This is a genomic window from Psychrobacter sp. Ps3, assembly GCF_022129275.1.
In the GTDB taxonomy this organism is placed as follows: domain Bacteria; phylum Pseudomonadota; class Gammaproteobacteria; order Pseudomonadales; family Moraxellaceae; genus Psychrobacter; species Psychrobacter submarinus.
Genome location: NZ_JADQAL010000002.1, coordinates 57672 through 115342 on the forward strand (window position 1 = coordinate 57672; position 57671 = coordinate 115342).

General features: G+C 45.7%; 48 protein-coding genes and 3 tRNA genes. 18 read left to right on the forward strand and 33 right to left on the reverse strand.

Features of this window, described 5'->3' with window-relative positions; genetic code table 11:
* Positions 1-137: 137 nt before the first annotated feature.
* Positions 138-3155, forward strand: coding sequence for a DNA mismatch repair protein MutS (gene mutS / locus I3248_RS00915; protein WP_238062211.1), 3018 nt, complete (start codon positions 138-140; stop codon positions 3153-3155).
* Positions 3156-3244: 89 nt separating this feature from the next.
* The gene (gene fdxA / locus I3248_RS00920; RefSeq protein ID WP_201557522.1) at positions 3245-3568 is read left to right on the forward strand and encodes a ferredoxin FdxA; all 324 of its coding nucleotides are present in this window, start codon (positions 3245-3247) and stop codon (positions 3566-3568) included.
* An 88-nt stretch (positions 3569-3656) separates the two neighbouring features.
* Here the strand turns inward: fdxA and I3248_RS00925 are convergent, their stop codons facing one another.
* The 23 genes from I3248_RS00925 to I3248_RS01040 all read right to left on the reverse strand — a co-directional run bounded on the left by I3248_RS00925 (position 3657) and on the right by I3248_RS01040 (position 30060).
* Positions 3657-5162: a fused MFS/spermidine synthase gene (locus I3248_RS00925; RefSeq protein WP_238062212.1), complete on the reverse strand. Its 1506-nt coding sequence runs from the start codon at positions 5160-5162 to the stop codon at positions 3657-3659.
* Between the two features lie 87 nt (positions 5163-5249).
* Positions 5250-5651, reverse strand: a complete 402-nt coding sequence (locus I3248_RS12165; protein WP_275949268.1) for a prepilin-type N-terminal cleavage/methylation domain-containing protein — start codon at positions 5649-5651, stop codon at positions 5250-5252.
* Between the two features lie 223 nt (positions 5652-5874).
* Positions 5875-6360, reverse strand: a complete 486-nt coding sequence (locus tag I3248_RS00935; protein WP_275949269.1) for a prepilin-type N-terminal cleavage/methylation domain-containing protein — start codon at positions 6358-6360, stop codon at positions 5875-5877.
* Positions 6361-6707: 347 nt separating this feature from the next.
* Complete coding sequence (locus tag I3248_RS00945; RefSeq protein WP_275949270.1) at positions 6708-7166, reverse strand: type IV pilin protein; 459 nt, start codon at positions 7164-7166, stop codon at positions 6708-6710.
* Positions 7166-7735, reverse strand: coding sequence for a prepilin-type N-terminal cleavage/methylation domain-containing protein (locus tag I3248_RS12170; protein ID WP_275949271.1), 570 nt, complete (start codon positions 7733-7735; stop codon positions 7166-7168). The genes I3248_RS00945 and I3248_RS12170 overlap by 1 nt, the downstream gene beginning before the upstream one ends.
* A complete protein-coding gene (locus I3248_RS00955) occupies positions 7735-12195 on the reverse strand; it encodes a pilus assembly protein PilC (protein WP_238062213.1) in 4461 nt (1486 codons plus the stop codon). Before I3248_RS00955 ends, I3248_RS12170 begins: the two co-directional genes overlap by 1 nt.
* Before the next feature lie 76 nt (positions 12196-12271).
* Positions 12272-13090 (reverse strand): pilus assembly PilX N-terminal domain-containing protein, encoded by an 819-nt coding sequence (locus I3248_RS00960; RefSeq protein ID WP_238062214.1) that lies wholly within the window; start codon positions 13088-13090, stop codon positions 12272-12274.
* 113 nt (positions 13091-13203) lie between these two features.
* Entirely contained in the window at positions 13204-14178 is a 975-nt protein-coding gene (locus I3248_RS00965) for a PilW family protein (RefSeq protein WP_238062215.1), read from the reverse strand.
* Positions 14178-14678 carry a type IV pilus modification protein PilV gene (gene pilV, locus I3248_RS00970; RefSeq protein ID WP_238062216.1) on the reverse strand — a complete coding sequence of 167 codons (501 nt, stop codon included), beginning with the start codon at positions 14676-14678 and terminating at the stop codon, positions 14178-14180. Before pilV ends, I3248_RS00965 begins: the two co-directional genes overlap by 1 nt.
* Positions 14675-15145, reverse strand: a complete 471-nt coding sequence (locus I3248_RS00975) for a prepilin-type N-terminal cleavage/methylation domain-containing protein (RefSeq protein ID WP_238062217.1) — start codon at positions 15143-15145, stop codon at positions 14675-14677. Before I3248_RS00975 ends, pilV begins: the two co-directional genes overlap by 4 nt.
* Positions 15146-15423: 278 nt before the next feature.
* The gene (locus I3248_RS00980; RefSeq protein ID WP_238062218.1) at positions 15424-16269 is read right to left on the reverse strand and encodes a ComF family protein; all 846 of its coding nucleotides are present in this window, start codon (positions 16267-16269) and stop codon (positions 15424-15426) included.
* A gap of 23 nt (positions 16270-16292) precedes the next feature.
* Entirely contained in the window at positions 16293-17675 is a 1383-nt protein-coding gene (locus tag I3248_RS00985) for a phospholipase A (protein ID WP_238062219.1), read from the reverse strand.
* 488 nt (positions 17676-18163) lie between these two features.
* Complete coding sequence (dsbD, locus tag I3248_RS00990) at positions 18164-20362, reverse strand: protein-disulfide reductase DsbD (RefSeq protein ID WP_238062220.1); 2199 nt, start codon at positions 20360-20362, stop codon at positions 18164-18166.
* Positions 20363-20417: 55 nt separating this feature from the next.
* On the reverse strand, positions 20418-20990 hold the full coding sequence (locus I3248_RS00995; RefSeq protein WP_238062221.1) for a protein-disulfide reductase DsbD N-terminal domain-containing protein: 573 nt from the start codon (positions 20988-20990) through the stop codon (positions 20418-20420).
* 310 nt (positions 20991-21300) lie between these two features.
* Positions 21301-21762, reverse strand: a complete 462-nt coding sequence (gene gspG, locus I3248_RS01000; RefSeq protein ID WP_037058954.1) for a type II secretion system major pseudopilin GspG — start codon at positions 21760-21762, stop codon at positions 21301-21303.
* 594 nt (positions 21763-22356) lie between these two features.
* On the reverse strand, positions 22357-23559 hold the full coding sequence (gspF, locus tag I3248_RS01005) for a type II secretion system inner membrane protein GspF (protein ID WP_238062222.1): 1203 nt from the start codon (positions 23557-23559) through the stop codon (positions 22357-22359).
* 161 nt (positions 23560-23720) lie between these two features.
* Complete coding sequence (locus I3248_RS01010) at positions 23721-24752, reverse strand: hypothetical protein (protein ID WP_238062223.1); 1032 nt, start codon at positions 24750-24752, stop codon at positions 23721-23723.
* A gap of 369 nt (positions 24753-25121) precedes the next feature.
* Entirely contained in the window at positions 25122-26066 is a 945-nt protein-coding gene (locus I3248_RS01015; RefSeq protein ID WP_238062224.1) for an AraC family transcriptional regulator, read from the reverse strand.
* Positions 26067-26486: 420 nt separating this feature from the next.
* Positions 26487-26562 (reverse strand) — tRNA-His (locus tag I3248_RS01020).
* A gap of 39 nt (positions 26563-26601) precedes the next feature.
* Positions 26602-26678, reverse strand: a tRNA-Arg gene (locus tag I3248_RS01025).
* Positions 26679-26776: 98 nt separating this feature from the next.
* Positions 26777-26853: transfer RNA gene (locus tag I3248_RS01030), tRNA-Pro, on the reverse strand.
* A 195-nt stretch (positions 26854-27048) separates the two neighbouring features.
* The gene (locus I3248_RS01035) at positions 27049-28608 is read right to left on the reverse strand and encodes an McrC family protein (protein WP_238062225.1); all 1560 of its coding nucleotides are present in this window, start codon (positions 28606-28608) and stop codon (positions 27049-27051) included.
* Positions 28609-28641: 33 nt separating this feature from the next.
* Complete coding sequence (locus tag I3248_RS01040; RefSeq protein ID WP_238062226.1) at positions 28642-30060, reverse strand: AAA family ATPase; 1419 nt, start codon at positions 30058-30060, stop codon at positions 28642-28644.
* 150 nt (positions 30061-30210) lie between these two features.
* Between I3248_RS01040 and I3248_RS01045 the strand changes: the two genes are divergently transcribed.
* Both I3248_RS01045 and I3248_RS01050 read left to right on the forward strand, forming a co-directional pair.
* Entirely contained in the window at positions 30211-31002 is a 792-nt protein-coding gene (locus tag I3248_RS01045; RefSeq protein WP_025645089.1) for a DUF4442 domain-containing protein, read from the forward strand.
* Between the two features lie 131 nt (positions 31003-31133).
* On the forward strand, positions 31134-31619 hold the full coding sequence (locus I3248_RS01050; protein ID WP_238062227.1) for a RidA family protein: 486 nt from the start codon (positions 31134-31136) through the stop codon (positions 31617-31619).
* A 29-nt stretch (positions 31620-31648) separates the two neighbouring features.
* Here the strand turns inward: I3248_RS01050 and gspE are convergent, their stop codons facing one another.
* Positions 31649-33163 carry a type II secretion system ATPase GspE gene (gene gspE / locus I3248_RS01055; RefSeq protein ID WP_201557544.1) on the reverse strand — a complete coding sequence of 505 codons (1515 nt, stop codon included), beginning with the start codon at positions 33161-33163 and terminating at the stop codon, positions 31649-31651.
* A 350-nt stretch (positions 33164-33513) separates the two neighbouring features.
* Between gspE and I3248_RS01060 the strand changes: the two genes are divergently transcribed.
* Positions 33514-34347 (forward strand): thiazole synthase, encoded by an 834-nt coding sequence (locus I3248_RS01060; RefSeq protein ID WP_227675455.1) that lies wholly within the window; start codon positions 33514-33516, stop codon positions 34345-34347.
* Positions 34348-34755: 408 nt separating this feature from the next.
* The gene (locus I3248_RS01065) at positions 34756-36150 is read left to right on the forward strand and encodes a wax ester/triacylglycerol synthase family O-acyltransferase (RefSeq protein ID WP_238062228.1); all 1395 of its coding nucleotides are present in this window, start codon (positions 34756-34758) and stop codon (positions 36148-36150) included.
* A gap of 163 nt (positions 36151-36313) precedes the next feature.
* Here the strand turns inward: I3248_RS01065 and I3248_RS01070 are convergent, their stop codons facing one another.
* Both I3248_RS01070 and dxs read right to left on the reverse strand, forming a co-directional pair.
* On the reverse strand, positions 36314-37144 hold the full coding sequence (locus I3248_RS01070) for an inositol monophosphatase family protein (protein ID WP_025645079.1): 831 nt from the start codon (positions 37142-37144) through the stop codon (positions 36314-36316).
* Between the two features lie 83 nt (positions 37145-37227).
* Positions 37228-39357 (reverse strand): 1-deoxy-D-xylulose-5-phosphate synthase, encoded by a 2130-nt coding sequence (dxs, locus tag I3248_RS01075; protein WP_238062229.1) that lies wholly within the window; start codon positions 39355-39357, stop codon positions 37228-37230.
* 675 nt (positions 39358-40032) lie between these two features.
* Here dxs and ribA point away from each other — a divergent pair.
* The 3 genes from ribA to I3248_RS01090 all read left to right on the forward strand — a co-directional run bounded on the left by ribA (position 40033) and on the right by I3248_RS01090 (position 42594).
* On the forward strand, positions 40033-40680 hold the full coding sequence (ribA, locus tag I3248_RS01080) for a GTP cyclohydrolase II (protein WP_201557547.1): 648 nt from the start codon (positions 40033-40035) through the stop codon (positions 40678-40680).
* Between the two features lie 62 nt (positions 40681-40742).
* Positions 40743-41732 carry an oxygen-dependent coproporphyrinogen oxidase gene (hemF, locus tag I3248_RS01085; protein ID WP_201610134.1) on the forward strand — a complete coding sequence of 330 codons (990 nt, stop codon included), beginning with the start codon at positions 40743-40745 and terminating at the stop codon, positions 41730-41732.
* A gap of 391 nt (positions 41733-42123) precedes the next feature.
* A complete protein-coding gene (locus I3248_RS01090) occupies positions 42124-42594 on the forward strand; it encodes a cytochrome c (RefSeq protein ID WP_238062230.1) in 471 nt (156 codons plus the stop codon).
* A 124-nt stretch (positions 42595-42718) separates the two neighbouring features.
* Here I3248_RS01090 and I3248_RS01095 read toward each other — a convergent pair whose 3' ends face one another.
* The 3 genes from I3248_RS01095 to I3248_RS01105 all read right to left on the reverse strand — a co-directional run bounded on the left by I3248_RS01095 (position 42719) and on the right by I3248_RS01105 (position 45127).
* Entirely contained in the window at positions 42719-43693 is a 975-nt protein-coding gene (locus I3248_RS01095; RefSeq protein ID WP_238062231.1) for a mechanosensitive ion channel family protein, read from the reverse strand.
* Positions 43694-43770: 77 nt separating this feature from the next.
* Positions 43771-44334 (reverse strand): lactoylglutathione lyase, encoded by a 564-nt coding sequence (gene gloA / locus I3248_RS01100; protein ID WP_201600619.1) that lies wholly within the window; start codon positions 44332-44334, stop codon positions 43771-43773.
* A 154-nt stretch (positions 44335-44488) separates the two neighbouring features.
* Positions 44489-45127, reverse strand: a complete 639-nt coding sequence (locus tag I3248_RS01105) for a carbonic anhydrase (protein ID WP_238062232.1) — start codon at positions 45125-45127, stop codon at positions 44489-44491.
* 340 nt (positions 45128-45467) lie between these two features.
* On the opposite strand from I3248_RS01105, the gene potA reads away from it, so the two are divergent.
* The 6 genes from potA to I3248_RS01135 all read left to right on the forward strand — a co-directional run bounded on the left by potA (position 45468) and on the right by I3248_RS01135 (position 51505).
* Positions 45468-46811 (forward strand): spermidine/putrescine ABC transporter ATP-binding protein PotA, encoded by a 1344-nt coding sequence (gene potA / locus I3248_RS01110; protein WP_238062233.1) that lies wholly within the window; start codon positions 45468-45470, stop codon positions 46809-46811.
* The gene (gene potB, locus I3248_RS01115) at positions 46811-47689 is read left to right on the forward strand and encodes a spermidine/putrescine ABC transporter permease PotB (RefSeq protein ID WP_025645061.1); all 879 of its coding nucleotides are present in this window, start codon (positions 46811-46813) and stop codon (positions 47687-47689) included. The genes potA and potB overlap by 1 nt, the downstream gene beginning before the upstream one ends.
* Positions 47689-48522: a spermidine/putrescine ABC transporter permease PotC gene (gene potC, locus I3248_RS01120; protein WP_238062234.1), complete on the forward strand. Its 834-nt coding sequence runs from the start codon at positions 47689-47691 to the stop codon at positions 48520-48522. Before potB ends, potC begins: the two co-directional genes overlap by 1 nt.
* A gap of 306 nt (positions 48523-48828) precedes the next feature.
* A complete protein-coding gene (locus I3248_RS01125) occupies positions 48829-49719 on the forward strand; it encodes a LysR family transcriptional regulator (RefSeq protein WP_238062235.1) in 891 nt (296 codons plus the stop codon).
* A gap of 238 nt (positions 49720-49957) precedes the next feature.
* Positions 49958-50518, forward strand: coding sequence for a hypothetical protein (locus I3248_RS01130; RefSeq protein ID WP_238062236.1), 561 nt, complete (start codon positions 49958-49960; stop codon positions 50516-50518).
* A gap of 171 nt (positions 50519-50689) precedes the next feature.
* Positions 50690-51505 carry a PhzF family phenazine biosynthesis protein gene (locus I3248_RS01135; RefSeq protein ID WP_238062237.1) on the forward strand — a complete coding sequence of 272 codons (816 nt, stop codon included), beginning with the start codon at positions 50690-50692 and terminating at the stop codon, positions 51503-51505.
* 120 nt (positions 51506-51625) lie between these two features.
* Here the strand turns inward: I3248_RS01135 and I3248_RS01140 are convergent, their stop codons facing one another.
* From I3248_RS01140 to I3248_RS01150, 3 genes are all read right to left on the reverse strand, one after another.
* Positions 51626-51997 (reverse strand): CrcB family protein, encoded by a 372-nt coding sequence (locus I3248_RS01140; RefSeq protein ID WP_238062238.1) that lies wholly within the window; start codon positions 51995-51997, stop codon positions 51626-51628.
* A gap of 32 nt (positions 51998-52029) precedes the next feature.
* Positions 52030-53100: a tRNA (adenosine(37)-N6)-threonylcarbamoyltransferase complex transferase subunit TsaD gene (gene tsaD, locus I3248_RS01145; protein WP_201557558.1), complete on the reverse strand. Its 1071-nt coding sequence runs from the start codon at positions 53098-53100 to the stop codon at positions 52030-52032.
* A 159-nt stretch (positions 53101-53259) separates the two neighbouring features.
* Positions 53260-53784: a c-type cytochrome gene (locus tag I3248_RS01150; protein ID WP_025645023.1), complete on the reverse strand. Its 525-nt coding sequence runs from the start codon at positions 53782-53784 to the stop codon at positions 53260-53262.
* A gap of 452 nt (positions 53785-54236) precedes the next feature.
* On the opposite strand from I3248_RS01150, the gene rpsU reads away from it, so the two are divergent.
* Both rpsU and I3248_RS01160 read left to right on the forward strand, forming a co-directional pair.
* A complete protein-coding gene (gene rpsU / locus I3248_RS01155) occupies positions 54237-54452 on the forward strand; it encodes a 30S ribosomal protein S21 (protein ID WP_025645021.1) in 216 nt (71 codons plus the stop codon).
* Positions 54453-54622: 170 nt separating this feature from the next.
* Positions 54623-55072 (forward strand): GatB/YqeY domain-containing protein, encoded by a 450-nt coding sequence (locus tag I3248_RS01160; RefSeq protein WP_025645019.1) that lies wholly within the window; start codon positions 54623-54625, stop codon positions 55070-55072.
* Positions 55073-55127: 55 nt separating this feature from the next.
* Here I3248_RS01160 and I3248_RS01165 read toward each other — a convergent pair whose 3' ends face one another.
* Positions 55128-56717: a M48 family metalloprotease gene (locus tag I3248_RS01165; protein ID WP_238062239.1), complete on the reverse strand. Its 1590-nt coding sequence runs from the start codon at positions 56715-56717 to the stop codon at positions 55128-55130.
* Between the two features lie 416 nt (positions 56718-57133).
* On the opposite strand from I3248_RS01165, the gene I3248_RS01170 reads away from it, so the two are divergent.
* Complete coding sequence (locus tag I3248_RS01170) at positions 57134-57634, forward strand: sulfurtransferase TusA family protein (protein WP_238062240.1); 501 nt, start codon at positions 57134-57136, stop codon at positions 57632-57634.
* Positions 57635-57671 lie beyond the last annotated feature (37 nt).

Here is a 57671-nt window from a genome sequence, read left to right on the forward strand (position 1 = left end):
GAATACAAGGGACATCGACTAGATATTCGCTGCCATGAAGCGCCCGCTCTCGTGTTAAAATAGACACTATTTTTCGCTCTAGCGCCGAGGTTTTATCCCCTCAACTTTCGCTATAAAAGCTTTATAAGAGATTATGCATGCCTGTTAAGCCCGTCAGCTCCTTATCTAATTCAAACTCTAATTCAGATTCTAATTCAGATACCCTATTAACCATTGGCGATAGCGTCTTTGACTTAGCGCATCACACGCCGATGATGGTGCAGTATCTGACCATGAAAGCCAGCTACCCAAACGCTTTGTTACTATACCGTATGGGCGATTTTTATGAGCTGTTCTTTGATGATGCCAAACGCGCCGCGCAGATATTAGACATCACTTTGACCCGCCGCGGTAATGATAAGGCCGGTAATAACATCGCTATGGCCGGCGTGCCGTTTCATGCCGCCGATAGCTATATGGCGCGGCTGATTGCAGCGGGAGAGACGGTGGTGGTTTGCGAGCAAATCGATGAATCCGCCAATCATAATACGCTAGTGCTCGCCGATAAACAAAAAAAGAATGCCGCAACCACGCCTGCTAGCGGCATCATGCGCCGCGAGGTAGTCAAGACCTTAACCGCAGGCACCATCACCGATGATGCGCTGATTAGCGCTGGCTCTACGCCAACCGTCGTCGCCATCGATATTCAGGCAGATTTTGTAGAACCATCAAAGACTAAAAGCAGTAAACAACCGCTACAAGCTGCGATCAGTCAGCTCGACTTAGCTGCCGGTACACTGACCACGCAGACGCTAACGGTAGAGCGCTTAGCCGATTACGATGCGGCTAGCGCCCAGCTCCAAACGCAAATGCTTACCGTACTAGCGCGGTTTGCGCCCAGTGAATGTATCATTAGTGAAGGCGTCGATGAGCAGTGGCTCGCTTGGCTACGCAGTGAGCTGGACTGCCCTATTATCGAAGTCGCGGCCAACGATTTTCATCCGGACCATGCTGGCGCTACCCTCTGCGAGCAGTTTCAAGTGCAGCGCCTTGATGGTTTAGGTATTAGCAGCTCGCCGCTTGCACAAACCAGCTGCGCGGCGCTCATTCACTACGCGCGGCAAACCCAGCAGCGTCAAATTCCGCAGGTCAATCAGCTCATCATTGAGCACAGCGACGATTATCTGATCATTGATGGAGGTAGTCAGCAAAACCTTGAGCTGTTCACCCCAGTCAGTAGTAATGGCACGTCCTTGATATCAGTGCTCAATCAGTGTCAAACGCCGATGGGTAAGCGCCTGCTGGTGCAACAGATGAAGCGGCCGCTACGTCAGCATACGCGTATCAATTTGCGCTTAGCCGCTATAGAGCAGTTATTAGCGGCCAACCATACAGCCAGTCAGCCGCTCATCAGTGAGGTGCGCGATACTCTAAATACCATCGGCGATATCGAGCGCATCAGTAGCCGTATTGGTCTGATGAGCGCCAAACCGCGTGACTTGCGTAAACTCGCTGACGGTATCGCCAGTAGTCTACAGCTCGCGCGTTTATTAACTGCCTCTGGTATCAAGGCTGAGCAAAGCGGTTTGCTGCCGATGCTCATGCAGCAGTTGCCTGACCACTTACCTGCCGTACAGCAAGTCGCGCAGCGCATTGAGCGCGCTATCATTACAGAGCCGCCAGCGCATATCCGCGATGGCGGGATGCTAGCTGCGGGCTTCGATGAAGAATTCGATCGGCTGACGCACTTGCATGATAATGTCCAAGCCACCCTCGATAATATGGCAGATGAAGCGCGGCAACAGCATAATTTGCCGAGTCTAAAAGTCGGCTTCAACAAGGTCAGCGGCTTTTATTTTGAGCTACCAAAGATGCAAGCAAAGCTGGCACCCGCCCATTTCATCCGCCGGCAAACGCTAAAGAACGCTGAGCGCTTTATCACCGAAGCGCTAAAGGAGCTTGAGACTGAATACTTAAGCGCGCAGACTTTAGCGCTAGCCCGTGAAAAGCAGCTGTATCAGCAGCTACTTAGCGAGCTGAGCGAACATCTAGCGGAGCTACAGCAACTGAGCGCCGCTATTGCACAGCTCGATGTGCTCGCTAACTGGGCCGATCTGGCCATAACTTATGACTGGCAGCGTCCGGTGATGAGTAAAGATAGCGACTCTCAAGCCCATAGCCAAACCCGTATCGATATCCGCGCAGGACGCCACGTCGTCGTCGAGTCAGTACTACAAAGGGTGAATCATGCCAAGTCCAACGCTCACTCTGCTCCCAACCATTTCGTCGCTAACGACTGCCAGCTAGGTGCAAGCGAGCATCCTGAGCGTTTACTGCTCATCACTGGCCCTAATATGGGCGGCAAATCCACTTATATGCGCCAAACTGCGCTGATTGTACTGCTCGCGCACTGTGGCAGTTTTGTCCCGGCGCAAAGTGCCCATATCGGTGATATCGATCGTATTTTTACCCGTATCGGCTCGGCAGACGATCTTGCCGGTGGCAAATCCACCTTTATGGTCGAGATGATAGAAACGGCGAATATCCTAAACCAAGCGACCAATAAATCGCTAGTACTAATGGATGAAGTCGGACGCGGTACCGCAACCACCGATGGCCTCGCAATCGCCCACGCTTGCGTTAACAAACTGCTCGAGATTGGCTGCTTGACGTTATTTGCCACCCATTACTTTGAGCTGACCCAGTTGGCAGCGCAGAACAAAGGTATTCGTAACGTCCATGTCGCGGCCAGCGAAGTCGATGGTCAATTATTACTGCTGCATAAAATCAAAGACGGCGCGGCTAGCTCTAGCTTCGGTTTACATGTGGCAAAAATGGCCGGTATTCCTAAGGCAGTGCTCGCTGATGCAAAACGCTATCTGCTCGATACGCTCACTGCTACTACTAGCGCTGCTGATAACAGCAAAGGCGCGCATACTGATGACAAAACTGACTTAACTCATGCCATTATCGAAGAACGTCAGCAGCCTTATGAGACCCTTGCAGACAGTAGTGCCAATAGCCCCCATAGACAGTCTACTAATACAATAGATAATCAGCAGCAAAATCAGTGGTTTACGCTACAGAGTGAATTAGACAGTATCGATCCTGATAGTCTAACGCCCAAGCAAGCGCATGATATGCTCTACTCCCTCAAGCAACTCATTAGTCGTTAAAGGGGTTTGTGAAAACACTATAAAAGCGCTAAAATATGCGTTATTTTTGCTATTTAGCATTTCGTCAAACCAATAACAGGTAGCCCTCTATGACCTTTATCGTTGCAGATAACTGCATCCTTTGTAAGCATACGGACTGTGTAGAAGTCTGCCCAGTGGACTGCTTCTATGAAGGACCGAACTTCTTAGTCATTGACCCAGACGAGTGTATCGACTGTGCCCTTTGTGAGCCTGAATGTCCGGCCAATGCCATCTTCTCAGAAGACGAAGTGCCAAAAGGACAAGAGATATTTATTGAGCTCAATGCCGAGCTTGCTCAAAAGTGGCCAAATATCACTGAGATGAAGCCAGCCATGCCAGAAGCCGAAAAGTGGGATGGCGTCGAAGGTAAGATTCAGTATTTAGAAAAGTGATGTCGCTATAAACAAAATCTTTATACATTAGGCCGTAGCTTTTGCTGCGGTCTTTTTTTATGCCGTAAGCCATTTAATTGAGCGGTATCTACATCGCCCGATAATAATACCGATCCAACCTCGGCACATCATCGGTGTGTAGCGCTTGCGAGGGGTTAAAGAACGCCACTTGCGTAAGCTTGACGCTACCCGGACATTGAAAATTGCAAAGCATGATGTTCTGTATCGCCTCGCTATTATTCGGATTCGTTGTCGTCTTAGTGAGGATATAAGCGTCATCACCGAATACCTCATGCCAGTTGTTAAATAGCGTTTGGCTATAGCCATGCTCTGCGTTGGCCTTGCCGATCATATTGGCCATAATATAGCTACTGTTGTCCTGAAACTGGCGTAGTGCTTCAATAGTGTACAAGTTCCCTGCCACATGACGCCCTTGAAAGGCATCAATCAGCATAAAGTCATAGCTGGCGTCACGATGACGGGTTAAATAGCCACGCGCATCATCACCGATGAACTTAATATTGGGCGCGATTGGTGCTTTTAAGAAGTGCGCTTCTACAATGTCGGGTAACCCCTTATCAATGTCGATAACCGTCAGCGCCATATCCGGGTTGTGGTGCGCCACTTCGCTAGGCGTGCCCATCCCTGCCCCGCCAAGGAATACTAAAGTCTCAGGTTTGATGTCATCAATGGCCTCGACAGTGATCTTGCCGTACCAGTGGCAGTTTTTTTTGGCGAGATAGAGCCAGCAGCTACTGGTCGTCTGTCCGGGTTTATCGGTAATAGTCACCGCTAATTGCTTATCGATGACGGTTTGCTTAATAAACCAAGCGTTTGTTGCCGTTTGATAGCCAGTATCGACTTTGTTCAAGAATATAAAAATAAAAGTCACCGCGACTGCAGCGATAGCAAGGCTATAATTGATGCGATGGGTCGATAAACTTAGCGGCTCATCACTCGCAACTTGCACTGCTAAGCGCGTACATAAATAAGCGCTAATGGCTAAAGCGGCGATAAATAACGCGAGGCTACTCATCAGGCCAATATAAGGCAGCAACAATATCGGCGTCAGCGTCGAGCCGAGCACGCTACCGACGGTGGTAATCGCCACCATCATCCCAGCGTTCTTGCCAGCATCAACGCCGTCATGATTTTCATACTTTAAAGATAAAAACTGAGTAATTAGCGGAATAGCGGTCGAGCCAAACGCTAGCCCTACCCCGAATAATAGCCCGACACCGATAGCGGCGATAATCGGGCTATCGACACTGGCGGTCATAGCGGCAAGAAGTGGCAATTGGATAATACAAGCGATCGCGTGACAGATAGCCGATAAGGATAAAACGTGTCCGGCCTTGAGGAGCGCTTGTCTTGGAGTGTGAATGCCTTGCGAGAGACGACCGCCATACCAGTAACCCACGGCAATGGCAATGAGTACCATCGCGAGGATAACGCCAGTAATCGAGATGGACGAGCCGATATAAGTGGCGGAGATACGAATGGCATATATCTCAATCCCTAAACCGGCAAAGCCCTCGAGTAGCGCGATAGTGAGACAAACGCCTAACACCTTTTTTTGCATAAAATAAGTCATCGTTATTCTTTAGATGCGGTGATTTTACACTATTGGAGGTTGGGCGTGTTTGGGAAGTGGTTGTTTGGTTTAATAGAAAGAATTTAATTAAGGTATTATTCGACAAGGCGAACCATTAGGAATATCACACTCGATACGAGCGCTAGAAGGCGATTTAGCGACAGCGATTATCTGTTGCTGAGTTTCTAATGTCCATCCAGTCGCATCGGTGATTGATTGGCAAGCGCCTAAAGTCGGTGCAATCGGTACGGTGCTATCATCTTGGTCATTAAGGGTGTATAGAACATTGTTACTATAGCTTTTTGCTTCTGATAAGCAAGCATGACTCCGCGCCTTGCTAACATTTGACTGATAACTAGGAATGGCAATCGATGCTAATATCCCAATAATAGCCACTACGATCATTATTTCTATTAAGGTAAAGCCGGACTGAATACTTAACGTTATCGCTTGGCAATCGTTTTGGTTAGACGATTGAATAGATTTCATGGCGTTGTAGTCAATTATTGTTTTATAGACCACGATGCAGAGACTGTGCCAATTGAGTTTAAGCTTATTTTAAACAAAAAAAACCAAACAGCACGTTTGGTTTTTTTAGTATTAAATGAGATTTCCTAGAGCTTGATAGTTTTATGTATTTTATTAATTTAGCATGATATAAGCTGGGCTAAAAGCCCAGCCTACGCTTGCTAAAAGTCCAGCCTACGCTTGATTATTCACTACCACCAGCAGTATAATCAGCAGTACAATCACCAGTACCAGGCTTAAAGCCACGAGTAGAGTTACATGATGTACCACTATTGGTCCAAGTCATGTTCGCAGAATCTGCACCCATCGTAGGTGTGTTGACATAGGTTAAAGCATCACCTGTAGTGCTTGTTGCACCAGTATTTGCAGTAATAACACCGTCTGCTACAGTTGGTTGTGAAGTAACGTTTTTAGTAATTGTAAAGCCGGCTGTGGTATCTGTGGCTGGAATACCATTTGTACCATCATTACAACCTGTAATTTTACCAGTAATAGCGATGCACTCATTTACCGCTGCTTTAACAGAAGCTAACTCAGCAGCAGCAGCAGCAGCACGAGTACGTGAACTATAGTTACCATACTGAGGAATAGCAATCGCCGCCAAGATACCGATGATAACAACCACGATCATTAGTTCGATTAGGGTAAAACCTTTTTGTGCAGTGTTCATAAGAACTCCTTAGGGTGGTATAGAGATAGTCAGTTATAGTACGACTTATCTTTGATTTGCAGATTAAAATTAGCTATTACGCCTTATTTGAGTAGTTGCACATAATATGCCAAAACTAAAAAATGACGGAATTAATAAGAGCTTACGGGTTTTACCCCTATTTTTTACCGTTTATAACAGTAATTCGACCGCCTGTTAGTGTAGCGTTAACATATTGTTACTGTCAACCTGCTAATTATTGTCAGTTCAGTAACTTAACATAACAAAGCGTAACTTTAGCTGACGTTTTTTGTCAATTATTTATAGCGACTGACAAAATTTATATCATCATTGCCAATTAATGGCATTTAGTTCCACTCATCGCCGCTACCGCAAGTGTTGACACTATTGATCATTCGACATTTAATGCCTTGGTAGTTGAGGCTAAGGTCACCATCACCGTCTACTTGTGTATTATCAATAGTTTCAGCAGTGATTTGCCATTTAGCCGTCAAAGGATCTGGCGTAACACTCACCTCATATAATGCCTCCCCTTGAGTTGGATAACCCTTCTCATCAAACTCACTGGTTACCGCTGCACTTATTGCACTATAGCTGCCTTGGGCTAGTTTACGCGCCTCAATCTCAGAGGCGATATTGTGCATCTCGCTCATCATATCAGCGCGTTTGGACTTAATGACATAGCTCTGATAGCTGGGATAGGCAATAGATGCCAGTACCGCGATGACGGCGACGACGATCATTAGCTCTATCAAGGTAAAGCCTACTTGCTTAGTGGGCTGCATGGATGTCTTTAAAGCTAGCATTACCACTCCTTCGTACCTGTACCACAGTCTGTCGCGGTAATCGCGATGCTGCTAGTCGTCTGACAGCGCGTCCCAGTGCTAGTCAATAGCATATTATGAGCATTTTTAGTAATACCATTAGAATTAGGCTCAGCTAGCATCTTCCACGCCCTACCCGTCGCATTGTCCACCCCTGCCGCTACGATAAGCGAGTTGGTAGGCGTAGTGCCATCGACTAGCATAATCTTATAGCGGTAATTACTGGCTGTCGCGCCACTTGGTACATAGATGGTTTTGTTTGCAGTGTCATCATAAGCGTACGTTTTCGTATTGCTACCGCTAGCGCTAGTTATTTTCTGTGGCCTGAAGCCTTTATAGGTCAAAGCTGACGCGCGCCAACGATCTAACTGTAGCTGCAGCTGTAGCATTTTGGCTTGTACATCACGCTCGGCATTGATGATGACGTAGCGGCGATAGCTTGGAATGGCGATAGCCGCTAATATAGCGATGATCACTACCACCACCATCAGCTCAATAAGGGTAAAGCCTGAGCTAGCGCTACGACTGGACTTAGCTGTAGAGATAAGCATTAGTTACTCTCAAACCACTGCGTCGGGGTCAGCTCAAATCTGGGCTTAAACAAAATACTGGCCATAATCCCATCACCATCGGTTGTAGTCGCGTTGCCATAAGGGTTAGGATTATCAGGATCGGTAATAAACTTAATAGGATCTTTGTTTGGGTCACTTCCATAGCCTAACCGCGGATCATCCATACGCTCGCTCAAAGTACGGATACCTAACAGCGTTGTGGTATCTAAGTTCTCTGAATTTACGGCTCCTAGCGCTAGCTCCTGAATTCCCTTACCCGCTGGCAAGAAACCACCGGTACCAGTCATAGAAGTCTCATCCATACAGACACCATAGGGGAGACAGTATAGCTGAGTTTCTGAACCACCGAGCGTTTGGGCCTCACAGACATTGCCATCGTTATACGATATATTGGGATCATAGATGGACGTGTATAAGAAGCTATTGATAACACGGTAATCGCCCACGGCCTTTAGGTGGGAGACGTTCTCATGTCCTGCGAATCGGGTTAGTGGATAGTACCAGCCATTTTTGGTCTTATTGACCATCTCGGCGATTAAGTTTTCTTTAGCAGCACGCAGACCCGTACTCGCATTTGTCACTAGTTTATCGCCGCCAAGTTCCACCAAGTCATCATCGTCCATATCCCTAACGTTAAGAGTTGATGTGGCTACGGTCAATAAATCGGGCAGCGCTATATCTCTGTCGATTATCCCGTAAATCCGGTTGGCTTTGGAGTTATTAGTACTATTAACGTCACGACGCTTGGCTAAAGGTGAGCTACGATCCCCTGAAGCGAGGTTCACTAGTGCGAATATCTTGCTCTGAGCATCTCTATAGAAGCTTACGACGGGACGATCGTAGAAGCGGTAAGGCATCTGCTTTGCAGCGTTGCTACTAGAGGCTTCTAGCACTCTTACTACTCGTACATTGCTATAAGTTTCTGTCTTACTATTGATAAAGTCAGCACGGAACACATTTCCGCCTAAGTCAGCAAAGTATAAGTGATCAAATAGACCATCGTTATTACGATCAAGTGGGGTGACACCTGCGACGATACTATGATTATACGGGTTGTCCCACGACCATATATGCTCGCCTGTCTTGGCATCAGCGATGTATAGTGAGCTTCCTCTAGCAGCAGTGGTAGGTACAAACTGTGGATCTTCATAAGCCATATCATAGCCGCCACCGAAGATGATCACATCTTTGGCTTTGCCATTGGCCGTGCCAGCACCTATGCGTGCGGTAGTAACCCGATTCCAGATTTGACCTACATTGCTATAATTACTATTCACTGTGGTCTGTAACGTACCGTTATTATTCTGGTGTAGCACAGGCGTAGCATTAGTAGTATCAGCAGTAATACTAAATAATATCTTAGGCTTATCTTTATCCTCTAAATCTAAGCCGTATAGTCCATCAGCGCCCATACGAAAGCCGCCGTAGGCCGCCATAGGCAAGAAGTTGCTGGTGTTAGTAACGTCTTCTGCATTGCTACTATCAGGCTTATATAATGATACTTTGCGAGTCTTGGTACCATCAGTCGTGGTTGACTGATAACGATATTTTGCACTCACTAACCAAGGAGCGTCGACCCCAAAACTTAACTCTCCCATCGCACCTTTGATTAACGCTTTGGGCTGCTTACGGAACATCTCATGTAGCACTAGCGCCCACTGCTCCTCACCAGTCTCAGCATCCACCAGATGCAGCGCTCCATCCATTGAGCCAAATAATAGATAGTCCTCACGGTTGTCCGCAGTAATGTTACCGGCTTCATCTACCTCTGCACTATAAGAGACTAAAGTGGGTTTTGAATGAACCACACCGCCGACCTGACGAATAGTGTCAGTTGGAAGGTAGTTTTGCATTTTCATCTCGTCTATATAGGTAACCGTACCGTCACTATCTCTATAATCAAATAAGTAATCAACGTCGTAACCTAAAAACTTTAACATAATGCGCTTGGACTCTAATAACGACAAGCCGCCAGAGCGATAAACACTATCGTTGATTTTTGGGAAGCCTATCGGAGTACCTGTACTATCGACACCTACTTTGACTACGCCGCTAGGTATGGTTGTGTTATCTAAAACTTTGTAGTTTTCAATAAATACATTGCGCGTACTAGCTACTGCGCTGAGAGTAGGAGCGCGCAGACGAGAATAAAACCCGCCGTTAGTGACTGAAGCATTCCCTAGTATAGGGCTAGACTGCTGCCACTGATCCGCTGCACTATCATTAAGAGTGCCTTTTATATCGCTGTAGAGACGATGGTTATTCTTACCATATAAGGTGCCGTTCTTAGTTTCGTACTTTTTAAGATTGCCCGGCCATACCTTAAAAGTATCGCCTATCTTAGGCTCAATCATTGGCAGATAAGCATAAGGCAAAGTGGTACTGGTTCTATATGGATCTTCAGGCACAGTAATCGTACCTGCTGGAGTGGTATTAATAATCTGATTTAAGTCAGTGATGAACTTTTGCACGCTATTGGCAATATCCTCAGAGCTTTGTGCATAAAAGAAACCACCGTTACCATAATCTGGCCCACCCCATTTACAAGCGTTTTTGGCATCTAAGTTAGTGGCCGCATCACAATTATAAGTATCATCACTATTTTTAGGGATACCTGCAAATGATGAACCAAAGCCTGCTACCGCTGTTCTAATACTGGCCCCAGATGGGTTTTCGTCTTTGTCATATAGTTTTTTGGCATACTCGCCAATATATTCCCAACCGCCTGTTTCACCAACGAACAGATTGGATTGTAATTTTGGTGAGACCAATCCAGTTGGTACACCACTTATTCCATAAGAATTAGTTAATGATCGGTTCATAATCGTACGCGCCATTTCAGGCTTAGTCGAGTTTGGCGCGCCATCGGTTAAGAAGTAAATACCATTACTATCACAGGTCTCTGTGCTACTCCCTTGAATATAAGCTGTGCCACTAGGGTTTTTAGTGTCTGCTGCTGAGTATCTCAAGCCTCCTATCATATTTTGTGTACCAGGAATTATAGAAAACGGGCTGGTTCGATAGGACACTAAACCTCGTATTCCCTCTCCATAGCCCCATACTGTACCAACAATAGGCTCGATATCTAGCGGCTCTTGATCTACTTTTAACCAACCGCCATAACGCCAGCCGACAGGTAAAGCCTTGTAAGTGTCCCATAAGTTATTTATAGAGACATCTTTACCAGTTAAACTTTTTATTTTCGTTTTAAAATCAGCTTGGTTAGTCACTTTTGCCCATCCGCCAGAACCATTAGGGTAATAAATACCGTTATTGACAGTACCCTGAGCAATGTTGTTGCCGCTGCGTCCTGGCCAATTGTTCACGCACTGTTCTACTACCGCTCCGATTGCTGAGGTTGTTGTAGTACCTAACTCAACACAAACAAAGTATACCTGCTCATCGTCGTTGACCGATTTCTGCTTGACCATATAGCCATCGTAAATAACGCCAACATTCGAGATGTTGGATATACTATTATCTACGCCTGTCCCAGTACCCATCATATACGCTCCTGCTTCGGCATAAGCATGGGCAGTAGGTGTGCCACTTGAGGACTTCGTGACATTTGGATAGCTATCGCTAGAGAGCTTGAGATTAGGGTTTTCGCTACCATCTTCATCCGTGGTGGTATCAAGTGACTGAAAGCCTGCCAAGGCTTTTGCTATTTTCTGGCGCTGGGCTGTCGTCAAGGGGGCTGCAGGCACTAGTATACGCCCTGAGTGACCATCTACTAATACGTTAGATGCATTACCAATAGTAATGGGCTTACCTGTGTTAGGCTCTGCCTTTGATGAAAAGTGTCCAAGTCCCATATATACAGTATCGCTGATCTGATCACTAGCTAATAAAGGCAGTAAGGCATCTTTTAAACGTGACAGTCGATCTAGTTCTGTAACCGTTTTGGCATTCGCTCCCTGCCCAACCTCCTTCGTACAGCCGCGCACATAATAATCAATCGTTTCAGAACCAATCGTGACGCTCTTTTTTATAGAGGTCTTATTGAAAGTCTCGTTAGCTGGATTTTTATCGGTAAGATTGTAAGCCCATTCAAAAATATCATAAGCCGCGTTTCTAGAGTTATTATACTCTGCGACTGGGAAACGATCACACAAGGGGACATCTACATCACCTGGACTACCGAAGGGGTTTACCTTTGGTAGTACCAATGAGCTAATCCCCATAGAACCTGAAGTATCAATCATCATCATCAAATTAGTACGTGCAGTCGCGGCCGGCTGATAGATACTCAAATCGCCAATTTGGCTGACTACGCCATCTTGATTGACTGCCGCTTGCGACATAGTCATACAAACCATACCCAATACCGCAGCACTCAGACTAGAGACACACCACCAAGGTTTACTGGTATTTTGAGCATCAGATGCAATAGCTTTAGCTACGGACGCTTGAAAACGATTGATAGGTTTGAGTTTCATAATATTATCTCTTAATCATAGCTACCATAAGCGTGACAGCATTTGTGTAATAGCTCTAGTATCAGCTGTGCGTGACTTAGCTGTTTCTACACAAGGCATTTGAGCTACCTGTTTTGGTACTATTACCGAAATAAGTACAGTAATCGCTACTTTCTATATTGGCCACATCGACCTGCTCTACCAGCATTTTATTAGGTATGTTATTGTCGCTCATACATTTTGCCACGCCATCTACGTCATCCGAGGCATCTTTTGCAAAGCACTCTTTTACTTTCTCATTTTTGGCATTACCATAGGCAGGTAATACTGAGGTCGAGTAAATATCAAAGGTATACATTTTTGAAGTTTTTTCTTCAGAGTCCGAGCCTAGGCTCATCTGCTCAAAAGGCCCACTATTAGCAGTAGAGCTCACGTTTTTGATCATAACTTGCGTCATGGTAGTGTTACGACTGCTCGTATAATCATCAGCCTGAGTGGAGTCACAATACCCAGTAGTATTATTGACTATCTTGCCACCACCACGGCGTATAACTGCGTTATCAATATTGAAAAAGGCGGAACGGGGTCGATAGCAAAAATCAATCAGATCATCATCATTATCACCCAAAAAATAGTAGCCAAAAATACCGGTAATCCCCATTATCTGCTTGTATTGCTCACTAGAGGGCAAGCCGTTTACCGACATCTCGATCTTGTTATTGACACTATCTGAGGACTGCAGTAGTACCGTATTTATCTGATCGCTAGTAGCTAGCTTAAGATCGGTACTACTATTACGTACCGCAATCACACCGACTAATATAATTAAGGTTAAAAATAATAAGACCACAATCAATACCGCACCGCGCTGGGCGGAAGCTAGTGAAGGATAATTGCGCGAGCGGTTGCTATTCATAGCTAACTATTACCTTTTTCAGTCAAGATAAGCTTGATCTGATGGATTGATCAAAGAAGTTGTGCCACTGCCACTAAAAGAAACTAGATAAATCTACTTTTCTATATTAGCTGCTAACTTCTAATAATGTTTACGATTCTAGCATTACGTAATAGCGTATTAGTAGTATAGACTCTACGTAAATAGTTTGGCGCGTCCGTTTGCGGTTTTAGAGTTTGCTCTACACCAAATATGTCAAACTTGTTGTTACTATCTACTGGGCTATTAGCCGTACTTCTAGCCAATATGGCCAGCTTAATATTAGTAATAAAAGGCTTATCAGTAGTGAGATCCATGTATTGTTTGACTGTCATATCTCGATACTCATAGCTACTACCTCCTCCTGCTGTAGGAACTTCTTGCTTGACACCTAGACGAATATTGAATTGGTCTATATTTTGAATGACCGTTTCACCCGCATCAGGAAAATTTATCAAAGTACCGTCAGCTGCGATTCGCCCAGCGTCGCAATTGAGATTGAGATTTTTCCTACTTTTACCGGTTTTATTACTATCTTGCCTTACAAAGTAGCGGGTAATAACTCTATCATCGACTTGAATATCTTCGCCTTCGCAGTCCTGTATAACTTGACCTGTAGTGTTGCGATATTGAATAGTCAACTGATCGCTCTTAACATCAGTGTTAGTCAACTTTTTATTCCAGCGGTTGTTTGCACCATTTCCACCTGTTAGACCATCACTACGTGTTAGATATCCTTTATTTAAGTTTTTTTTAATAATTAAATTAACATTAGCATTTGGGTTTTTACTCTTTGTAAGTACTACTCCGCCCGAAACAGTCTTATCATTAAGAGGAACGCCATTATTACCCAAATTAGCAAGTCTTATCTGTTGTTCGATAGCCTGTAGACCAAATACCGCAGAGTCTTGAATCTCGGAGCCTGCTGTTTGGATACGATCGACACGCTGACTGGTGACAAATACTTGTATAACAGCCGCTGATATCAGCAGACCTAACACCAACGATATCATCAGCTCGATAAGCGTAAAGCCGCTTTGGTATCTTGAATACGTTATATTATGTCTCATCAGTATGTCTCTATAATGATGCAGCTGCTACCATTTTTATATATGCCATCTTCATCAGCACAGGCTTTGGTATCAGTATCGTCTAATTCAGCTACGGTATCGCTCCAAGCGGCTACCACGCATTTTACCTCTGAAAAATCCTCTGTACCTGGACAGGTAACCATACTTATATCTACGTCATACTCTTTTAGCTTTTTAGTTATTATTACTGATTCGTTGATAGCGATTTGCTCCGCTGTACACTGCCCATCTGTACAAGTTACTTTTGTTGCAGCGCTATCATTAATCGTTTCTTCATAAGTATCGATTTCTTCTGAGTTAGCGCGCATATTTTCTGCTAATCCACGAATAACACTCAACGTTTGGGTACGTATGAGACTTTCATCAGTAGCACTGACTGCTTGTAGTTGTAGGGCGCTAAAACCCAATACTGCCACAGATAATAGTAAAACAGCGACTAATACTTCGACCAAACCCACGCCTCGCTGACGATGCATCATGAGCAGCTTCCTCCTATAGAAACGCTAACCTGTCCAAGCTTACTCACTTTGACTAGTCGTGGACTTGCATTGGTATTGCTATCGCAGATAGTCAGCGTCTCTTCATCGGCAGTTTTGTTAGGTTTAAACTCTACGTCATCACCATCTATAACACTCTTAGTATTATAAGTATAGCTTGCGATGCTAGTTGAGCTATTATCTTCAATCTCGATTTTATAGTCGTCATCATCGATAGAGACTTCAATCTCCTGACGACGAATAAGACTCTCAGCCTTTGCCTCCTTTAACGCATTAGCCAACGTATTCGCCGTTGCCTTTACGCGCTGATTGGCCAGTTGCGTACTAATACTCGGCGCCGCGATACCGACAATAATAGCAAGCACCGCAATCGTTACCATCAGCTCAATCAGGGTAAACCCTGCCGAATGATTATTGTTATAAGACGAATTAGATAAAGCAGTGGTCACATCCAAATCCTAAAACCTTATAGTTAGCGCTAAGTTGACTAGCAATAATTCGCGAAATGCTATTGTTTTTATTCTGTTATAAAAACAGTCATATCTTATCAAGATGCAATATTTGTTCCGTTTATCTAAGCTATTAGCTACTGACAATACGGCCTGAATACCTTTACACATTTAAATAATACAAAAACAATTGAGGTTGATTATATACAAAAATAACACTAAAAACGTCAAGACTCTAGTCATCTTTGCTATAACAGTGGATATACAGTCTGTAAGAATTATTGGTTTTGACTACCGTGTGCCAGAGCGTACGCTGAAATATGGTACTTATTAGTCTTAACATCAGCAGTCTGGCTGGCGCTATCAGTAGCGTAATTCATACTACCATGAGCTGTTCTAGTAGCTTCTAGAGGGGTTAGATAAGGCTGGTCTGGTAAGAAGGCACGCGCTAATGCTTGTAAACTTGCCCCTGTGGTTGCGACATCATCGAATAGCAGTAAGCGTTTGACTGGCGGGGTCTCAGTCAGTACAAAAGCATCATTTAGATTGGTTAGGCGCTCGCTTCGGGTGAGGCCTTGCTGGCTAACCGTATCGTCCATGCGCTCTACCCCATGCCATAAGGGGATTTGCCAGTGTTTGGCGAGATGGATTGAGAGGATAGTGACCGGATCGAAACCTCGTTTACGTAAGCGGTCATCGGTCGTGGACATAGGGATGATGACACTGTTGCCCGCATGACAGCCTTTCGGCCTAGGCAGTTGCCGCAGCATATGTACCAGCAGAGGTAGGCGAGTCATATCCTCGCTATGCTTAAAGGCGCGAATAGCTTCACGAATTGGATAATCGTAGTAGCTGGCCGCCTGAATCGGTAAGCTGACGGACGCGGCAATATCGACATAAAATGGCGCAGGTAGCCAAGCGATACTGCGCTGACAGCGCTGACAAAGCAGGCTTTTATTAGCAGTGGACAGTAAGCCGGATAAGCGGCTGGCGGATAGAGCTGAAGAAGTAGAGTCTGCAGGATTAGTATAGAGCGCTTTGCGGTAACAGCCGCAGAGCTGGCAGCGTATATTGACATACTCTGCCAGCCACAATCCAAACTGGTAAGGTGCAGGGCGGCGCAAGGGCTAGACTCCTAATAGTTATCCTAAAAGCCTTTCCAGTCGTTGAGCACTATACCGAAGCCGATAGCGGTGTTTTCGTGGTTATAATCAATGATAGACTCGCCGTACCCTTGGAATAGCTGCACATAGCCGTTGACGTTTTCGGACAAGGGATAAATATAGTCGATTTGTGCCGCGCCTTTATTGGTGCTTGGGTTATAGCGCAGCGTACCACTGAGGCTTTGTTGATCAGGTAGATCATACAAGAACTTGATATCGCCGTAGCCCATGTAATCTTCGATATCTGGGTTATCTTCGCTACTCTCATCTTCATTGTTGATGCGAGCCCACAGACGCGGTACTACTGAGAGCTTGCCCCACTCCGCTCCGGCTAGTAGATAAGCGCGGTTCCATGAGCGTGATAAAGGGTCGTCTTGACCGTTTGAGTGGTGAATCGCGCCCGCCCCTAGCATACGCAAACGTCCGCCAAAAGGTAAGTCAGCAGCTACTGGCTGAGTCAAAAATATCTCTGGCTGATAGTCCGTCGCGCGAAACGGTCTTGAGTTATCTTCGTTATAGACCTGCCAATGCGACTCTTGAGTATAACCAAACCATAAGTCAGCACTGGTATCAAATAGATCCTCACCAACCTTTGTCTTTAGCGATAACTGAAACTTTAGCTCAGTGTTGCGAACGTCATTAGAGGTAAATGTTTCACCGGGTTCATCTGGATTACTAGGGGTTGGGCTAAGATTAGGATCAAAGGTATAAAATAGCGGTAGTACATAAGTTGGCCGATACGGTCTGACCGTCCAAGTGCCGCGCTCGCTGTTTTGATCTAAGTCATACGCTAAGCTTAGCGGCGAATATCTCTCTATCTGCTCTTGGGTGACTCCCACCTCTTCTAATACTTTTGCTTCTCTTTTTGTCAGCCCTACTGCACTTAAACTTGTATTAGTCTGCTCTTGTTCCGTGTCTAAGGTGTCGTCAGCCTCGTCTAAGTCGTCTTGCGCGAGTATCACTTGCGGGTTACCGGAGATCGTCGTTTTAAAGGTTTTGGCGAGATCTACAGGCTGCTTACTCATGGTATAGCTAGGCGTTTTGCCTTGCTCTGCTACTTTATCAAAACAAGCCAAACGTGCCGCGCTCGTCTGAACCTCGGTACATTCAAGAAACAGCTGAGCTTGCTGCGCAATAAAAGCATCGCTAGGCATTTGGCTCGGTTCAATAGCGTCATCGCCTAAATACTCTACGTTAGCCCCAGCTACTGGTATCTCATTGTAGACTGACGCCTCGCTAGCGGCTTGGGCTTGCAAAGCGGTGCAACTTAAAGCGACACCTATAGCCACATTCAAAGGCGTCTTTAATGCAGTATTGAAAGTCGGCTGAAGCTGAGCTTGATATCGGGTAATAACCTGAGCAAACATAGTAATCCTTGGTCATGAGGGGCAAAGATGCCGGCATATTATCTGCTGAGGACAGCACAAATAAGTAGAGACTATATTGAATTCAAAGTAAAAAGGGTCAAAAGTTTTGGCATATTACTGGTATCAGTCTCTCTATCGCGCGGCTCACTTTCGACGCTGCACAAGAGTGATCTGAGTAACACATCATACTTTTTAGATTGAATCGACTATAGCGGTGATAGTCAGTGATATAAAAGACAAGTCATCGCCTGCTCTTAGACACTATTACTGCTTTATCTATGTAAAATAAGGCAATAGCATTAGCCATCAAATATTGTTGCGTTATTGTAATAAAATTATGCGCATTATACTAGCATTATCCCTACTTAATATTACGCATTGTGCATTTAAGAAGACTTAACAGCGCTAATTTTTTTCTAGTCATAAAAAAGCGCTATATCCAACCTAAAAGTTAAGTATCGCGCTCGTTTAGACGATTGAATCTGATATCAATTATTCAAAGCCGTCAAAGTCTGTTCGAACTGTTGGCGTCCGATCTCACCGACTTGCTTATTGACCAGCTCTCCGTCGACATAATATAGCAGCGAAGGCGGTCCAAACAGCTGATAGCGTGCTAAGATGGCTTTTGAGTCCGCTGTGGTTTCAGTGATATCGAGTCTGACCAATTGCCAGTCCTGCATCTGCGCGGGGCGATTATGAAATAAGTTTTTTTCCATAATACGGCACTCGATACACCACTCAGCAGTGACATCGACGATGACTTTAGGGTTCGCAGCGATAATGGTATCTAGTTCTGCTAATGTGGTGACATGCTCATCTGTCGCTTGAGCTCCTGCGGCTTGCTCGCTATTTTGTCCTACTGATGACACCATCGTTGGCGCTGCTGTTAGTGACGCTAGCGGATGTAAGCTATCCTCATTGCCTAAGGCGGTACCGATAATCAGCATCGTCGCCCAAATACCGACGACTAAGCCTAGCGCTTGCGTCAGCATACGCGCCCTCCCGGCCCAGCTCCACGCCCAAGTCGCGACCACCATAAACCATAATGCCCAAACCAGAAGCATCACCGGCGAGATAAAGACCCGCTCAATCATTAGCAGTGCCACGGCGAATAATAACAGCGCAAAGCCTTGCTTGACCCAGTCCATCCACGCGCCAGCTTTGGGCATGATCTTGCCTTGCGTCGCGCCAATTAAGATCAGCGGCGCAGAGAGACCAAAACCGAGCATAAATAAAGCGATAAAACCGAGTAGCGGACTGCCAATAGTAGAAACCGCCAACAGTGCGCCAAACAAAGGCGCAGACACACAAGGCGAGACGACTAAAGCGGATAAAAACCCAGCGACTAAGCTACCACTAGTACTACCAAGCTTGCTGTCGCCGGCTTGGCTTAATTTCTGTAGCTTGTTACTCATAGCATGGGGCAAACGAATTGTAAAGACGCCAAGCATATACAGCGCCAGCAGTACAAAAACAATGGCAAAGCTAATCAAGATAATAGGGTTTTGTAGCCAGCCAATGATGCCAAGCGACTCGCCAAATATCGCAATCACCGCGCCAAGCAGGCCGTAAGCAATAGAAACGCCTAGCGCATAGCTTGTGGTTAAAATAACGCCCCTTTTGACGGTTGGGTTCTCTTGACGGGCGACAATATTGGCCACTATCGGCAGCATCGGTAATACGCAAGGCGTCAGCGCTAACCCTAACCCTGCTACGAATAACAGTAATAAAGCCAGCCAAGGATGCGTTGCCAGCCCAAACGGATCTTCGTTACCTAAGCCGTTAATCATGCCGTTATTGCTAGTATTGCTAGTATTGTGAGTCTGGCTACTCGTTGTCGTGCCGTCACTGGCAAGGTTGGTGCTCTCTTCGCCGTCGATACTGCTATCGCCGCCAGAGACTGTGCCAGTCGCGGTCATGTCACTATTTAAAGTACCACTATCTAAAGTGCCACTATCTAAAGTATCGTAATCAATCGCATCGCCATCTAAATCATCATAGTCGATAGCTTCGTCAGTGGCTGGCGCAGACGACATGGCTGATTGAGTGCTCGTGGCTGCTATTGTAGCCGTATTACTGCCTTTACTGTCCCCACTAGTATCAGCATCAGCATCAGCATTAATAGACACTGTGGTTTTGATTTTTTCTGGCGGATAACACAGACCCGCTTTGGCGCAGCCTTGCCAACCTATCGTCACCTCGCCGCCGCTTATGCTTTTGCCGTTGGTCGTTGTCAGCGTCGTGCTAGCCACCACATTGGCTTGGTCAAACACGGGCACTTGCCCATAAGTCGGATCATCGATAGAAACGGGTTTTTGGCTGAACTTGAACGCACTGGCGCTTACCCCAGCCGGCAAGTCAAGCTTGAGCTGATCTTTATAGACATAATGCTCTGGAGTGATATCAAAATTTATAGAAAGCTGTGTGCCTTTAGCAACAGGCTGAGTGCTGCTCGTGACTTGAAAGGCCTCTTCTACAGACAAAAACTTTGGGGATTTATCGCTACTATTACCAAATAAATCGCTAAGAGATGTTGCTTGCGAGGTAGTAGAAACAGCCATCAACCCTGTGACGGCCACGCCGGTTACTAGCGAGCTACTAGATAACCCTAATGCCAGTAGATAAGCGGCAGCTGAGCGGGCTTTTTTTGTCGGTGCAGGATGATTCATTGACGTCTTTATAGACATAAAGGACTACCTTTTTATTACTGATATTGCACAAGCAAGGCACTGATAAAGACTATTAACGAGTCGCCGGAATATTGATTTTAGTGGTTGCTTTTTCTGGTGGATAGCATAGTCCTGCGCTAGCGCAGCCTTGCCAATCGATAAGGATTGGGGCGTTTTTGGCGTCTTTACCATTTTTGGTGGCTAAAGTGGTGGTCGCGACAACCGTTCTTTGTTTAAATACCGGCACTTTACCAAAGGTAGGATCATCGATAGTCACCGGCTTTTGACTGTAGGTAAAAGGCGTGGCGCTAATGCCTTTAGGAAAGCGCACTTTGAGCTGGCTTTTATAGACGTAATGGCCCGGCGTGATATCAAAGGTTATCGCTAAGCGCGTGCCTTTACTCGTCGCTTTGCTGCTCGTCAACACGTCAAAGGCTTTATCCACTGGCAAAAACTTCGATGACTTACTGCTACTGCTGCTAAACAGATCGCTTAGACCAGCAGCCTGCGCACTCATTGACAGTCCGGTCACTGATAAACTAGCGGCTACAGTAATGACCCATACACGAGGTGCTTTTGAGCACATTTTATTGACGTGAGTTTTATTAATAATAGCTGACGCTGACAAAAGCGTTTTGATAGACATAGACAATGACCTCTAATAGCAGTTCTGAATACTATCGGTGTTCGGTGATAAATATTGCGTTGTAATCTTAAATTTGATGTGTGCACACCCTACATATGGTGATTGAAAATTGATGAAAACAACGCGGCGCAAAACATAATTAAAATTATTATAATATAAATTTATATATTACTATATTTTACCATTATGGTCACTCATGATAGCTGCGTATAAAAAATATCAACCAATAATGACTTATTGATTGATATTGAGTGTTTATAGGCTAGAGCTGTATGGCCAAAAGCTAATCGAAGCCATGGACAGTAAATAACTATATTTGTGCGTAAATATCCGCGTCTAGCCCTTCACCGCCCTGCTGACCATCAGCGCCTAACGAGAACAGATCATACTGACGCCCTTCGCTACCAGGCGAGGCATATTGGAGCTCATTATCCCAACCATCCGTTGGATAGCCGCCCTTAATATAACCGCCTTCTGGATAGTTTTTGGCGTCGCTTGGCGGCGTGATTAGCGCATCTAAGCCTTGTCCAGACGTCGGATAGCGCGCGTTGTCCACTTTGTACATATCTAGCGCGTTCGATACGGTCGCAAGCGCCGTCTCCGTGGTTTTGACTCGTGCTTTGTCACTTTGTCCTACCACTCTAGGTACCACTAAGCCTGCCAAAATTGCCAAAATCACGATAACCACCATAATCTCAATCAAGGTAAAGCCGGTTTGTGAGCTTGTTTTTGTCAGGTGGCGCTGATGCTGTTGTGCTTTTATGCTAATCATTTGCGCTTGATTCATCTTAGTCATCGCTTGCATCCGTACTGGGTTAATAATAAAAGTCAGTAATAAAGGGCTGTAAAATTTAGGGCGTGTTGAACATTCGACCATGGCACTGACAGAGACTATTTTTTAGGCGATTTGCAGATAAAAATGGTAAGTTTAGTCGTTCTAAGCGTCTATTTTTATCAATAAAGCGGCAAAAAATAGTCCTGTCCCTGTTGTTGTCGTGAGGGCTGATGCTAAAATCGCCCTAGTCGTTGCGACTGTTTAAATAAAATCAGCTAGCCAATGCAATAAGCATTATCTGCAATTTTAACGACGACTAGAACACAGCTTTGATTAACTAGTAGCTATCAGCAGTGCGCATTTGTGAATGTTCAACACGCCCTAATCACTATAGACTATGAGCTACTATTTTTCCACCAGCGTCAGCAGACAGACGACACTTTGGATGCTTCATTAGGCGCTTTAAAACGCCTTTTGCTTTATATTGCATGATAGATGCTCGCTACTATAGCCTAATGTGCTGGCGGGGATAAGCGCAAATAGGTGTCAGTCAACAATATACAACAGTGCGCAAAACTTAAGAAAGCTAGCCTATCCTGCCAAGTCATTCATATTGACGATAGGTAGCATCACTGCCATAACGATGATCATTACGATAATGCCCATAAACACCAGCATCAGCGGCTCAAGTAGCGATAATAAAGTGCTGATAAAATTTGTGGCTTCCGCTTCTTGCATGTTGGCGGCGCGGCTCAGCATATTTTCAAGCTCGCCTGAGTTCTCCCCGCTCTTAATCATCTGTACCATCATTGGCGGAAAGTATGAGGAGCGCTCAAGCTGACTTGAGAGACTTGCGCCTTCAGTGACTCGGTCGGCGGCAGTCATAATAGTCTGCTGGATATGCAAGTTCGTCGCCACCGCCGCGCCGATGTGCAGCGCCTCAATCAAAGGCACGCCAGAGCGTACCAATATTGCAAGGGTGCTTGCAAAACGGGCGGCATTCAGGCCCTTAGATAGTCTTGCCAGTATCGGTAAGTTGAGCACCAAACTATCGATAGCCAGCTTACCCGCCTGCGTCTGCGCGAAGCGGTACAGGACAAACCCAGCTGCCACTAAGACAAGTAATATCAGCCACCACCAGTCGGTAATGATATTGGAGAGCGTCAGCACTACTTGCGTAATCCAAGGCAGCGCTTGCTCGGATTGCTCAAACACTTTGACAATTTTGGGCACCACAAAGCTCATCAGCCCCATGATGACCGCCGCTGCCATGACCATCAATATAATGGGATAGACCATAGCGCCTTGAATCTTCTTTTGAAGTGCAAAGCGGTTTTCGGTGTAGTCGGCGAGCTGATTGAGGATAAGATCTAGATGACCGGATTTTTCGCCGGCAGCGATGGTGGCGATATATAGCGGCGGAAAGCTGGCCGCTTGCTGCAAAGCACGGGCAAGGCTCAAGCCTTCTAACACATGCGAGCGCACTGCAAGCATTAAGGACTTGATATGGGTTTTAGGCGATTGTTTGGCGACGGCCGCTAGTGTTTCTTCTAGCGGAATACCGGCTGCTAGTAGCACCGACAGCTGACGCGTGAGTAGCGCAAGCTCATAAGCAGACGGTTTTTTATAGCGGTTTTTGTGTTTATCTTGTCTGTCATTGACCGCGCTGACCTCTACCGGCGTCCAGTGCTTATCACGCAGCTGCTGACGTATTTGCCGTGCAGAATCACCTTCTAACAGGCCTTTTTGCATCGCTCCTTGGTCATCAAAAGCTTTGTAATGATAAGCGGCCATAACAGCAAGGATCCTAAATGAGCGAATAAGGGAGAAGTAGCACGATAATAGCGCAAACCAAACAGCTTTAAAGATGCAGCTTATAAAGCGGCTTTCGCTTTTAAACCTACTAAAGCGCTAGAGTCTCGGTTAAGAATGAGAGCAATGAAAAAGATGAACGGCTAGAACAAAGGCGTCGAATCTTGGCTCTCAGGCATCATTCCTTGTAGCAATAATACCTCTAAGTGCTGCTGTTGTAGCTTTTTATCGAAGTCATTGACCTCAGCAATCAGCATTTTTTCGATGCGTTTGTCGCTAGCATAAACGCTTAAACGTGCACAAATCACTGCCAATTGATAAACGCGCTTTTTGCAGTAGCCGTCTAGACCTTGTAGCAAACGTACCATGTAAGGCGTCTCGAGACTGGCATATTCATAGCCCTCAACCACTTGCTCGCCAAGCGGAGCGACCCCATAGCTTATCGATAGGTGCGCGCAAAAATAGCAGCTGAATAAATAACCAATGACATGTCCGATATAATAGCCACGATCATAGGTAAAGCTACTGACACCGAAATGACCTAAAACATAGCTGTTTAGGCTAGCTTGATCAACGATAGGCTTGCCATGTTTGAGTTTGCCAACAGTAGGCAGGCGCAGCGGATTGTGTCCGTCTTGCGCGGTGAGCTGCCAACCTGCTGGCTGCTGCGCAGGCATGTTGCTGACGATATCAGCGATAATATCATCAACCACATGTAGCTGTTGCCAAAGACGCTCTATAGACTCCACCTCAAGCAAACCGCGCTTATCGAGTTGCTTGGCGAGCGTAAACTGCTGATATTCAGCGAACTGCGTCTTTAGGGTTTGTACTAAATAAGTGGGACGCACGTTCGCCGGAGCCAGATAAAGCAGGCGCGTACGCTCATGTTGGTCACGGTAAAGTGCTAGGCGCTGCTCTGCCACACTGCCTTGTGTATCAGGCGCGGCAACGCTTTGATCTATAGCTACCGGAACTAAAAATCGCTGTACTAGCTCAGCCTTATTAGGCGCTGCCGTAGAGGATGATGACTTGCGATACGCGCTACCTTTGTTTGTCTGCTCATCACTCGTTATAGCACTCGTTGTAGCCTTGTCATTACTTATAGCGTGGTCACTACTATCATGAGCGGCAGGTACAAGTGTGACAAAGTGTTGCTCAGAATTCGGTTGGGTCATAACATATCTTCGCTAACAAAAATAAATATCGTTTCGGCAATATCGTTTTGGGATTGATACTCTAAAACGAGTCACTGTCTATAGTACCTGAACCCACTGCCATTGTCAGCTGCCCTAACAGCGATAGCGCGCTGTTTATATATCGTAAGACAACAGCGCTACTCGTAGCATAGGACATTACGCTAAAGGAATTTATGTCAGTAGCGCTAGGTTGCACCTAAGTATTGGTTGTCTTTAGGGCGACCTATGAACCAAAAAAAACCCTAAGATTATAAAGTTAATCCTAGAGCTTATCAGGTTTAGATGACTAAATTTATAATGTTAGAGCATCATGACATTGCGTCACTAAAACATCAAGATTTGCTTGAATTACACCGCTATCCTTCTTTGATACTGCTGGCGATAGGCTTTAGGTGACATGCCATAAACGCGTTTGAAAGCTTGGCTAAATGTGGAGTCTGAAGCATAACCGACCAGCTCACTGATACGGCTAATACTGTTTTGCTGTAAGCGTAAGTAGCGTGATGCTAAGCGTAGACGATAGTCAATTAAGTAAGTCAAAGGCGGCATACCGACCACCTCTTTAAAGCGCTGCGCGAAACTCGAGCGCGACATGCCGGCCACTTCAGCAAGCTTATGAATCGTCCAGTTTTCATTGGGCTCATAATGCATAGCGGCTATCGCTTTAGCTAAATAGGGGTCTTTTAGCGCTCTTAGCCAATTATCGGTGGTCTCAGGCAAGCTCTCTATATAAGTGCGCAGACACTCAATCATCATAATACCGGCCCAGTGATTAATAACGGCCATCTTACCCATGCGCTCTTTTTCAGACTCTAAAGTGAGTAGTTTGACCTCGATATCTAACACCCCAAACCGAGCATCTGAGGCATCACTAAGCTCAGGTAAAATCGAGGGCAGCACCGATAATAAAGGCCGAGTCATCTCTTTATCATATTGGCACTCGATTAAAATCAAAGACACATTGTTGTCACCGTTATCACCAACTGGATTAAGCTCGATAATACTATCTGCCTCATTGACCAATCTAGCATCCAAAGATTTTGCTTCATTACCATGATAGTTTAGAGCATAGCTAATATGCTGAGCCGCATTAGATATCATAATAATATCACCAGCGTGAGCTTGGCGTACTTCGCTACCAACATCCAGACAAAATCCGCCAGAGAGGACTAAATAAAACAAGATGGTATCTTTTTTATCGATTGCATAAGACCAGTTACCAGCGCCATTGATGCGATGATATTTGGTGTCAAACAAATTCACGTTTTGTAATAACACGCTTAGGGTATCCATCGATTTTTCCTTCAACAATCCAATGACTAATTAGTCAGCGGTAGCAAAATAAACCACATATCTATTAGCAAACAAGTCAAATCGTTCAACTTGGACTCTAAATAAGAATATACATACGCTAAACACATCTTATACTTAGACAATACCATTATTTTTGGCTTCTACAAAACACATAAAAGCCGTGATAAAAGTCTAAATATAATTGCAAGTGTTTAGCGAGCAGCTAAAAAGCGCAAAAATACAAAATCCAGACGCAAAAAAATGCCCAACAAGGCAAACGTTAATAGATTTTATACGATTTAGGGTTTAAACATTTGGAAGTTTGAGCTAAAGAAAAGACAGCATTAGGCTTTGTCAGCGGCACAGTAGTGCGCGATAAGGTCTACTAAAAGTAGTAAGAAGGAAATATATAAAAAAATATGGGGCGACTGATGGGACTCGAACCCACGACAACCGAGATCACAACCCGGGGCTCTACCAACTGAGCTACAACCGCCATAACTACTGCCAAGGAAGGCAAGGTTTGCAGGCTAAATGGCGCGCCTGGCAGGATTCGAACCTGCGACCACCTCCTTAGAAGGGAGATGCTCTATCCAGCTGAGCTACAGGCGCTCTTAAGGGCTCTTTATCTATTTGGCTAAGCTGTTATCTAAACATCAGCAACTAAACCATTATACATAAAAAAAAGCCTGTAAGGCTCTTAAAATAGATGGTCGGAGTGATAGGATTCGAACCTACGACCCTCTGGTCCCAAACCAGATGCGCTACCAAACTGCGCCACACTCCGAAATTCTCTATTGTCTCAATAACGTAAACGATTAAATAATTATTAGCTATCAGATGAACTGCGCTTTTAATTACGTCGTGTTCCTCGCTATCGAGGTGCACATATTAAGGGGTAAACACGATACTGTCAACACCTATTTTTAAAAAATTTTATTTGGCACCACTTTAGAGACAAAATCAGGATCTGTTGAGCGTTTTATCCAAACCGCTCTTTACTATCTTCACCGCTGTATACAGGCTCTAGTATCTGACCCGTCAAGACATTAAATGGCATGAGCCAAAGGGCTCCCTCTGTAGGCTTAGTGCTACAAGTGCTGTTTTGAGCGCGGTTTGCCGTGCTGTTATCTGCGTTAGTAGCAGGGCCAAAACGTGCGTCCCGCTGACGATGGAGCGCGATCGGCCGCGAGCGGCCATCAGTTACAGGATAGACCAGCCAGACTTGCTCGGCTTGATAGGCCTGCGCGTAACTACTGAGCTGATAAGCATCACTTGCGCTGATGTCACCCGCTTTAGCTAACAGCTTCCATTTAATATCTATGACATGGCTACAATAACAGGTAGCGCCCCTTTCATTACTACGGCTAGCGCCGCCCTGCTCTGATGCCTGCCGATAAATCAATAAATCAGGACGCATAGACAGCTGCGCTTGTCCTAAATGATCTTTGAGCCAGACGTGCTGAGCTTGATAAAGAGGCAGATAATGATCTTGGCGTTGAGCGAAATGGTTAGCGATCCTTAGGCTCGCCCACTGCTCGAAGGCTAGGTTCATGTTGAGTAATAGACACAGGCGTATTGGTGCTGAATGACTAAGGTCTGACTGGTGACCACTTTTTTGATGACTGCTGATAATATTACCCGTAGGCATCGTTGCCGCTTGAGTCTTAAGTAGCCAATAAGCAAAAGCTAGCAGCTGCTGAGATGCTTGACGTTGCTGCCTACCAACGGGTTGCTGGCTGAGCTGCTGCTTGGCACTGATATATAGTGAGTCGAGCTGCTGATACTCGTGCGGACTAAGAGCCATGATACTGCGCCACGCTAGCCAGTATTTGGGCAGTAGCGGAGCTGTCAAGAGGGGCTCAACAAGCTGCAAGGCGCTTTTGATCAGCCGATTACTAAGCATTTGCGTGCTGAGCGTACTGACTTCGCTGACAAACTTATGCGGCTGATGGCTATTGTCTCGTAGCTGCTCTTTGATACGCAGTTTGCCTTGCAAAGACGCTTGGTTCTCAACCGTCGTTTGATAGTGCTGACTTGGCTGATGACGGCTAAGTAGCTGCAAAAACTGCTCTAGTAGCCACTGCGATATAGGAACACCTGCTACCGGTAGCGGCGTCAAATTGGCGCTAGCTTGACCGAAGTTTTTGAGCGCTGGTAGCTGATCATCGTTGGCATTAATTAAAGTACTTAGCATCTGCTCAACCCACTGGCGAGTTTGTACTATATTGTCAAAATGCGCGTGCTCAAAATTTGCGCTCTCAAAATGCGAATTTTTGGACTTCTCGCCAACGGTATGAGCGAGCGTTTTTGGTAGTATCTCCAAAGTAATATGACTGGGCAGCAGGATAACGCCTATATAATGGCCGACTTTAAGCTGCCATTGACCACGCTGACGCTTAATACTAAATACTGGCAGCTCTTGCGCCATCAGCCAGTTAAAGTCACTGGCATGAGTAAAATCATGCACAGTTAAGCGTTGATGCTCGTGCACGCTCATCACGACTTGTGCCGCGCCATCTGTGTTTGTTTTAAATACCATCGTTTATTCTTTAAATAGGATTGCCATGTAGCTTCAATATAAGCGCTGATATGCTGCCGCTTGAACAAACTTACCCGTACCAGCTAGCAAGTCAGCATTGATAACATAACCGCTATGGCCCATATTGGATGAGGCAAAAATACCGTTAGACGCCAAAACATGTGAATGAGCAGCTGTATCATTATAAGCCTTTGCATCCTGAGCCACTGCGTGCTGACTACTCATCTGCGCATCTTGAATAAACTGCGCGGCCAAAGGCTGCCCCTCATCACAAAATAAAAACTGTAGCATCTTTAGCTGTCCGCCAGTAGCTTGCACTAATTGCGGAATGATCTGCTCTACTAGCGCCGCTTGCAGCTGCGCTAGCGTATTAACGGTGAATAAAAACGCATGACCTAACTGGGCTTCTTGTCCAAGCGTCTGCGTGATTCGGCTGTTGATTCCAGCCAATAACTGCCCTAAATCAACCGCCTTCCTATCAACGCAAATCGTCGCGAGCAGTTCAGGCTGCGGCGGACAATCAATAAAGCGAAAACGTCGGCGTAGTGCCATATCGAGCGGAGCTAACGAATGGTCTTGGGTATTCATTGTGGCATAGATATCGACATTGGCCGGAACGCTAAAGGAGCGCCCAGAATACGCAAGCGTCACAGACATGGCATTGGGCATGCCCACACGTTTGTCCGGTTCAATCAAACTTAACAGCTCGCCGAACACACGAGCGACATTGGCGCGATTGATCTCATCAATCAGCATAGCGTAACGCTGCTCAGGATCATGAGCTGCGCGCTGACACAGCTGTAAGAACGCGCCGTCTTGCACCTCGTAGCTGACTTGTCCTGAGCGATGAGCGCCGAGCACCGGACGAATGCCTTCAACAAACTCCTCATAACCATAAGCCTGATGAAAGCTCACCATACTAAAACGCTCGTTACGTATGGGTTGAGCGCTGCTAGTTTGCTTAGCTTGACGATACTCTGTTAGCTGCTGCTGTAAGTCCTCTAGCAGTGTCAGACTATCGGCTAATAGATACCAAGCGCCGCTCTCATCTTTATCAAAATAAGCTTGGCTGGCGCGCTTATCATAGTTGACCGTTTGTGAACCGACTGGACTATGCGTCTGCAGTACCGACCAAACCGTGTTATTAAGGTTTTTTAGGCGCTCATTTTGCGCCGCTTTGGTAACAAAAAACTCATGCGCCACGATTTCTGGTACTTTCACTAAGTCTTTTTGCCGCGTTTTTTTGTCTAATAAAATTAGGCAGACCACTTCGCGCCAGCTCAATTCACTGACCAGCTGCGTTAGCCACATCTGGTGGTCAATGGTAGGCAAACAGTCGCTGTACTGCTTAGCGATTTGTAGCAGTCGATACGTTTTGCCCGTACCAGCAACGCCGCTATAGATGACGTTGACGGGGTTTTGGTTAGCAGATAAAGTTTCGGTGGGGCTCATAGATCTCATAAGGTCACTGTATATTACTGTATTTTGAGGGCGTGGTAGTTTATGCTAATAGACAAAACGATAAGTCGCTCAATGCTATCATATGCCGCTTATCTCTCATTGCAATATGACTTTTAAATGGTGTCACCCTAGGAATATTATATGTCAGGATTATTCAATAACTTACCCCGTAAATTAACCAAAAAAGTCACCGAAAAGGTTCCCAGTCAGTTGCCTGAAAAGGTCGCCGAAGCTATCAATACGGTCACGGACAAAGAAGAGCAAACCAACGCACCAACCAGTACCTTAAAGCCTGTGAATAATCAATTCTCCAAGCTATTATCAGTCACTAAATATCTGCCTAGTGGCGCGCGCTCTACGATTTTATCCAAAGCCTTTGGTAAAGTGGTGCCTTATGTTGGAACGACTGGCGTTTATTACGAAACTGTTGAGCCCAACCAAGTCATCGTCAGCTTAAAAAACGACAAAGGCGTGCAGAACCATATCGGCTCTATCCATGCGGTCGCCGTGACGTTACTGGCTGAAACGGCCACAGGATTTATTTTGGGTCTTAACTTGCCAACAGATCGGATGCTACTGATAAAATCCTACTCGGTCAATTTTTATCGCCCGCTCAAAAAAGGCCAAGTCGCGGCAGTCGCGACTTTATCTGACGAGCAGCGTCTGAAGATTCTAAATACGCCAAAAGGTGAGATGGTCATCCCTTGCGTCATCAATGATCGAGAATCTGAAAGCACCCGCGACCCTATCACCGTTGAGATGACTTGGGCTTGGATACCTAAATCTGAGCTAGAAGCGCGTCGTCAAGGCCGCGAATCATCCGCGCAAGAGTCAGAAACCAATAACGCTAATAACACTGATAACACTAATAACTCCGACAATACTGATAACGCTGAGCAAAACTCTATAGATAAAGAACAGACGGATACTTAGCTCAAAAGCTAGCATTAGATTTGTTGGTCAATACATTAATGAGCAATCACAATAATCATTGATAACGTTAGCTAGCATTGCCTAAAACTAAGAATATCTAAAACTAAACCTGCAATAATAAGGATAAAATAATGATGACTTATCATAAATCACTTGCCGCAAAACTTGGCAAAACCTTACCTACCGCAGCACTAGCTCTAGGCTTAGCTTTTAGTGCGCAGGCGGCTACTACAAATAACCCGACCTTAACCCAATCCAAACCGATCTTTTTGGGCGGCGGCGGTGAGTATCCGTTCTCAAGTGCAGTTCGCGTCGGTAACACGTTGTATATGTCAGGACAAATCGGTTTTAAAGACGGTAAGTTGGTCGAGGGCGGTGTCAAAGCAGAAGCTAAGCAAGCGCTAGATAATATCAATGGCACGCTACTGCAGTACGGCTATCAAAAGTCGGATTTGGTCAAATGTATGGTCATGCTCACGGACATGGGCGACTTTAATGACTTTAATGACGTCTACAAAACCGAGCTGGCTAAGCCTTATCCAGTACGCTCTGCTTTTGGCGTAGCAGACTTAGCGGCTGGAGCAAGTGTTGAGATCGAATGTATGGCTGCTAAATAATATAACGCAGTCTCATGCTTGATTTAAGTTTAAGCGTCCTCTAGCAGGGCGCTTTCTTTGGTCACTCGCAGTACCTCCTCCAAAGTGGTGCGTCCCGCGATGACTTTATGCAAGCCATCAGCGCGAATCGATGGCGTCTGCGCGCGCGCGTAGCTTTCAAGCTCAAACTCGGCGCTATTACTATGAATCATCCGCCGCAAGGTCTCGTCGATAGGCACAACCTCATAAATAGCGGTACGTCCTTTAAAGCCGGACTGATTGCACTTATCACAGCCGACAGGTTTTGGCAGCTTAATCTGGCTTTGATTGTCGATAGCGATCTCGCTAAACAGCTTAGCCTCCTCGGTATCAGCAACTTGCCAACGATGACAGTGACTACATAGCGTACGCACCAAGCGCTGCGCCACCACGCCGATCAGTGAGGATGATAATAAAAACGGCTCCACGCCCATATCTTGCAGACGCGTAACCGCACCAATGGCCGTGTTAGTATGCAAAGTCGATAGCACTAAGTGACCAGTCAAAGAAGCTTGTACCGCAATCTCAGCGGTCTCAAGATCTCGAATCTCCCCTACCATTACCACATCTGGATCTTGACGTAGCATCGCGCGCAGGCTTTTGGCAAAGGTCATATCAACTTTATTATTGACCTGCGTCTGCCCGATACCATCGAGCTGAAATTCGATCGGATCTTCGGCGGTCAGGATATTGCGCGTCTGATCGTTAAGATCAGTCAAAGCAGCATAAAGCGTGGTGGTTTTACCCGAACCTGTTGGGCCAGTCACTAGGATAATACCGTGCGGCCGATGAATTAAATGCTTAAGCTGATGGTAATCGTTATCAGCGAGTCCCAAATAAGTCATGTTAAGACGCCCCGCTTGCTTATCGAGCAGACGCATCACCACCCGCTCACCAAAGCTCGAGGGCAGCGTCGATACGCGTACATCCACCTCTCGTCCTGCTAGTCTTAAACTAATACGCCCATCCTGCGGTACGCGCTTTTCAGCGATATCAAGCTTGGCCATTACTTTAATACGCGAGACTAATAAGGGCGCCAGCTGCCGCTTGGGGGTGATAATCTCCTTGAGCTCACCATCAACGCGAAAACGCACCACTAAGCGCTTCTCAAAAGTCTCGATATGGATATCTGAAGCATTCAAGCGGATTGCTTCAGATAACAGCGCATTGATGAGCCGAATAATAGGCGCATCATCTTGGCTGTCCATCAAGTCTTCAGTCTCAGGCACACTATCCGCCAAACTATCGAGATCGGGGTGATCCTCAAGGCCGGCGGCAATGTGCTGCGACTCACCAGTATTGCCTGCATAAGCGGCGTTCATGCGTTTTTCGAACTCATCAGCACTAACGCTGCTATACTCAGGCGCCGCGCGTAGCCCTTGCTGCTGCAAAAACCGCACTGCTTCATTGATAGCCGATAACGGCGTCGCTTTAGTCAGCAACAGCGTCGGCGGCATATCAGAATCGATGGCAGGTATCGCCAATAACTGATGGCGCTTAGCAAAGCTGTACGGCAGTGGCATCATAATGTTGACCTAATAACGAGAGAGTCCAAAAACGGAATAATAAATTAGCTTAAGCATAGCTGATACATCAAAAAAAGCTTACGCGTCAAGCACGTCAACCGTTATTTTATAGCGCTAAAGATAGCGTCGAAAGTTTTTTAGTAAGCTTCTATGATTTTGTTATAATAACACTTTTGCTACTTTTGAGCGCTTAGATAATAGCTAGACTGTACTATTGATTCACTATGTTATGTTGATAATGTTTAACTTATTTGGCTCAATACAATACTGAAATAGCTCTTTTTTAATCGTTGTTTCAGCATCTGTATCCTTCACACCATCCTCATGAATAAGCTATCAGGACTTATGATATGTCACAAGCGATAACGACAGCTAACGACCACAGCGCTGCAACTGTAGACCAGCTAGATACTTTCACCGTAGGTAGCCGGACATTTTCATCGAGGCTGCTGGTCGGTACGGGCAAATATAAAGATCTAACCCAAACAGGTGAAGCAATTACTGCCTCTGAGGCTGAGATTGTCACTGTCGCTATTCGCCGCACCAATATCGGCCAAAATAGCGATGAGCCTAATCTACTAGAAGTCATCTCGCCAGATAAATATACCATACTACCCAATACTGCTGGTTGTTTCGATGCCGATAGCGCGGTACGCACTTGTAAATTGGCCCGTGAGCTATTAGGCGGTCACAACCTTGTCAAGCTTGAAGTACTCGGTGATGAAAAAAGCCTCTACCCTAATGTCACTGAGACTCTAAAGGCGGCTAAAGTGCTCATCGATGATGGGTTTGAGGTCATGGTCTACACCTCAGATGATCCTATCGTCGCTCAGGAATTAGAGAGTATGGGCTGCGTTGCTATTATGCCTTTAGGAAGCCTTATCGGCTCAGGTCTTGGCCTGCTAAACCGCCACACTCTGAGCTTAATTATTGAAAATGCCAACGTGCCAGTCTTAGTTGATGCAGGCGTAGGTACTGCCTCCGATGCCGCTATAGCGATGGAGCTTGGCTGTGATGGGGTGCTGATGAACTCAGCGATTGCTCATGCACAAAACCCAGTCTTGATGGCTGAGGCTATGAAGCAAGCCGTTCGTGCTGGCCGCGCCGCCTTCTTAGCAGGGCGTATGCCAATGCGCAAAGTGGCGACTGCCAGCTCGCCACAAACTGGTTATTTCTTTCAGTAGTCATTAGAATCAGCTGAGCTTTGCTTTATATTATTTTTAGTGAATATTAGGGCGTGTTGAACATTCGAACATGGCACTGACAGAGACTATTTTTTAGGCGATTTGCAGATAAAAATGGTAAGTTTAGTCGTTCTAAGCGTCTATTTTTATCAATAAAGCGGCAAAAAATAGTCCTGTCCCTGTTGTTGTCGTGAGGGCTGATGCTAAAATCGCCCTAGTCGTTGCGACTGTTTAAATAAAATCAGCTAACCAATGCAATAAGCATTATCTGCAATTTTCACTTAGACTAGAACACAGCTTTGATTAACTAGTAGCGATCAGCAGTGCGCATTTGTGAATGTTCAACACGCCCTAATTGAATTAGTTATACTATCTCTCTATTGCCCTACTGCCATAAAAGGATTTAGCATGCGACTAATGACAGCCGTTGATCAGCTTTTTTTACTCCTTGAGTCTCGTAAGCAGCCCATGCATGTGGGCGGCTTATTTTTATTTGAATTGCCAGAAGAAGAACAAGGAAAAGATAGCGAATTTGTTTATCAGCTCGTCCAGCAACTGCAAAACTCTGAAGTGCCGCCAAGCTTTCCATTTAATCAAGTATTAGAAAACTTGCTATTTTGGAAGACAGATGATCAGTTCGATGTTGAGCATCATTTTCGCCACGTAGCGCTGCCTAATCCTGGCCGCGTACGTGAGCTGCTCATGTACATCTCTAAAGAGCATAGCCGCCTATTAGATCGAGCGATGCCGCTATGGGAGTGTCACGTTATCGAAGGTATTTTGCCAGAAGCTGAAGGGATGCCTGAGCGTTTCGCTTTATACTTCAAAATCCACCACTCTTTAGTCGATGGTATTGCCGCGATGCGTCTGGTACAAAAGGCTTTGTCACAATCACCTAATGAGCCGGTGACGCTACCTATCTGGTCACTCATCACCCGTCATGGCAAAAAAGCTGAAAACCTACTTCCCACTGCCCGCTCCGCTTCGCGTATCATTAAAGAGCAGCTATCGACTATCAAGCCGGTATTTACAGAACTTATCGATAACTTTAAACACAATGGTAAGCCCGATTATGTCGGTACCTTTGATGCGCCGATGAGTGTGCTCAATCAGCGTATCTCAGCCTCACGTCGTATCGCTGCGCAGTCCTATGATTTACAGCGTTTTCATACTATTGCCGATGCCTTTGGTGTCAATCAAAACGACGTGGTACTCGCGGTTTGTGCCGGTGCTATCCGTCGCTATCTACTCACTATGGAGGCGCTACCGAGCAAGCCTTTGATTGCGTTTGTTCCTATGTCTCTACGTAAAGATGAGAGCGCCTCTGGTAATCAAATCTCCTTTTTGATGGCTAATTTGGGGACACATCTTGAAGACCCCATTAAGCGGATGCAATTGATTCATGACAGTATGAATAGTGGTAAGCGCCGCTTTCGCCGCATGAATAAGGCGCAAGTTATTAACTATAGCGCCATCGCTTACGCTTGGGAGGGTCTCAACGTTCTAACGGGAATATTCCCCAAAAAACAAGCGTTTAACCTGATTATCTCTAACGTACCCGGCTCAAAAGAGCCGCTATACTGGAATGGCGCGCCGCTAAAAGCACTATATCCAGCCTCCATTTTGGTCGATGGCCAAGCGTTGAATATTACTTTGGCGACTTACTTAGATAAGATTGAGTTTTGTATCACCGCGTGCAGTAAGCTGCTACCCCGCGTACAGGATATTTTACTGCTTATGGAAGAGGAGCTGAGCTTGCTTGAGAATATCTGCGAAGAGAAGCGCTTAGGCGTTCGCTACTAATTTGACGCCATCAATTCGTTAGTCATTGAGGCTCATGCTTTATCTTGAATCAATAAAAAAGCTGACCTCTATGAGGTCAGCTTTTTGCTAATAGCTTTACTATTGGTTTTACCGCTTTGCATCAGTTATTTAAACCTAGCGCTGTTTAACTGATGTTAGTTAACTACTGTAGCGCGTCACCCCAGCAAGGGACGACCGTTTGCATAAGGGGTTTTAACAGTTTGACATTACAGGCAAAGATCGAGCCTGAAGTCATAGAGTTATGAGCGCCAGTGTGATCGACTACTGTGCCGCGAGCTTCAGTGACAATCAGCTCGCCTGCAGCGATATCCCAAGGCTTGATAGACATCTCAAAATAGCCATCAAAACGACCGGCAGCTACGTAGCACAAATCTAGCGCTGCTGAGCCTAGACGGCGTACTTGCCCGCCCGCCTCAGAGATTTTTTGTAAGCTCTCAAAGTGCTGTTTGGCATAAGAGACGACTTCGCCGTTACGATGACGCTCTAAAGGATGACCGGTAGTGAATAGACCGCCCTCTAAAGTTTTGCGATCGGTGACTTGCATGCGGCGGTTGTTCAAACGCGCGCCTTTGCCGCGGCTGGCTGAAAACATCTCATCACGTACTGGATCGTAAACGACGCCATGCTCAGTGACGCCTTTGTACTGCACAGCGATAGACACACAAAACTGCGGTACACCGTGGACAAAGTTCTTAGTGCCATCTAACGGATCGATAATCCAGCACCAGTCCGCATCTTCGCCGCGGCCGTCTTGTCTACCAAACTCTTCTCCTAAAAACGAGTGGTCAGGATAGCTGGCTTTGAGCGTGGCAATCGTTAACTCTTCGCTATAGCGGTCGATACGAGTCACTAAACCATCGAGCCCTTTTGACTCAGTGTCTAGCTCGACTTTGTGACGGTTTTGATGCGCGTATAGTATCTCTTTACCGACTTTTTCGGCAGCACGCGCTGCGATAACGACCATGGGTTCCATAAATAACCTATTTACTTGAGTGATAAAATAATATGTAAAAATTGAAGAAAAAAAATACTGAAAAAAACTTAGAGATAAAAACTCTATGATAAAAGCTGCTGGAGCTGCTTGACGACTCCCATGACATCTAGACCACTATCAGCCCACTGCTCAGCTTGCGAGCCATGAGCGATAAACCGATCGGTAATCCCAATGTTGCGCAGTAAAGGCCGCTGCTGTCTAAAAGCGGCAGAGTCATTAAGCAGATACTCATTAACCGCACTGCCGGCGCCGCCCATAAGCATATGCTCCTCTAAAGTTGCGATATGAGTCACTCCTTGCGCAAGTATTGACTCAATCAGCTCGCTATCTAAAGGTTTGACCCAGCGCATATTGACTACTTGTACTTGTAGCGTATCTTCGCTGCTACGGCTTTGATCAATGATACGGACTGCGGCCTCTTGCGCTGTCGCGACCATAGTACCAAAAGCCAAAATCGTAAGCTTAGTGGGCGCATTATCATCTCCGAGTACAGACTCTACCACCGCCTGCCCGACTTTATATTGCTGCAGCGGGCGCTCGATGACCGCACCAATGCCATTTCCTCGTGGATAACGGACTGCAGCGGCACCTTTATACTCATAACAAGTGTTCAATAACTGATAACACTCGTTTTCGTCTTTTGGCGCGGCGATTATCATGTTGGGTACGCAGCGTAAAAACGCAAAATCAAAGACTCCAGCATGAGTCGCGCCATCTTCACCGACAAGTCCAGCTCTATCGATAGCAAAGGTAACATCAAGATCTTGTAGTGCCACGTCGTGTATCAGTTGATCATAGCCGCGCTGCAAAAAAGTTGAATAGATAGCGACGATCGGTTTGACGTCTTGCGTTGCCATACCCGCAGCCAAAGTGACGGCATGCTGCTCTGCAATAGCCACATCAAAAAAGCGCTCTGGGAACTGACGCGCAAAGTCAGTCATGCCTGAACCTTCCTCCATCGCCGGCGTGATAGCCAGCAGACGCTCATCGGTAGCGGCTTTATCGCACAAAAACTGCCCAAAAACTTGCGAATACTTTAAGGCAGAAGTAGCGGCACAATTAACAATAGGCGCTTGTTCAGCACTTTTTTCTTCGTTATGAGTTTGTTGGCTATTGGTGCTATTATTTTGCGTAGCATCGGTCTTAGCACTGGTTTCAACAGGCAGTTTGCTAATAGCGTGATAACCCACAGGATCCGCTTCCGCTGGCGCAAAGCCTTTGCCTTTGGTGGTATAGATATGCACCAGTACTGGACCTGACACTTGCTTGGCCAGTGATAACACACGCACCAGTTCAGGGATATTATGACCATCAAAAGGGCCAAAATAAGTAAAGCCTATCGCTTTAAATAAATTGTCTTCTATCACTGGCACGTCACGATGCTCTTTGTGGCGTTTACGGCGATCAAAGCCTTGCATATAAGGGCGGTGGCATAAAATAGGCTCGCCAGCATCTGAGATATCGACTTGATAGCCCGACTCCCAGAGCATCGCTAAATGACGCGAAAATCCGCCAATAGAGCAAGAGATTGACATATCATTATCATTTAAGACGACCAGCAAGTTAGCATCTTGTTGTACGGCATCATTCATCGCCTCAAAAGCCATACCGCCCGTCATCGCCCCATCACCAATCACACAAGCGACGGTCTGCTCAAGGCCTTGGTAACGCAGCGCCAAGCTCATACCTAAACCGGCTGAAATCGATGTAGAGGAATGTCCAACGCCAAAGGTGTCATATACGGACTCTACGCGCTCAGGAAATGCAGTTAGCCCATCTTTTGACCGAATACTATGTAGCTGCTCACGGCGGCCAGTCAGGACTTTATGAGCATAAGCTTGATGCCCCACATCCCACACAATCTGGTCGCTTGGCGTGTCTAATAAATAGTGCAGCACGATAGTCAGCTCAATGACGCCTAGATTGGCACCGAAATGACCGCCGCTTTGTCCAGCTGAATACAACAAAAACAGCCGTAGCTCATCGGCTAAGGTTATCAGCTCTGCTGTGTTTAATGATTTAATGTCTTTGGGCGAGTCAATAGCATCGAGCAGTGGCGTGCTTGGACGCACACGCGGAATCTGCACATAAGTTTGCTGCAATGCGGATACGGGCGTAGTCGAATGAGAAGCTGGTAACGTAGACGAATCAGCTGATAAATAAGACTGTGAGGAATGAGGGGATTGCTGCATAAACCGTACTATACCTACCAATCTGCTGACAAGGCATCGCCTTACCATACTGTTATATTATATATGTTACAAGTGACTCTGCGAGCGGTATAAAACATAATTAAGCGATGAAGGCGCTATCTCAGCGGCTATCGACATTGACCTAATAGACTCATTACCGTCTCGCCACGCGCTGATAGCATACCCCATTACTTTGCATTTATCGCAAGCAATGTTGACGATGCAGTAGCCTGAGCACAAAGACTTGTCACTGTATCTGTTAAAATAGTATGGCATAATAGCATTTTTTTTAATCTGTCGCTTCAATCATCGTGCATCGTCTGTGAACTTTGTGTGTTTTTCTGCTCAATCGGCATCTACCCTATACTCATTTGCAAATATTAAACAGACCCTAGTATTTTGGATAAAAGCAACAATATAGTGCTATAGACGCAACCACTTTTGGACTCTATATATTAAAATATTAGACTCTATAATATTAGACCCTATGTATTTTTATAGTCGGTGTTTATCTTATAGCAAATAGTTATGGGTGCTGACATATCTCTACTTATCATTTGTGTACAGCATCATAAACAGATAAACGAACCTTAATTATAAACCCTCATTGATAATAAAGCCGTTCTTGAATGTGACGAATTTGATTATCCGATGATCGGCCTTTGCAGGACCTAAATGTCATACCAATTTATTACTAGCGCAGCCCTACCTACTCATCATGGCGATTTTGATATTCATGTCTTTGAGAATGAAGATGGTCAAGAGCATGTAATGCTGACCATAGGCTTGCCCATAGATAAGAAAAATAAGCAAGATAATGCAGACGATCAGCCGATACCTTTGGTGCGTATTCATTCTGAGTGCTTAACCGGCGATGCTTTTGGCTCTTTGAAATGCGATTGTGGTCCGCAGCTTAATACCGCAATGCAGGCCATTCAAGACAATGGCTGCGGTGCTATCTTATATCTACGCCAAGAAGGCCGCGGTATCGGTTTGACCAATAAGATACGTGCTTACGCGCTACAAGATCAGGGCCATGATACTTTAGATGCCAATTTAATGTTAGGCTTGCCCGCAGATGCGCGCATTTATGATATGTGTCAGCCGATGCTTGCGCACGTCGGTGTGGATGAGGTTCATCTCATTACTAACAACCCCGATAAAGTTGCTTATCTAAGCGAAAACGGTGTCAAAGTCGCTAAGCGCATTCCGCTAGTCGTTGGTATCAATGACGCTAACGCTGACTATTTGGCAACCAAACGCGATCGCATGGGGCATCTATTCGATAAAGAGTTCAATACTGCCATTCATCTTAATAAATAAGCGCTGAGTTGGCACACACAGACCTTGAGCGTCTAAATACACTAGATACTATAGATATTTTTATGAGTCATTCAGATAACACTAACAGTCATTCTCGCCCTGAGCCTGTCACCCCTACTCACGATGATATTGCGCGAGTACGAGCGTTTTTAGTTGAGCTACAAGCGAATATCTGTCAAGCGTTAGAAGCGCAAGAGCGTAAGGGTGGCGGCACTGCTACTTTTGTTCCAGATGATTGGGAGCGTCCTGAAGGTGGCGGCGGCCGCTCTTGTATTTTGGCAGATGGTGAGGTTATCGAAAAAGCAGGCGTGATGTTCAGCCATATTCACGTGCATAATCTGCCAGCCTCAGCGACCGCGCGCCATCCTAATATTGCTGGTCGCCGTGCGCAAGCGATGGGCGTCTCCTTAGTGGTTCATCCCAAAAACCCTAATGTACCTACTAGCCACGCAAATGTGCGTCTGTTTGTCGCTGAGGCCGAAGGCGAAGATCCGATTTGGTGGTTCGGTGGCGGCTTTGATCTGACGCCGTTTTATCCGGTGCTTGCTGACTGCGTACACTGGCATCAGGTCTGTCACGATCTGTGCGCGCCTTTTGGCGATACTGTCTACCCTGACTTTAAGCAGTGGTGTGATGAGTACTTCCATCTGCGTCATCGTGATGAGCAGCGCGGTATTGGCGGGCTGTTCTATGACGATGTCAACTTTGAGAGTCGCGGCTGGGATTTTGAGAGATGCTTTGACTTTATGAAAGCCGTCGGCAACGGCTATCTCGATGGTATCTTACCTATTTTTGAGCGGCGTCAAGACACGCCCTTTACCGATGAGCAGCGCCAATTTCAGCTCTATCGCCGCGGTCGTTACGTCGAGTATAACTTAGTCTATGATCGTGGTACGCTATTTGGCCTACAGAGCAACGGCCGTATTGAGTCTATCTTAGTGAGTATGCCGCCGCTTGCCAGTTGGCACTATCGTTTTGAGCCAAGCCCCGGCACGGCTGAGTTTGAGCTGACTGATTATTATTTGAAGCCGCGTGATTGGTTGAATTTATAGCTTTTGACGATACAATGAACGCTGCTTTTACCGACAAGTGTTTTATAAACTACTTATGGTACAGTTTATAGCGCGATGCTATTGACAGTAGATATGGTAATCAGCAATATAGTCCGCTATACGTGAAGACTCACTTTTAGGTCAGCTTTTATAGCTGACCTTTATCGTTACAGAGCCTTTATAACGGATCAATTACACAAATACTCTACACAACTCATCGCTGCACCCTATATATTTAGGGCAATAAGTATAAAAAATAAGGGTGCTTTTATCATACTTTTAATTTGTACTACTTTTTAGTTGAGAATCACCCTTTAACAACAGCCACTATTTAGGCAAAGCATGAGATAATGCGCCTAACTTAATAGCCATTAAATAAGGAAGTTTGCATATGCTATCCCTTCACCGCAAAACCCCAATAAAATCTATCTTTGGCATCGCTTTGATGTCTGCTGCTCTAGGCCTAACTGCTTGTAGCGCACCTTTAGACCCTGATGTCAAAGCCCGTCAAGATATTATGAAAGATTATGGTGATGCGATGGGTATTATAGGCGATATGGTAAAAGCGCCAGATACCTTTGATGCAGAGCTTTTAAAAGACCAAACCTCATTTTTGGCAGAAGCGTCACAAAACCCTTGGGCACATTTTGAAAACCAAGAAGCCATTGGTAATGCGACCGAAGCGGTTTGGAGCGATAATGCAAGCTTTGTCGCTGAGTCAGAGAAATTTCAACAAGTGACCGCTGAATTGAATAACGCCGCTCAGAGCGCCACTAGCGTCGATGACTTTGCACCTGCCTTTAAAAAAGTAGGCGCTAGCTGTAAGTCATGTCATACCGACTTTAAAGTCAAAACTGACTAAGTCCAGAGCAACATCCGTCAAAACCACCTGACACAAAAAACCGCCTTATCTGCTGATTTGGCGGTTTTTTATTGACAAAAAATCTCACGCTAACGCAGCTCTTTGAAATAACGCTCTAAGCAAATTACTCTGTCTCCGCTTTTTTGGCATTATCATCATCATTAACATTGTCATCTTGCTGCTTATTTATCTGCTCAACAATAGATTTCACTGAAGGATCGCTCAAATCTATTGTACGTATAGGGAAAGGAATATTGATACCGGCTGCATCCAGCGCTTTTTTGACTTCTACGATGACTTGATGAATAGAAGCGACCTTATTAGCCTGCGTGCCATCCTCGATGAACCAGCGAACCATCAGATCCATAGATGAACCACCAAACCCTGTCGCAATCACGCTTGGCGTCGCTTTTTTCGATACGCTCTCAACTTTATCCAAAGCTTGTAGAATCTCAGCTTTTGCTGTTTCGATATCATCCTCATAGCCGATACCGACCTCTACCTGCAAGCGGCGCTGCTTATAAGCGGTATTGACGGTTAATGCCGAGGTATACAAATCTGAGTTTGGAATCACTACTTGCCGGCCATCATAGGTTCTAATCGTCGTTGCACGGATTTTGATATCTTCTACCGTTCCTTCGTAGTCCCCTGAGACGATTTGATCACCGATACGAAACGGCTCTGAGATAAGTAACAAAATACCAGATAATAAGTTTTGGAAGATGTCTTTGAAGGCAAAACCAATCGCCACCGAACCAATACCCAGCGCGCCGATTAATTTGGCTGGTGTAAATCCTGGAACAGCAACAACCATGGCGATCATAAAGCCAATAAAAAATATCAATGCCCCGCCTATGCGCTGAAACACTTTCACCAAGTTTTGATGACGCACGCGCGCGCCTAAGGTTTTATGCACGACTTTTTTGAAAAGTATCGACAATAGCCAAAAAATCCCCAACACAATGAGCGCCGCTACAAAATATGGAATGCGCTCAATAAAGCCGCTTGCCAAGTCTTGCGTGGTATAGACCACTTGTTGATAGATGGTTACACCATCGGTTAGCGTGTTCGATAGGCGACTCACGTCGGGGGTGGGCATAAAGGGTTGCTCCTATTGCTGTTTTAGCGCGCGTTTAAGGGGATAAATAAATGAACATCTCACTACTGTTTTGCCAGTTATGACATCAAATCAGCTTGTACGATTTCAATCCAGTAGCCATCAACATCCTTGATAAAGGCAATGTTTTTCATGCTGCCATCTTCTGGACGTTTTTTGAACTCAACATCGTTCTTATCAAACCAAGCGATGGCTTCATCTAGGTTCGGTACGCTAAAACAAATGTGTCCAAAGCCTTGAGGGTCTTGGTTGCCATCATGATAGCTAAAGTCAGCTTTTGTCTCAGTGCCATAATTATGGGTCAGCTCTAAGATACCGCGCTGACGGAAAGCAAAGATTTCTAAATCATCACCAGTAGGCAGGTTCTCACGCTCGCTCTCAGTTAGCTTTGCCAAGAAATACAGATCAAATTCCATATCAGGGAATTTTTTGACCGCAAGCAGTGTCATACCCAACACGCCAGTATAAAACGCCAATGACTTGGCAGGATCTTTGACGCGTAGCATAGTGTGATTGAAAGTAAATCCTGTCGTTTGCGTAGAGATTGACTGGACGCCATCTGTACTGATACTGCTCGCAGGCTGTGCGATGGTTGCGTTATTATTACTAGATGGAGTAGACATAATTATCCCAATATAATTTAGAAAATGCAGTTATAAATAAGCGAATCACGATGATCGCAATTCGTTTGGTTCTTTCATCATAATAAAAATTGGCAAAATAATTGATAGGGTTTTGTAAGAATATGAACAAAGTATGTTCATGTTTAGATATATATTAGCTGTCTAAGAACCTCACCTTTCCGGTCTCTAGGTCATACTCAGCACCGACAACAAGTAGCTGACCACTGTTAGTCAAATCCTCTAGTGCCCGCGATCCATGTCTGAGCTGACTCACTGACATGCGCACGTTGGCACGGATAGAGCGATCAACCAGCTCATCGGCATCGACGTCTTGACCATTGGCCGTTGCCAGCTCATGCAAGTTATAGACACTTGGGCGAATACGATCAACGATCGATTGCAAATTAGGTGAATAGTTCTGCTCAGGATTGATCAGTGTCTCGACGCAAGCTGTGACAGCACCGCATTTTGAGTGTCCAAGGACCACCACCAACTGCGTACCGAAAGCTTCGGCCGCAAACTCAATTGAGCCAATCTGTGATGGCGCCACTACATTGCCGGCCACACGTATGACAAACAAATCCCCCAAGCCTTGATCAAAGACAATCTCAACAGGTACTCGTGCATCCGAGCAGCCCAAAATAATGGCTAATGGATTTTGATCTTTGACCAACTCTGGACGACGCTGCATATATTCATCGGTACTGGTGAGACTGTCAACGTAGCGGGCGTTACCTTGCTTCAACATCTCTAATGCTTCAGCGCCTGTTGCTGGGCGGTTCTCGGCTGTCATAAGATATCCTTCCTTAAATAACTTTTGGGTAGATATGGGTAGATAATTGGCTACGAGCACAGGCTTCAAAACCCGCTCACTTAGATCATAAAGTAGTCACTGGTAAAGACTTTATTCAACCAGTAATCGTAATAATTGTATAGCAATAAAAAAGCGATTAATAATGAAAATTTGCTTTTTATGGTTACGAGCGGTTTGCTCTTTTATTACAATGACTAACCAGCAAGCTCTTGCAATCGATACTGAACTTGCACTTATTTGCGCAGCGGGTTTGTTATAATAACCCGCACTTGACTCTCGCTATATATGAGATTGATTTGGATAATCAGGACTTTCGTTCATGACTGACTCGCCCGCGCCCACTGCTCAAACCAATAACACTCAGACTGATAGCACTCAGACTAATAGCACAGATGCTACTGGTAAGACGCTACTGCAACTGACAGGTATCAAAAAGTCTTACGATCAGACCGAAGTCCTCAAGGACATCACGCTCGACATCAAGCATGGCGAGTTTTTGACGCTGCTTGGGCCGTCTGGTTGCGGCAAAACTACCTTGCTGCGTCTGATTGCAGGGTTTGAGCAACCAAGTGTTGGTAAGATTCAACTCGATGGTATGCAAATGGCAGGTTTGCCCGCTGATAAGCGTCCGGTCAATACTGTATTTCAGCAGTACGCTTTATTTCCGCATATGACAGTTGCGCAAAACGTCGCTTATGGCCTAAAGATTAAAAAAGTACCTAAGGCGGAGATACAAACCCGCGTGCGTGAGATGTTAGCTATGGTGCAGATGGAGCATCTAGCCAATCGCCGTCCGCAAGATCTGTCTGGTGGCCAGCAGCAGCGCGTCGCTATTGCCCGCGCCGTTATCAATCGCCCCAAGCTATTACTACTTGATGAGCCACTCTCCGCCCTCGATCACAAACTGCGCTTGCAGATGCAATCAGAGCTCAAACGCCTGCAGCGCGAGCTTGGCATCACCTTTGTGTTTGTGACTCATGATCAAGAAGAGGCGCTATCGATGTCGGATCGTATCGCGGTGATGAAAGACGGTACATTCCAACAAATTGGCACCCCTATCCAAATCTATGAAACTCCGGCCAATTTATTCACCGCCAAATTCATCGGCGAGGCCAATCTCTTTGAAGCAAAAGTACACGGCGTCTATCCTGATCAGCCTGATCGCAATGGCCAGATCACCAATGGCCGTATCGAAGTTGAGGTCTGTGAAGCGCAGGATCATACAACTGATGCCCCTCATCTACGCAATCTGCGCCGTCCTGATTTTGCCAATGCCGTGCAAGTCGGTGACAAGGTCAACCTCCTACTACGACCTGAGGATCTGCGGATTTATGATCCTAAAGATGAGACGCATACAGGCTTACTAGGCCGTGTGATTGAAAGCAATTATAAAGGTAGCACTTTAGACTCGATCATTGAGCTTGAAAACGGCCATATCATTAAAGCCTCAGAGTTCTTCGATGAAGAAGATCCAAGCTTTGATTACAAAATGCATGAGGCGGTAAAAGTCTCTTGGGTCGATGGTTGGGAGTGGCTATTACCAAATGACACCTCTACTAGCGATGGTACGGCTGATGACGCGGCTTTCAATCATGCAGCCGCTGAAGCGGTGACCGCCGATACTATGAGAGGCCCTAACGCTATGCAAAAGGATATGGACTAATGGCGGGTAGTAGCTTAACTAGTAAAGGCGCTTTTCGCACGGTTACCTTATGGCTGATATGGGGCTGGCTGCTGATATTTGCGCTACTGCCCAATATCTTAGTCATTGCGGTCAGTTTTTTGACACGCGATACGAGCGATTTTATCAGCTTACCTGTCACTATTGACAGCTATCTACGCTTGCTTGACCCGCTGTATTTTGAGGTGTTTGCCCATTCGTTATGGATGGCGGGTATTACTACTGTGCTGTGCTTATTACTCGGTTATCCGTTTGCTTGGCTGGTCTCTCGTGTTCATCTGCGCTGGCAGCCTTTGCTTATGCTGCTGCTGATATTACCGTTTTGGACCAACTCCTTAGTGCGGGTCTATGCGCTCAAGCTGCTACTAGCGACGAATGGCCTTATTAATAAGGCACTGCTTGCCATCGGTATCATCGAGACGCCTATCAATATGCTCTACACCCAAGGCGCAGTGATCGTTGGCCTAACTTATCTCCTCTTCCCCTTTATGGTGCTGCCGTTGTACGCGGTATTTACTGACTTGCGTGATGACATGCTCTTGGCGTCACAAGATTTGGGTGCAAGCAGGCGGCAGACTTTTTGGCACATAGTGTTGCCACTTACAACGCCCGGTATCATCTCTGGTGTCTTACTCGTGCTGCTACCGGCGATGGGCATGTTTTATGTCGCTGATATCTTGGGCGGATCGCGCAACCTACTCGTTGGTAACATCATCAAAAATCAATTTTTAGATGCCCGCGACTGGCCATTTGGCGCGGCGGCTAGTGTGCTATTGACGCTTGCGATGGCGGTATTACTCTTAGCTTATCGCGCTAGTAGTAAACGCATTGGCAAAACTGACTTCAATGAGGTGGCCTGATGTCTGCTAATTCTGCTAACTCAATGAGTAAAAACCAATCCTCGACAAAAACCAATAAACCGCTAAAACTAGGAAATTTGTTTGCCAAGGGCTATCTAAGCTTAATCTATCTACTGCTGTATTTACCCATTATTGTCCTAGTAGTCATGTCTTTTAATGAGTCTAAGACGGGCTATAACTGGGGCGGTTTTAGCCTAAAGTGGTACGAGTCGCTGTTTAATAATCAAGCGATGCTCGATGCTTTTTGGCACTCTATCGTCTTAGGACTCATCGCAGCGACCGTCTCTACTTTGATCGGTACTTTGACTGCTATGGCACTACATCGCTATGATTTTCGCGGTAAAGGGCTATTAAATGGCCTATTGTTTGTACTAATGATGTCGCCTGAGATTGTCCTAGCTATCTCACTACTGGCACTGTTTTTATTGATAGGCTTACAGCTAGGCTTTGTGTCTTTACTGATAGCGCATATTACTTTTTGCCTGCCGTTCGTGGTCATTACTGTCTTTGCGCGTTTGAGCAGCTTAGATGAGCGGCTGATGGAGGCAGCGCGCGATTTGGGTGCATCTGAGTCGACGATGATACGTACGGTACTGATTCCGGTAATATTGCCTGCGGTAATGGCCGGTTGGTTATTGGCTTTTACCTTATCACTCGATGATGTGGTGGTCTCGACCTTTGTGACTGGCCCAAGCTATGAGATCCTGCCGCTGCGAATATATTCTATGGTACGCGTCGGTCTTAAGCCTGAGGTTAATGCCGTCGGCACGCTGTTGTTAGCTGCTTCATTAGTATTAGTGATTATGTCGCAGCTCTTATTGCGTAAGCGTTAAGTTAGTAGGGTCTGTTGTAGGCTGGCGCCTTTAGACTAGCTTTAAAACCTTACAAAAGCTTCTTGGAAATTCTATTTAAAGAACTTCCCTTGCAAAGCTAAAATTGCAGTGCAATTTTTTAACGCTTCTCAGGACTAAAACCTGAGGTCAATGCTGTCGGCACGTTGCTACTGGCAGCCTCTTTGGTACTGGTCGTCATCTCACAGCTATTATTACGTCGTCGCTAGAGAAGTTATTAGCTATGAGTGAACTTCAGCACTTTATCGCTTATAATGAATGCACTTCATCCTCACTACCGAGCTATTTATGCTAGAGCTTCGTCATCTCAATACCTTAACCGCGCTTAGAGCCCATGGCTCACTAGCCGCCGCCGCTGACGAGCTACATATCACGGCGTCTGCGGTATCCCATCAACTCAAAGAGTTAGAAAACTACTACGATATCAGCCTCGTCAATCGCCGCACGCGCCCGCTGAGCTTTACCCCAGCAGGTAAGATAGTACTGGCACTGGCCGACAGTATCCTACCGCAAGTGACCCGCACCAAATCCAACCTCAAGCGCTTGGCACATGGTCAAGCGGGCAGGTTACGACTGGCCTCTGAGTGCCATAGCTGCTTTGATTGGCTGATGCCAATACTCAACCAGTATCGCCGCGAGTGGTCGGATGTCGAGCTTGATTTTGCCACTGGCTTTGAGCCTGAGCCGCATCATTTACTGATGGAAGGTGATATTGATTTATTGATTACTACCAGTAACTTACCGCTTGAGGGTATCAGCTATCAGCCGTTATTTGAGTATGAGAGCCGATTGGTGCTCTCACCCACTCATGATTTGGCTGAGCGAGACTTTGTAACGTCTACAGACCTGATCGATGAGACTTTAATCGCCTATCCAGTCGAAGCCAAGCGCCTCGATATTATTGCTAATTTTATGACGCCAAGCGAGGTGAGCTTTGCCGATATTCGCACCACGGAGCTGACCGCAATGCTCATCCAGCTGGTCGCCAGCGAGCGCGGCGTGGCAGCATTGCCTGATTGGGTAGTAAGCGAGTATGAGAAAAAAGGCTGGGTGGTCTCCCGTCCGTTAGGCAATGGCGTGTATTGTCAGCTTTATGCCGCAACGCGCACGGCGAGCCAAGATATGGCTTATATGCAGGGTTTTGCGAGTTTACTTGATGGGATTGTTAAGCCGGTTTAGAGCTTTATTTGTCATAACACTCGTTATGAGAACAATATTTAGTTTTTGAAGATAGTTGCGAGTTGCAGACTAGTCCATACTCTAACTAAATATTACGTCTTTCATAGTATGATTTTTACTAAAGGCTTAGAACACGTATACATTTAAAGAAATACACAGCTGATAATTTGTTGGATTTTTTGAGCAGACAAACGGATAAAGATTTAATGGCCGATTTAGTAAAAGGGCTTGATATTAAGTGAAACACTTAACAAAACGACTGAAACAATTCAAAGTATTAACATTAACTAGAAAAGTTCAAATAGTCATTCTTCTATTAACTTGGATAGGGCTAATAGCCTGGGCAATACTGAGTTGGCAAGGTAGAGACTTCCCTTTAGAGTCTGAGCTTAATTATAGTGAAGGTATTGTAGGCAGTTTGGACGTAGGTGAGGGAAATCATATTTTTATGTTGTTAGATCTCAGTAATCTTAACCGTAAAGAAGTATATGGGTGCAGCTATTCAGCTTTTGATACTGACTCCTCTTGTTTTGGCAAAAAATATTTAGAACCGGTTGAAGGTAAAAAAGCCGTGATAGGGTGGTATATACAGAAAGATTTTCTAGGGTTTCATAATGGAATTAGACAGATGGTAAGTCTTGATGTGGAAGATCTCGAAGCTGGAATTAAGGAGGTAATCACTTATCAGGGGACTTTAGACGCTATAAAGGGTATGAATACGTATATGAATATGGGTTTTATTATATTTATAGCATTCTTTTCTTACTGGTTTTGGCGTTTTATGGATTTTATAGAGTAAAGAGGATACGGTTCCCTAGTGAGGACTTGAATTCTCGGCTATAAGATATTTTTATCAATGATCCAAGTTATTCATAATATTACGATGTACATAGCTGTGTACTTTTCAAAATAAAATGGGCAAGCTAATCCACCCAACTAATGAAACGATATACTTATTTAAGGACAGAGAATGCAACTCGAAATCAACATCGTTGACGCTTTCACCGATACCGTTTTTAAGGGAAATTCAGCAGCAGTTATTATCACTGATAGTTGGCTGAGCGCAGAATTAATGCAATCTGTTGCAATGGAAAATAACTTATCCGAAACTGCCTTTTTAGTGCCAGATGAGTCAAATAAAGAAACAAATTATCATATTCGCTGGTTCTCTCCAATGACTGAGATTGATTTCTGTGGTCATGCAACCTTAGCCTCCGCTTTTGTCTTATTTAATAAGAACTCTACTTTAAAAACAATTAAGCTTTCAGCAAAAGCGGTTGGAGTATTAACAATCGTGCAAACGAGCGCTGGCAAAATACGAATGGACTTCCCGAATACTAAGCCCAAGAAATTAGATAGTATTCCAAACAGCTTATTGTCGGGTCTATCTATTGCTCCTGTTGAAGTCTATCGCAATTCGCAAGCGTATTTTGTTATTTACAATACTAAGTCCGATGTTCTAAACGTAATACGTGATAATGAAGTTTTGAAGCAACTTGCACCTTTAGATGTAGTTGTTACTTGTCAGTCTCAATCAGAAGATCTTAAATCTTACGACTTTATTTCTCGATACTTTTGGCCTGCTAATGGTGGTGATGAAGATCCAGTAACTGGATCGATTCATACTGGGCTCGCACCGTTTTGGGCAGAACGTTTGGGTAAAGATGAATTGTTAGCCTATCAGGCGTCAAGTCGAGGCGGAATACTTGAATGTGTAGTATCAGATGACCGAGTACTTATTTCTGGCAATGCAGTGCAGTATTTGACAGGATTTATCCATGTTTAGTGTATACCCCAAGTGAACCACCTATTTCACCCTTCAAACCTATTAATATACTACTTAAAACAGACTGTTATAAGCGAACCACTTATAACAGACCATTGAACGATTAATATCTATCAACACCTACAAAACTAGCTTAAAGAAATAAAACCCAAGCGCGGTTGCCAGCAGTGTCAATCCAACGTGCAATCCAATCAATCCTAGCCCTGCCAATACTTTACCCGTACTAATAAAAGTAAATACCTCAGCACTAAAGGTACTAAAGGTCGTCAATCCACCCAAAAACCCAGTAATCACAAACAGTCTGATATTAGGCGATAAATCGCTACCCATACGCTCAAACCAGACGAGCGCAAGGCCAATCAGCAGGCCGCCCAAGACATTTGCGCCAAGCGTACCAAGCGGTATCCAGTGATGCAGTGGATTAAAGCGCGCTAAATAGCCACGTAAACACGCGCCTAATGCTGCTCCTAAGCCTATTGCTAGCCACTGCATAGATTATCCTTAATTTATATGGCTTTTGAACGTTATACTGCAGGCAACAGTGCTGGTAATTCTGTCAACGGCCAACGCGGGATACAGCTCACTGCCAGATCATCCGTTTGTCCAGCGTTTAGGCGCTCAAATCCAGCATAAGCAATCATTGCGCCATTATCTGTACACAGTGCTGGCGGTGCGTAATGTACAGTCGCATTAATTTTCGTCAGCTCAGTCTCTAGCGTCTCGCGCAGATGTGTGTTGGCACTGACGCCGCCCGCGATAACGAGTCTGCTCATATTCGCTTGTTTAAGCGCTTTGACGCATTTTTTTACTAGCGTATCGACCATCGCGTGTTGGAAGCTTGCGGCAATATCGGCGCGTACTTGCGGATCGCTATCAGCGCTATTGCCTGAGCCACCGGACTGCGGGGTATCTTTAATCAGATTATGCACTGCTGTTTTCATGCCACTAAAGGAGAAATCGAGGCCGCGATGCAGCATTGGCCGTGGTAGCTCATAGGCGTTTGGGTTACCCGTTTCAGCAAGCTTGGCAATATTAGGGCCACCAGGATAAGGCAAGCCTAACATCTTAGCGGCTTTATCAAAGCACTCACCCGCCGCGTCATCGATGGACTCGCCTAGTATCTCATACTCGCCGATGCCTTTAGCCGCGATCAGCTGGGTATGGCCACCTGAGACGAGCAAAGAGACAAACGGAAACGGCGGCGGATTAGCGCCCATCAAAGGCGCAAGCAGATGGCCTTCCATATGGTGCACGCCGATAGCCGGAATACCTAAGCCAAACGCCAAGCTACGACCAAACAGCGCGCCCGTCATCAGCGCACCGATAAGGCCTGGGCCTTTGGTATAGGCGATAGCATCAATGTCGTTTTTACTCATATCACACTGCGCTAGCAGCTCATCGAGTAGTGGCACTAATTTGCGAATATGGTCGCGACTCGCCAGCTCAGGCACCACGCCGCCATAGACAGCATGCAGCTCAATTTGTGAGTACAATACTTGCCCAACTAGGCCCTTATTAGCGCTGTTAATCTGCTCGCTATCAAAGATCGCCAGACCCGTCTCGTCACAAGAAGTCTCTAACCCTAATACTTTCATGCTATCGCCTTTATCTTACTATCTTTATCCTACTATGGGGTCGCTGCGTTATTACCCTGTATGTGCTAATAACAGACCCTGACCCTAAAGCCAAAAAGCCGCCATTGTTAGCACACAATGACGGCTCGTTTAACAAATTTCAAGAGCGAATAACGGCTATCAGCTGGCTTCGGCAATCATATATTCAACAGCAGCTTTGATTTGATCTTCGGTCACGCCATTATAAGCCTGCGCTGGCATTTGATTAAAGCCTTCCGCTGAATGAGTGGTCAGAGTCTCTACGCCTTTTTCGATACGCGGTGCCCAAGCCTCAGCGTCACCGAATTTTGGTGCATTGAGCAGACCGGTAGCGTGACAGGCCATGCATTGCTTGTTATAAAGCTCAGCGCCAACGTTGACGGCTAAATCTTCAGAGGCTGCAGGCTCTTCTACCGCTGCCACCTCAGCTTCAGCATCACCAGCGTCAACTTCTGCTGTCTCAGTAGTCTCGACAACCATAGGCTCAGTTTCTGCAAACTCCATATCTTCTGCTTCAGGAGCATTGGCACGAGCAATCTCAGCAGCCTGCTCGGCTCGCTCTGGCGCTGTTACTGCTTCATGACCATCGCTACAAGCGCTAAGACTAACGCCCAAGCTGACCACTAGAGTCGTCCACAATGCTGTGTTTAGTGCCGTTTTTCTCATTCCAACATCCTCACTAAAATTGATATAAAAACCGATAAAGCTTACTGAATTGTTGCAATTATCATAGCATAAATTCAGTTAAAGCCGTTATCGTCATAAGGTGTTTTATCGGGATTTTTGTGACTTAGTGAGTATTACTTTATAAAGCAAATAAGAAACTTTATAAGATAAATAACCAAATTAGACGGTATTGATCTGTAAATACTTCAAGTAACGTAACTCTAGGTGCTCTAATAACGCAGAATTTGTCTTTTTATAATCAGTCGCTGAGTGACGATAAGCACACCAAAAGCCTTGACTTTATTGATGATTTTAGGTAGAATTACCGCCCTTGTACTTCTGTGCAAACTTATCCTAGTTTGAGCTGATGCGCGAATTTTGAGATATTAGCGCTAAATACTAATACACAGCCAAACTAATGCCTTTGTATCTCATCCCTATAAGGAGTCTTCATGCCTGCAGTTAAGGTCAAAGAAAACGAACCCGTTGATATCGCTATCCGTCGTTTTAAACGTGCTTGCGAAAAAGCTGGCGTATTGTCAGATGTACGTAAGCGTGAGTTTTATGAAAAGCCAACGCAAGAGCGCAAGCGCAAAAAAGCCGCTGCGGTAAAGCGTTATAAGAAAAAGCTGCAACGCGACACTATTCGTACCACGCGTATGTACTAATTGCTAGCTATCAGTTAGCTGTACATCAGTAGTCGTACATCAGCGCCACTGTTATCAATAGATATCAGTGGCGTTTTTTGTGCTACACTTTTTATTATTCATCTTATTACCTATCGAAATTTATATTACAACACCAAAAAGCACCCTATAAACAAGGATTAGCCACCATTATGAGCTCTATTAAGCAAAAGCTAGCAGATACTATTGTCACCTCTATGAAAGCCCGCGAGCTTGAGCGCGTCAAAGTCATGCGCAATGTACAATCTGTCGTCAAGCAAATCGAAATCGACCGTAAAGTGGAGCTAGATGATGCGGGCGTTCTAGAGATACTACAAAAGCAGCTCAAACAGCGTCAAGAGTCTTTGGCCATTTTTACCGCGAATGGCCGTGATGACTTGGCGAGTAAAGAGCAGTTCGAGATTGACATTATCAATGAGTTTATGCCAAAACAGATGGATGATGACGAGCTTGCCGCCTTAGTCAACCAAGAGATTAGCGATCAAGGCGCTACCTCCATGCGCGATATGGGCAGCGTCATGGGCGCTATGAAAACCAAAACCGCAGGCCGCGCCGATCCCGCGGTTATCTCAAGACTGGTCAAAGAAGCGCTGCAAGGCTAGACCTGCACCGATTGCACGCGCTCGGTTTATAGCGAACTTTGTCCCTCCTAACCGCCTAAGGCTTAAAGTCTTGGGCGGTTTTTACTTCGCTGATTTCTTTTTTGATACTGGCTAATAACGGACTACGACCAGAAGAGTTTGGCAGTTGCTTAGCCAGTTGCTTAGCTTGCGTCAAAGACGTCAATGCCGAATCATAACGTCCATTCCAGAGCTGATCATGACTGCGATAGCGCAGAGCATTAATCGTCGCAATCGCTTTGATAGCCGCTGAGCTTGAGGTTTTAGCGAGTTTTTCGTTAGCCAATTGCAAGCTTTGCCAAGCGTAGCGGTCACTGGCTTGCTCTTGGGTTAACGGCTTAAGTAGAGCTTGCGCTTGTAGTGGCTGATTATTACTGGTGAGGGCTTCTGCTAAGTATAGCCGCAAATCACGGCGCTCAGGATAAAGGCGTTGCTGCGCGCTTAAAACTTCTACGGCTCGCTGCCATTTGTTTTGTTCACTGAGCACTTGGCTATAGGTGATAGATAATAATGGCTCTAGTATCTGCAGCTGACTTGCTGGTAGCGCTGATAGCTCCTTCATCAGCTGCTCGGCATCATCGAAACGTTGCTGCTGACTGTACCAATACATCAAGGCAAGCTTAGCGCCAGGACTGCTGACCGCGGCGGTAGTCAGCGCCGTTTCTGAGGTATGCTGGCCCATGACTTGCACGCGCCAATACAACAAATCAAACAACGCTTGATGGCGCTGCTGCTGCGTCAAAGATAAAGGCGCATACTGCTGAGCACGGGCTTGCGACTCGCTTAAGCGCTCATTACTCAAAGGATGTGAGCGCACAAAGCTTGGTAAATAGCGGTTTTCGACTTGATTGAGCTGACTCTTTTGGTTCATCGTCGCAAAAAATCTCGGCATAGCGCGTGGATCGTAGCCTGCCTGCGTCATGATCTGCATGCCCACCCGGTCCGCTTCGCGCTCATTACTACGGCTAAAGGCCATGCTGCTATTCATAGTCGCCGTCTGCGAGCCCATCATCACTGCTGCTGCCGCATCGCCATCGACTGCGGAGGCAGCTATCGCCGCGAGCATACCGCCGATTTGCATCAGTAGCGCTTTTTTGCGCGCGTCTGCCCCGCTCTCATAATGGCGCTGACTAATATGAGCAACTTCGTGAGCAACGACGCTTGCCAGCTCATCCATACTATTGGCGGCGAGTATCGTCCCCGTGTTGATACCGATAACCCCGCCGGGTGCGGCAAAGGCATTGATACTTGGATTATCAATAATCACTAAAGCCAACGGCGCTTGCTGACGAGCTTGAGCGTTGAGTCGCCAAGTCATCGCCTTCATCGTCTCTTGAATCCAAGGGTCGTGCTCCATCTTGGCCTGGCCATTGATGTTTTGTAGCGACCATTCACCAATGAGCTTATTTTGATATTGATCAGCAAAGCTCAGCGCCTGCCCTTGCAAATTGGGCAAATCAAGCTCATCGGACGGCTGCTGCCAAGGGCTAAAAGCTGAGGTGGACACTGTTGGCGTGGCAAGCGGCTCAAGGCGACTTGGCGTTACGCTCGCCCCATAACTGACACTACTGAGCAGCAGTGCCAGCACGAGTACACTTGGCGTTGATGGTCGATAAATAAACTTCAAATGAGTATCCTATTATTTAAGCAACACAGGCAAATACCGAACGCTGATATAGTTGAATCACTTTAAAACCGATGCAGTGCAGCTAGGATTCATCTTGTCAATGAGAGCTGCGCAACATCGAAACAGCGTAGACACAGCACGCAAGAAAAATGAATACCAGTTGCACGTTAATATTTAGCGTATCGACTTTATTTCGCACTGACTATAGTAGGGTTCTTGGCTGTTTTGACTATATAAGCTTGACGGTATAACGTCAATTGTTGGCTAAGACTGACTACTAATATCTCAGCAAGCGTCACGGTTAAGTAACATTATTGTGCCATGCTAAAACATCAAACACTGTGATGATAATATTCAACTGCTCTTCTAGCCTAGCAGTTTGTTATAATAAGCATTTATCGTTCAAGGTTTGATTTATGTCAGCTGCGTCTAAAACTACGGTATCTGCCCCTTATTTTATAACGCTCTCATCGAGCTTGTCTGCCAATGAGCAGCAAGTTATCGCTGATTTGTTAGCGCTATTACCGGCTTCTTATATCAGCGAGATAAGGTCACACTTGGATAATAAAACGAGCATAGAAGCGGACTCTGCCCTTCTCATAAAGGGTTACGTTGATGGTCGCGGTTTGGCTTGTCCGATGCCATTATTAAAGACAAAAGTGGCTTTACGTGATGTCGCTATCGGTGAGTCTTTATATGTTGTTGCCACTGATCCTAACTCGCAAGCGGACATCACTGCCTTTTGTCGGCAATCGCAAACGGCCAATGCAGAGACGCTCCAGCTGTTAGTTAATACGGTAACCGATAGCCGCAATGATGAAGCGGTTACTGCTACTGATGAAGCTAGGCATAACAAAGCCGCGCAGCAAGCCGATACAATATTTCACTTCATCATTACCAAAACCGATAGCAACTAACGACAGCTATCCTTTACAATTACTATAATTATTCTAC

Coding starts and splice junctions, on each gene's coding strand:
- I3248_RS01015 (WP_238062224.1), bottom strand. CDS start 26,066: ATGGATACCCTAAGCGTGTTATTACAAAACGTGAATTTGTTTGACACC.
- I3248_RS01090 (WP_238062230.1), top strand. CDS start 42,124: ATGCTATCCCTTCACCGCAAAACCCCAATAAAATCTATCTTTGGCATC.
- I3248_RS00960 (WP_238062214.1), bottom strand. CDS start 13,090: ATGAATAGCAACCGCTCGCGCAATTATCCTTCACTAGCTTCCGCCCAG.
- I3248_RS01070 (WP_025645079.1), bottom strand. CDS start 37,144: ATGGAACCCATGGTCGTTATCGCAGCGCGTGCTGCCGAAAAAGTCGGT.
- I3248_RS01135 (WP_238062237.1), top strand. CDS start 50,690: ATGCAACTCGAAATCAACATCGTTGACGCTTTCACCGATACCGTTTTT.
- I3248_RS01105 (WP_238062232.1), bottom strand. CDS start 45,127: ATGACAGCCGAGAACCGCCCAGCAACAGGCGCTGAAGCATTAGAGATG.
- I3248_RS00995 (WP_238062221.1), bottom strand. CDS start 20,990: ATGTCTATCAAAACGCTTTTGTCAGCGTCAGCTATTATTAATAAAACT.
- I3248_RS00925 (WP_238062212.1), bottom strand. CDS start 5,162: ATGACTTATTTTATGCAAAAAAAGGTGTTAGGCGTTTGTCTCACTATC.
- I3248_RS01125 (WP_238062235.1), top strand. CDS start 48,829: ATGCTAGAGCTTCGTCATCTCAATACCTTAACCGCGCTTAGAGCCCAT.
- ribA (WP_201557547.1), top strand. CDS start 40,033: ATGTCATACCAATTTATTACTAGCGCAGCCCTACCTACTCATCATGGC.
- I3248_RS01160 (WP_025645019.1), top strand. CDS start 54,623: ATGAGCTCTATTAAGCAAAAGCTAGCAGATACTATTGTCACCTCTATG.
- I3248_RS00965 (WP_238062215.1), bottom strand. CDS start 14,178: ATGAGACATAATATAACGTATTCAAGATACCAAAGCGGCTTTACGCTT.
- hemF (WP_201610134.1), top strand. CDS start 40,743: ATGAGTCATTCAGATAACACTAACAGTCATTCTCGCCCTGAGCCTGTC.
- potC (WP_238062234.1), top strand. CDS start 47,689: ATGTCTGCTAATTCTGCTAACTCAATGAGTAAAAACCAATCCTCGACA.
- potA (WP_238062233.1), top strand. CDS start 45,468: ATGACTGACTCGCCCGCGCCCACTGCTCAAACCAATAACACTCAGACT.
- dxs (WP_238062229.1), bottom strand. CDS start 39,357: ATGCAGCAATCCCCTCATTCCTCACAGTCTTATTTATCAGCTGATTCG.
- I3248_RS00985 (WP_238062219.1), bottom strand. CDS start 17,675: ATGTTTGCTCAGGTTATTACCCGATATCAAGCTCAGCTTCAGCCGACT.
- mutS (WP_238062211.1), top strand. CDS start 138: ATGCCTGTTAAGCCCGTCAGCTCCTTATCTAATTCAAACTCTAATTCA.
- I3248_RS01170 (WP_238062240.1), top strand. CDS start 57,134: ATGTCAGCTGCGTCTAAAACTACGGTATCTGCCCCTTATTTTATAACG.
- dsbD (WP_238062220.1), bottom strand. CDS start 20,362: ATGTCTATAAAGACGTCAATGAATCATCCTGCACCGACAAAAAAAGCC.
- I3248_RS00945 (WP_275949270.1), bottom strand. CDS start 7,166: ATGCTAGCTTTAAAGACATCCATGCAGCCCACTAAGCAAGTAGGCTTT.
- I3248_RS00935 (WP_275949269.1), bottom strand. CDS start 6,360: ATGAACACTGCACAAAAAGGTTTTACCCTAATCGAACTAATGATCGTG.
- I3248_RS01060 (WP_227675455.1), top strand. CDS start 33,514: ATGTCACAAGCGATAACGACAGCTAACGACCACAGCGCTGCAACTGTA.
- I3248_RS01140 (WP_238062238.1), bottom strand. CDS start 51,997: ATGCAGTGGCTAGCAATAGGCTTAGGAGCAGCATTAGGCGCGTGTTTA.
- I3248_RS01095 (WP_238062231.1), bottom strand. CDS start 43,693: ATGCCCACCCCCGACGTGAGTCGCCTATCGAACACGCTAACCGATGGT.
- I3248_RS01065 (WP_238062228.1), top strand. CDS start 34,756: ATGCGACTAATGACAGCCGTTGATCAGCTTTTTTTACTCCTTGAGTCT.
- gspE (WP_201557544.1), bottom strand. CDS start 33,163: ATGATGCCACTGCCGTACAGCTTTGCTAAGCGCCATCAGTTATTGGCG.
- gloA (WP_201600619.1), bottom strand. CDS start 44,334: ATGTCTACTCCATCTAGTAATAATAACGCAACCATCGCACAGCCTGCG.
- I3248_RS01010 (WP_238062223.1), bottom strand. CDS start 24,752: ATGACCCAACCGAATTCTGAGCAACACTTTGTCACACTTGTACCTGCC.
- tsaD (WP_201557558.1), bottom strand. CDS start 53,100: ATGAAAGTATTAGGGTTAGAGACTTCTTGTGACGAGACGGGTCTGGCG.
- I3248_RS01035 (WP_238062225.1), bottom strand. CDS start 28,608: ATGGTATTTAAAACAAACACAGATGGCGCGGCACAAGTCGTGATGAGC.
- I3248_RS01040 (WP_238062226.1), bottom strand. CDS start 30,060: ATGAGCCCCACCGAAACTTTATCTGCTAACCAAAACCCCGTCAACGTC.
- rpsU (WP_025645021.1), top strand. CDS start 54,237: ATGCCTGCAGTTAAGGTCAAAGAAAACGAACCCGTTGATATCGCTATC.
- fdxA (WP_201557522.1), top strand. CDS start 3,245: ATGACCTTTATCGTTGCAGATAACTGCATCCTTTGTAAGCATACGGAC.
- pilV (WP_238062216.1), bottom strand. CDS start 14,678: ATGATGCATCGTCAGCGAGGCGTGGGTTTGGTCGAAGTATTAGTCGCT.
- potB (WP_025645061.1), top strand. CDS start 46,811: ATGGCGGGTAGTAGCTTAACTAGTAAAGGCGCTTTTCGCACGGTTACC.
- I3248_RS01150 (WP_025645023.1), bottom strand. CDS start 53,784: ATGAGAAAAACGGCACTAAACACAGCATTGTGGACGACTCTAGTGGTC.
- I3248_RS01045 (WP_025645089.1), top strand. CDS start 30,211: ATGTCAGGATTATTCAATAACTTACCCCGTAAATTAACCAAAAAAGTC.
- I3248_RS01050 (WP_238062227.1), top strand. CDS start 31,134: ATGATGACTTATCATAAATCACTTGCCGCAAAACTTGGCAAAACCTTA.
- I3248_RS00955 (WP_238062213.1), bottom strand. CDS start 12,195: ATGAAACTCAAACCTATCAATCGTTTTCAAGCGTCCGTAGCTAAAGCT.
- I3248_RS12165 (WP_275949268.1), bottom strand. CDS start 5,651: ATGAAATCTATTCAATCGTCTAACCAAAACGATTGCCAAGCGATAACG.
- I3248_RS12170 (WP_275949271.1), bottom strand. CDS start 7,735: ATGCTTATCTCTACAGCTAAGTCCAGTCGTAGCGCTAGCTCAGGCTTT.
- gspG (WP_037058954.1), bottom strand. CDS start 21,762: ATGATTAGCATAAAAGCACAACAGCATCAGCGCCACCTGACAAAAACA.
- gspF (WP_238062222.1), bottom strand. CDS start 23,559: ATGGCCGCTTATCATTACAAAGCTTTTGATGACCAAGGAGCGATGCAA.